The following is a 57048-nucleotide window of genomic DNA, read 5'->3' as shown; positions in this document are numbered from 1 at the left end:
GGTGATACGATAGCGCGATCGAGACACCTGCCTGTTGGAGCACGCTGTGAGCGCAATCGTGACCTTGATGCTGACGACGGCGCCCGACGCGGAATCGGCGGATAAACTCGCGTCGGGCGTGCTGAACGCGCGCCTCGCCGCGTGCGTGACGCAACTTGGCGCGGTGCGCTCCAGCTACCACTGGCAGAACTCGATCGAATCTGCCGAAGAGATCCAGTTGCTCTTCAAGACGAGCGTCGCGAGGGCGCTGGAACTCGAGCAATACATTCAAACTCATCATCCGTACGACATCCCCGAAATCCTTTCGTGGCAAGTCACTGCATCGGCGGCTTACGGTCAATGGGTCAATGCTGAAACTCAACGCACTCTACATGTTTAACTGTTCCAACCGACTCGCGCGCGGTCCGTTGCGCGCCGTCGCCATGTCGTTGCTATTGCTGTTCGTCGTGGCATTTGGACGGCCGGCTGTCGCCGCGGACGATTTCCTCGATCCCGACGTGGCCTTCAAATTCAGCGCCACCGAACAGCCCGGCGAAGTCGACGTGCACTACAAGGTCGCCGATGGTTACTACATGTACCGCGAGCGCTTTGCGTTCTCGACCCGCAACGGTACAGCCAGTCTCGGCGAACCTGTTTACCCCGCGGGCCACGTCAAGTTCGATGAGACATTCCAGAAGAACGTCGAAACGTATCGGGGCGATTTGACGATCCGCGTTCCCGTGAAGTCAGCGGCAAGCGGGTTCGACATTGCGGTGACGTCGCAGGGATGTGCCGACGCCGGCATCTGCTATCCGCCAATGGAGCGCGTCTATCACGTGAAAGGTGCGGCCCTGCAGGCGGCGGGCACAGGTGGTACGGCGGGAGCCGCTACGGCGGGGGCGGGGGCCTCCCAGCCTTCGCAGCAGGTCCAGGGCAGTGAGACGTCGTGGTACGAGCGGGCGACCAGCGCCGACTACGCAGCGTCACTGCTTCAGGGCGGCGGCTTTTTCGCGATCGTCGGCCTGTATTTTGTTGCGGGCGTCGTGTTGAGCCTGTTGCCGTGTTCGTATCCGATGATCCCGATTCTGTCGGCGATCATCATTGGTGAGGGCGCGCGGGTGACGCGGGCGCGCGGATTCTCGCTGTCGCTGGCGTATGTGGTCGGTATGGCGCTCGTCTATACCGCGCTGGGCATCGCTGCGGCGCTCGTCGGGCAGGGCCTCGGCGCGTGGCTTCAGAACCCGTGGGTGCTCGGCGCATTTGGCGTCCTGCTGGCTGTCTTCGCCCTGACGTTGATCGCCGGTTTCGATATCGCGTTGCCGCAGCGCTGGCAGAACGGCGCCACACGTGTTTCGCAAGGCCCTTCCGGTGGCAAATTCGCCGCCGTGGCAGGCATGGGTGCGCTGTCCGCACTGGTGGTGGGCGCGTGCATGACGGCACCGCTCTTCGCCGTTCTCGCGTTTATCGCGCACACGGGCAACGCGCTGCTGGGTGGCGCCGCGCTGTTTTCGATGGGAATCGGCCTCGGCGTGCCGCTGCTGATCATCGGTCTTGGCGCCGGAACACTGCTGCCTCGCGCGGGCGTGTGGATGGATGGCGTGAAGGTGTTTTTCGGGGTCGTATTGCTGGCGGCCGCCTTATGGATCGTCTGGCCGGTGCTCGACGCCAGCATACAGATGTTGCTGGGTGCGCTCTGGTTGTTGATCGCCGCAGCTGCGCTGGGGCTGTTCACGCCGGCTGCGGGTGGCAATTCGGTGTGGCGTCGGCTTGGCCGCGGCGTGGGCGCGGCGTTGACAATCTGGGCTGCCGTCTTGCTGGTGGGGCTCGCAGCCGGATCGACCGATCCGTTGCGTCCGCTCGCGGTGCTTGCAGCGCGCGGCGGCGCACCGGTTGCGGGTGCCGCCGCAGGCCAGTTGGCATTCGCACCTGTACGGTCATCGGAGCAGCTGGATCAGGCAGTCAAAACCGCTGCCCAGCCCGCGATGCTCGATTTCTATGCCGATTGGTGTGTCAGTTGCAAGGAGATGGAGAAGTTCACGTTCAGCGACCCGCGCGTCCATGCGAGGCTACAGCAGCTCAATCTGCTGCGCGCCGACGTGACTGCCAACAATCCCGACGACCAGACGCTGCTCAAGCGCTTCAAGCTGTTCGGCCCGCCCGGGATCATCTTCTTCGATCAAGGTGGTAACGAAGTGCTGCGAGTCGTCGGCTATGAGTCGGCGGACGTGTTCCTGCGCAGTCTGGAGCGTGCCGCGGCAGCGAAGTCGTAGCGAATCCATGCGACGCGGGGACGCGGGCGCGTGCGTCGGCAAGATTAGCGAGGCGTGTCGCCGATGCAACCGCGCTACATCCATAACCGCCGGCACCCGTCATCCAGGCTGAAAGGCTAAAAAAAAGCGCTTCGCAGCCGCGAAGCGCTTTTTACATACATGAAGGCCGCTCCAGTGCAGCTGAAACCGCCTACTTCTGCGACCTCAAGATCCGCGCCGCATCGAGCGCGAAGTACGTCAGCACGCCATCTGCACCGGCGCGTCTGAACGCCAGCAGCGATTCCATCATCGCCTTGTCGTGATCGAGCCAGCCGTTTTGCGCCGCCGCCTTCAGCATCGCGTACTCGCCGCTCACCTGATACACGTATGTCGGAAACCGGAACTCGTCTTTCACGCGACGCACGATGTCGAGATACGGCATCCCAGGCTTCACCATCACCATGTCCGCGCCTTCCTCGATGTCCATGCGCACTTCGCGCAGGGCTTCGTCGGAATTCGCCGGGTCCATCTGATACTGCATCTTGTTGCTCTTGCCGAGGTTCGTCGCCGAACCGACGGCATCGCGGAACGGGCCGTAGAACGCCGAAGCGAACTTCGCTGCGTACGCCATGATCCGCGTATGGATGTGATCCTCGCTCTCGAGCATTTCGCGGATCGCGCCGATCCGGCCGTCCATCATGTCCGACGGCGCGACGATGTCGACACCCGCCTCGGCCTGCGCGCGGGCCTGCTCCAGCAGGATTTCGACCGTCTGGTCGTTGATCACGTAACCCGTTTCGTCGAGCACGCCGTCCTGCCCGTGGCTCGTGTACGGATCGAGCGCGACGTCGGCCAGCACGCCAAGATCGGGGAAACGCTTCTTCAGTTCGCGGATCGCGCGCGGAATCAGCCCGGCTGCGTTCGTCGCCTCGCGCCCGTCGGGCGTCATCAACGAGGGTTCGATCGCCGGGAACAGCGAGATCACAGGCACGCCGAGCTCGACACACTGCTCGGCGACGCCCATCAGCAAATCCACCGAAACACGCTCGACGCCAGGCATAGACGCTACGGCTTGCCGCACGTTTGTGCCTTCGACGACGAAAACCGGGTAGATCAGATCATTGGTGGTGAGAATGTTTTCGCGCATCAGACGGCGCGAAAAGTCGTCACGGCGCATGCGGCGCGGACGGTGATGCGGATAGAAGCTCATGTCAGTATCGTGCGTGGAGAATATCGAAAAATGCCTGCCCACGGCGTTGCCAAACCTTTTTGAGACAATGGTATATCATACCGATCGAGCAAGGCGCCATGCGCTGACCTCCCCGCTTCTCCTCCCTGAGCGGGTGCCTGTCGTTTTTCGATTAGGCTGTTTGACCCGCCGTCTCTAGCGGCGGGTTTTTTTATGGGCGGCCGAAACGTGGGCGGGCCAATACGGTACGGCTTACGCCGCCGGGGCTTCGCCTTCGCTCGCGGCTGGAATCAGCCAGCTTTCGAGCAGTACGTGTGCTTCATCCAACCCGACGCGCTTGAGCGCCGAAAAAAGTTGCACGGTCAATTCACCCTGGTAACCCGCTGCACGGTACTCGGCGAGCCCTTTCTGAGTCGAACGCAAGGCGTTGACGCTTTCCTGGCGCGTCAATTTGTCGCACTTCGTGAGCAGCGTGTGGATCGGCTTGCCGGTGGGCGCAAACCATTCGATCATCCGACGATCCAGATCGGTGAGCGGACGGCGCGAATCCATCATCAGGATCATGCCGCGCAGCTGCGCGCGCGACTGCAGGTACGACGACAGCAGCGCTTCCCAGTGGGCCTTCGCGGCGCCCGGCACTTCGGCGTAGCCGTAGCCCGGCAGGTCGACGAGATGCGCGACGGGCTCGTCAGCGGGGCCCACGGAGAAGTAGTTGATATGCTGCGTGCGCCCGGGTGTCTTGCTGGCGAAGGCCAGCCGCTTCTGGTTGCACAGCAGGTTGATCGCGGTCGACTTCCCTGCATTGGAGCGCCCGGCAAAGGCGACTTCGGGTTGAGACGTGGCCGGCAGATCACGCAGGTGATTCACTGTCGTGAAAAAACGGGCTTGGTGTAGCAGGAAGGACATGGGGGAACCAGGATGTGAGACGCCCGGTAGCCCGGAGTGGGGACGGGACAAGCCCGACTGGCGTCTTCGCGATTAGCGAGTTATTGTACAATACGGCGGTTTACTGAAGACCGGCGAGGCAAGGAGCGTGCCTTACAGGCAATGGCCTCGACAGTAAAGAATCGCAGTAAAAGCATCACCGTCGTATTTTGCAGAACCTCTAATTCCCACAAGACGAAACAGGGTGTGCGAATGAATCGACTGTTCAAGTCTCTGATGGTGCTTCAAGTTGCGGCAGGTCTTTCAGGTTGGGTGGTCGAGGCAAGAGCAGCGGATCCGGCAAAGCCGGACGTGAATCGGGGGCAGGCAATTGCAGCGCAGGTTTGCGCTTCGTGCCACGGTGCGGACGGCAATAGTGCTGGCGGCGCATATCCGAAGCTGGCTGGTCAACACCCCGAGTACCTCGTCAAGCAGCTCAAGGATTTCAAGACGCAGCCCGGTGCAAAGCAGCCGGCGCGTAACAATGCGATCATGGCGGGCATGGCTGCCGCGCTGTCCGATCAGGACATGATCAACGTAGCCGCGTATTTCGCGACGCAGGTGCCAAAGCCCGGCTACGCGCATAACAAGAACACGGTTCCGCTCGGGCAGAAGATCTATCGCGGTGGAATTGCCGACAAGGGCATTCCGGCGTGCGCGAGCTGCCACGGTCCTACAGGCCAGGGCATTCCGTCGCAGTATCCACGTCTGTCGGGGCAGTGGGCGGATTACATCGTGGCGCAGCTGACCGCGTTCACGCAGGGGCCTGGCGCTCGCAACAACAACGAGGCGATGCACACCATCGCGAACCGTTTGTCGGATAGCGAGATCAAGGCAGTAGCGGATTACATCGCGGGTCTGCATTAACAAGCGGCCCGCTTGCAGGTACAACCGGCCCGTCGAGGCCGGTGAAAAACAAGAAAAGGGTGGGGGCATCGTCTCGTGGCGATCGCCCTTCACCCTTTTTTGCTGTTCAGTCGGAGTATGAATGAGCGTTACCACATCGGGTCTGGAGTTGAAGTCGGGTCAGCGCGCGACGCGTCGTGCGGTCGAGTTGCTGAGTTCGATGCGCTTTGCGATCGCACTGCTCGTCGTTCTGTCGATCGCGAGCATCATCGGTACGGTCCTCACGCAGGACGATCCGTATCCCAATTACGTCAACCAGTTCGGCCCGTTCTGGGCAGACATCTTCCGCTCGCTGAGTCTGTACACCGTGTACAGCGCGTGGTGGTTCATGCTGATCCTCGGCTTTCTGATCGTATCGATCTCGCTGTGCGTGATCCGCAACGCGCCGAAGATGATCGCCGACATGAAGAGCTGGAAGGACAAGGTCCGCGAAGGCAGCCTGCGGGCGTTCCATCACAAGGGCGAATTCGCCGTGCATGGCACGCGCGCGCAGACCGCCGCGCTGCTCGCGAAACTGTCCGGCAAGCTCGGCTACAAATTCGTTGTGCGCGAGACCGAAGGCGCGACGCTGATCGCAGCCAAGCGCGGTGCGATGACGAAGCTCGGCTACATCTCCGCGCACGTTGCCATTGTCGTGATCTGTATCGGCGGACTGCTCGACAGCAATCTGCCGATCAAGCTGCAGATGTGGCTCTTCGACAAGACGCCGATCCGCAGCAATACCGTCATCAACGACATTCCAGAAGAGCATCGGCTCTCGCAGTCGAATCCGACGTTCCGCGGTTATGCGTGGGTGCCGGAAGGCCAGCATGTGTCGACGGCGATCCTGAACCAGCCAGACGGCTCGCTCATTCAGGATCTGCCGTTCTCGATCGAGCTGAAGAAGTTCATCGTCGATTACTACTCGACCGGCATGCCGAAGCTCTTCGCGAGCGATATCGTCGTGATCGACCACAAGACGGGCGCACGGGTGCCGGCGCGGGTCGAGGTGAACAAACCGTTTGAATACGATGGCGTGTCGATCTTCCAGTCGAGCTTCCAGGACGGCGGCTCGCAGATGCAGATGACCGCGTTCCCGATGACCGGCGATACCACGAAGACCACGCCGTTCGGCGGACCGATTGGGGGCACGGCACCACTCACGGCGTCGATTCCGGGGGCGGATGGCGAAACGATCGAATTTACAGATTTCCGCGCGATCAACGTCGAAAACACATCGAACGGCAACGGTGCGACAGATGCGCGCGGCGTCGCCGCGCACCGCTCGCTCAAGGAAGCGTTCGACGAGCGTCTCGGTTCTGGCGCGAAGACGTCGAAGCCGGTCAATCTGCATAACGTCGGCCCGTCGGTCCAGTACAAGGTGCGTGGCAAGGACGGTCAGGCGCGCGAGTACAACAACTACATGCTGCCCGTCGACGTAAACGGCGAGCGCATGTTCCTCGCCGGCATGCGTCTGAATCCTGACGATCCGTTCCGCTACCTGCGCATTCCCGCCGACGCCGGCGGCACGGTCAAGGAGTGGATGAACCTGCGCGCGGCGCTCGAAAACCCGGCCATCCGTTCCGAAGCCGCGCATCGCTTCGCGCTGCGTTCGGTGCCCGGCTCGAATCAGGAACTGCAGCAGCATCTTGAAGAAAGCGCATCGCGCGTCCTGACCCTCTTTTCGGGTGCGGACGACGCGAACGGCAAGGCGCCGAACGGACAGGTGATCGGTGGCTTCCAGGCGATCGCCGGCTTTATCGATCATTCCGTGCCGAAGGGCGAGCAGGAAAAGGCCGCGGGGCTGCTGTTGCGCATGCTGGAAGGCTCGATGTGGGACGTGTGGCAACTTTCCCGCGAACAGGCCGGCGAAGCCGACGTCAAGGCCGATGCGAACAACAGCCGTTTCGTACAAAGCGCGATCAATGCGCTTTCGGACAGCTTTCTGTACGGATCGCCGGTCTATCTGCAGCTTGATTCGTTCAAGCAGATCCAGGCTTCAGTATTCCAGCTCGCGCGCGCGCCCGGCAAAAAAGTCGTGTATCTTGGCAGCCTGCTCCTCGTATTGGGCATCTTCTCGATGTTCTACGTCCGTGAACGGCGCCTGTGGTTCTGGCTCAAAGATACTGAGCACGGCGTGAATGTCGTGATGGCAATGTCGAGCGCCCGCAAAACTCTCGATTTCGAGAAGGAATTTGCCCAGACGCGCGACTCAGTCGGCGCCGTGCTGGGCGTCAAACCCACCGATGCATCCGACGCCGCCGGCTCTTCCGGCGCGCGCAAGTCGGCAGGCTCACAGGATTCGACCCGGTAAGATCATGGACTTGTCTCAGGTTTCCCCCTCCTCCTCGCGCAAGCATGCGCCCGCCAATCCAGCGTTCGACGCCGCGCTCTTCGACGAGCGACCGTTCCTGAAGCGCCTCGGCGCCGTAGACTGGCTGTTTGCGCTGGCGATGGTCGCGGGCGCGGGGTTCGCGCTGTCGCGCTATCACCCGTTCATGAACTACTACGACAAACTGGTGCTGGTATGCGCGGTGCCGGTTTTCGTCGTCCTCGGCTGGCGCTGGAAGCCGGCGCGGCTGCTGATCGCGGCTATTGCCGTGCTGTCGCTGTTCTCGATCCAGCTCTATCACGGCGACCTGACCCGTGCCGACAGTGCGTTCCTCCTCAAGTATTTCCTGTCGAGCCAGTCGGCCATCCTGTGGATGAGCGCGCTCTTCGTGCTCGCCACCCTGTTCTACTGGATTGGCCTTTTGTCGCGCTCGCCGACAGGCGCCGCGATCGGCTCGAAGATGACCTGGGCCGCTGTCCTGATGGGCTTCGTGGGACTGATGGTGCGGTGGTACGAGTCGTATCTGATCGGCGCGGATGTCGGCCATATTCCCATCTCGAACCTGTACGAAGTGTTCGTGCTGTTCAGCCTGATCACGGCGCTCTTCTATCTGTATTACGAAAAGCACTACAACACGCGCGCGCTCGGTGCGTTCGTGCTGCTCGTGATCAGCGCGGCCGTCGGCTTTCTGATGTGGTATTCGATCGCGCGCGATGCGCAGCAGATCCAGCCGCTCGTGCCGGCGCTGCAAAGCTGGTGGATGAAGATTCACGTGCCGGCGAATTTCATCGGCTACGGCAGCTTTGCGCTGTCCGCGATGGTTGGCGTCGCGTATCTGGCGAAAGAGCGCGGCGTGCTGGCTGACCGTCTGCCGCCGCTCGAAGTGCTCGACGACCTGATGTACAAGTCGATTGCCGTCGGCTTCGCGTTCTTCACGATCGCCACGATCCTCGGCGCGCTGTGGGCCGCGCAGGCGTGGGGCGGCTACTGGAGCTGGGACCCGAAGGAAACCTGGGCGCTGATCGTCTGGCTGAACTACGCTGCCTGGCTGCATATGCGCCTGATGAAGGGGCTGCGGGGTGCGATCGCAGCCTGGTGGGCGCTGACGGGCCTGCTGGTTACGACGTTCGCCTTCCTCGGCGTGAACATGTTCCTGTCCGGACTGCATAGTTACGGAAAGCTGTAAGATTTCCGGATTTCTGCCGACTGAATAACCGCTGGATGCTCCGCACCGGCGGTTTTTTTATGGCGATACGGAATTTTCGCGAACCCGGACTGTTTGTCTGAGTAGTGCATATGCAGGCCAGGTCGAACGATCAGGAACGTGGCCCGCACGGCCATTGAGGAGCAGCACATGTGGATCAAGCGAAGCGACAGAATTCAGCTCAGCGGTGACGACATCCCGCGCAGTGAAATCACGCCGCGCCGGATATTCGAGAACCGGCGGCGCGTGTTGCAGGCGGCTGGAGTGGCTGCGATGGGCGGCCTGATCGGCGTCAGCGGCGAAGCGCTGGCGGCATTCGCAGCGCCCGACAGCAAGGCGCAGAAGCTCAAGGTCATGACGAACGCAAAGTTCGTCGTGCCCGACAAGGTCACGCCGTTCAAGGACATCACGACGTACAACAATTTCTACGAATTCGGCACCGACAAGAGCGATCCTGCGCGCAACGCGGGAACGTTGCGGCCACGTCCGTGGCGTGTGAGCGTGGAAGGCGAGGTGAAGAACGCGAAGGTCTACGATATCGACGAACTGCTGAAGCTCGCGCCGCTCGAAGAGCGCGTGTACCGGCTGCGCTGCGTCGAGGGCTGGTCGATGGTGATTCCGTGGATCGGCGTGCCGCTCGCCGAGCTGATCAGGCGCGCGCAGCCGACCGGGAACGCGAAATACGTGGAGTTCGTTTCGCTGGCTGATCCGTCGCAGATGCCGGGCCTGTCGACGCCGATCCTCGACTGGCCGTATTCCGAAGGGCTGCGCATGGACGAAGCGATGAATCCGCTGACGCTTCTGACGATGGGCGTCTACGGTGAAGTGCTGCCCAATCAGAACGGCGCGCCGGTGCGCGTCATCGTGCCGTGGAAGTACGGTTTCAAGAGCGCGAAGTCGCTGGTGAAGATCCGTTTCGTCGACACGCAACCGAAGACCAGCTGGAACACGTACGCGCCAAAGGAATACGGTTTCTATTCGAACGTGAATCCGAACGTCGACCATCCGCGCTGGAGCCAGGCGACCGAGCGGCGTATCGGTGAAGACGGCTTCTTCCAGCCGAAGCGCAAGACGCTGATGTTCAACGGTTACGGCGACCAGGTTGCGTCGCTGTATCAGGGCATGGACCTCAGGAAGAACTTCTGAGCATCGACGACATGGCTTCCGACATGCAGGGTATTTCACCCGATTCCCCGACGCGACGCAGCCGCGCCCCGGTTCCGGCTTCTTCGGCTTCGGGCGCGACGCGCAGGCCGGCTGTCGCGGCGGGAAATCGCTGGATCGTGCCCGCGAAGATCGCTGTTTTTATCGCGGCGTGGTATCCGCTTGCGCGGATCGTGCTCTTCGGGTTCACGGACCGGCTGGGCGCCAATCCGATCGAGTTCATCACACGCTCGACGGGCCTGTGGACGCTCGTGTTTCTGTGCATCACGCTGGCCGTGACGCCGCTGCGCCGGCTGACGGGTATGAACGCACTGCTGCGCTTTCGGCGCATGCTCGGCCTCTATGCGTTTTTCTACGGTGCACTGCATTTCACGACCTACATCTGGTTCGACAAGTGGTTCGACGTCGCGGAGATCCTGAAGGACATCGGCAAGCGACCGTTTATCACTGTCGGTTTTGCTGCGTTCGTGCTGCTGATTCCACTGGCGGTCACGTCGCCGAAAGCGATGGTGCGCAAGCTCGGACGTCGCTGGCAGACACTGCATCGCGCGATCTATGCGATTGCCGCGCTCGCGATCCTGCATTTCTGGTGGATGAAGGCGGGCAAGCACGACCTGCTGCTGCCGAAGATTTACGGCGCAATCGTGATCGCGCTGCTCGGCTGGCGCCTCTTCGTGTGGCTGCGGGAGCGGTTCACAAAACAGGAAGTCCCACGACGCCGCTAAATGAATGGCGTGAACGAAAAAAAATCGATGTCCGCCAAGGTATCGATTTTTTTATGGACGACAGATAGATGCAGACGCGCGGACGCGATCAGTCCTGCAGCAGCGACTCGCCCGCGAAGAGCGCTGTCACTTCCTCACGGGCACGCGCGACGTGCACCTTGTCGCCGTCGACCATCACTTCGGCCGCGCGAGGACGTGTGTTGTAGTTCGAACTCATCGCAAAGCCGTAGGCGCCGGCGGAGCGGATCACTAGCAGATCGCCGGGTTCGACGGCAAGTTGCCGGTCGCGGCCGAGCCAGTCGCCGCTTTCGCAGACCGGGCCGACGACGTCGTACACCTGAACCGGCTGGCCGTCGCGCTGTACGGCGGCTTCGATCCGGTGGAACGCTTCGTACATCGCCGGACGTGCCAGATCGTTCATCGCCGCATCGACGATCGCGAAGTTCTTTTCCGCGCCCGGCTTCAGGAATTCGATGCGCGTGAGCAGCACGCCCGCGTTGCCGACCAGCGAGCGGCCGGGTTCGAAATACACTTCGCGATGACCATGACCGCGTTGCTCGATGCGATCGAGCAGCGTGCGCACGAAGTCGCCGATATCCGGCGGCGTTTCGTCGTCGTAGACGATGCCGAGGCCGCCGCCCACATCGACGTGACGGATCGTCATGCCGTCCGATTCGATCTGCTCGACGAGGTCGAGAAGCTTGTCGATTGCGTCGAGATACGGTGCGATTTCGGCGATCTGTGAGCCGATGTGGCAGTCGATGCCGACCACCTCGAGGTTCGGCATCGCCGCGGCGGCGCGATACGTGGCGCGCGCGTCTTCGAATGCCACGCCGAATTTGTTCGACTTGAGACCGGTGGATATGTACGGATGTGTTTTCGCGTCGACGTCCGGGTTCACGCGCAGCGACACGGGCGCCTTTTTACCCATCGACCCGGCTACCTCGTTGAGGCGATCGAGTTCAGGAATCGATTCGACGTTGAAGCATTTCACGCCGGCCGTGAGTGCTTCGCGCATTTCGGCGGCGCTTTTGCCGACGCCCGAAAACACCACGTTCGCAGCCTTGCCACCCGCCGCGAGCACGCGGGCGAGTTCGCCGCCGGACACGATGTCGAAGCCCGCGCCGAGGCGTGCGAATACGTTGAGCACGGCGAGATTGCTGTTCGCTTTCACCGCGACGTGAACCTTCGCGCGGCGTCCGGTGCATGCGCTGGCATACGCGTTCCACGTTCCGGTGAGCGCGGCGCGGGAATAGACGTAAAGCGGCGTGCCGAACTGCTCGGCGAGCGAAACGACGGAGACGCCCTCGGCGTGGAGTACGCCATCGACGTAGGCAAATGCGGATGAAGTCATGCGAGAGTCTTATTGATCGGAAGAGGTGCCGGAAGCCGGAAGCGCTTTTGCTGGCGACGAACCCGTACCGGGTGCCGTGCGAAGCTCGCTATCCGGCGACAGCGAAAGCGGAGTCCCCGAGGTATCAGGTACGGTGCCGGCCACACCCTTCGACGCCGACATGTCGCTCGAAGCGGTTTCTGCGTCAGGACGGACTTCGTCGGGTGACGGCGGTTGCGTCTGCTCGTTGGGTTTTGCCGGCAATGGCGGTACTGTAGGCAAGTAGAGCGCGCCGCGCTGGCCGCATCCGCCGAGTACCGCGCCTGCGAAAATGGCTAAAGCCGCTACAATCGCGCGGGGCGCCGCCGCGCTCATCCTGAATGCGACTCGCATGACTGTCCCTGAATGATTAATCGCTGGAGTTTAGCATGTCCGACAGTGAATACCTGACCCGCGCGGAGGCCGTTCTGGCCGCTGTGGAGCGCGCCATCGACGACACCGATGCCGATATCGAATTCGAACGAAGCGGCAATGTTTTGACGCTCGAATTCGAGAACAAGACGAAGATCATCGTGAATCTTCAGCCGCCGATGCGCGAAATCTGGATCGCCGCGAAAGCGGGCGGATTCCATTTCCGCTTCACCGACAACGCGTGGCGCGATACGCGCAACGGCACTGAATTTTTCTCCGCGCTGTCGGACTACGCGACGCAGCAGGCGGGCGAGACGGTAACGTTCCAGCCCTGAGCGTTCGATGCGGCAAATGAAAAAGCCGCCGCACCTTTCGGTGCTGGCGGCATCCAGAAGAACACGCTGACGGCGGTGAGTGACCGGACCCAATCGCCCGCGTCAATGTCTCTTGAACAGGTTCATGATGTCCTGCTTTTCCTGTTCACCCACCTGCTCGGGCGCGGCGGCCGATGCGCCACTCGCTTCATCGGGCGTCGCCTGACTCACGCCCACCGTAGAAACAAATCCGTGTCCGGGCGTGAAGTCGTCGAAGTACAGTTCGTCGCCGATCGACACCACGTCTTCCGGCATCGGCATCTTGTACTCGGGCACGCCCTTTAGCGCGCGGCCCATGTAGTCGACCCATACCGGCAACGCGAGGCCGCCGCCCGTTTCCTTGTCGCCGAGACTGCGTGGATTGTCGTAGCCGATCCATGCGATCGCGGTCAGCGTGTGCTGGTAGCCGGCGAACCATGCGTCGCGTGAATCGTTCGTGGTCCCCGTCTTGCCGGCGAGATCGGTGCGCTTCAGGACGTTTGTTTTCGCGCCCGTGCCGCGCTGCGCGACGCTCAGGAGCAGGCTGTTCATCACGTAAGCGTTGCGCGGATCGATGGCATGCGGCGCGCTTTGCCCCGCGACGAGCGGCTGGGCGTGCGCCACCACCACGCCGCGCTGATCGGTCACTTCTGCGATCAGATACGGATTGATCCGGTATCCGCCGTTCGCAAACACCGAAAAACCGCCGGCCATCTGCAATGGCGTCACGAGCCCGGCGCCGAGCGCCATCGGCAGATAGGCCGGATGACGATCCGCGTCGAAACCGAAACGCGTGATGTACTGCTGCGCGTACTTTGTGCCGATGTGGTTCAGGATGCGGATCGACACGAGGTTCTTCGATTTCTGCAGCGCGGTGCGCATGGTCATCGGCCCGTCGAAGCCGCCGCCGTAGTTCTTCGGCTCCCACGCCTGGCCACCGGTTTCGGCGGCGGTGAAGAAAAGCGGTGCGTCGTTGATGATCGTCGCGGGCCCCAGCCCTTTTTCGAGCGAAGCCGAATAGATGAACGGCTTGAAGCTCGACCCCGGCTGACGCCATGCCTGCGTCACGTGATTGAACTTGTTCTTGTTGAAGTCGAAACCGCCGACCAGCGCGCGGATCGCGCCATCCTGCGGAACGACCGACACGAATGCGCCTTCGACCTGTGGCAACTGCGTGATCGACCAGCTGTCGTCTTCGTTTCTCACGACGCGGATGATGGCGCCGGGTCGCACGCGCTGGTTCGGCTGCGCGCGCGTGCCGAGCGCAAACGAAGCGAAGCGCAGGTTGTCGCCCTGAATCGTGATCGAGTTGCCGTCGATGAGCGTGGCCTGCACCTGTTTCGGATTCGCCGACGTGACGACCGCCGCGATGATTTCGCCATTGTCCGGATGCTCGATCAATGCGTCTTCGATGGCCTGTTCGCGGTCGTCGGCGTCCGATGGCAGTTCGATGAACGCTTCCGGCCCGCGATAACCGTGGCGCCGCTCATAGTCCATCAGCCCTTTGCGAAGGGCGTGATACGCGAGGTCCTGATCGGCCGAATCGATTGTGGTCACCACGTTGAAGCCACGCGTGTACGCTTCCTCGCGATACTGCGCGTACATCATCTGCCGCACCATTTCCGCGACGTATTCCGCGTGCACGCTGAATTCCCTGCCGGCGCCCTTCACGATGAGCGGTTGCCTTGCCGCGGCGTCGTACTGTTCCTGGGTGATGTAGTGCAATTCCAGCATGCGCGTGAGGATGTATTCCTGCCGCACCTTGGCGCGCTTCGGATTGACGACCGGGTTATACGCTGACGGCGCTTTCGGCAGCCCTGCGAGCATCGCCGATTCGGCGAGCGACAGGTCTTTCAGATCCTTGCCGAAATAGACGCGCGCCGCGCTCGCGAACCCGTACGCACGCTGACCGAGATAGATCTGATTCATGTACACCTCGAGAATCTGATCTTTCGTGAGTTTCGACTCGATCTTGTAGGCGAGCAGCATCTCGTAAATCTTGCGCGTGTATGTCTTCTCGCTCGACAGAAAGAAGTTGCGCGCGACCTGCATCGTGATCGTGCTTGCGCCCTGCGTGGCGTGGCCGTTCGACAGCGCGACGAAGCCCGCCCGCGCGATGCCCGCGAGATCGACGCCGCCGTGATCGTAGAAGCGCGCGTCTTCGATGGCGAGCACCGCTTTCTTCAGACTATCCGGCACATCCTGAATGTGCACGATGTCGCGCCGCTCCTCACCGAACTCACCGATCAGCACATGGTCGGCCGTGTAGATGCGCAACGGCACCTTGGGCCGGTAATCGGTCAGTGCGTCGAGCGAAGGCAGGTTAGGTGTTGCAACGACGAGTGCATAGCCCAGCACGAGCCCGGCGCTCACGATGCCTGCAATGATGAGCCCCACGAAGCCGAGGATGATCGTGAGCCAAAGCGGACGTTTGCGCTTTGGCGGGACAGGCGGCGGGGACGCAGGCGACGAAGATTGCATATGAATACCAGAAAAACAGTCCCGCGATTATAGCTGCCCGAACCGTAAGCTTTCGACGTGCTTACGCCCGGACAGCGCGCCGCGCAGGGGATGATCTAACTGTAGCCGTTTTGCCTGCGCGCGGGGCATGCGCGAGGCCACGTTAGCCATCCGGCCGAGTATCGCGTGAGGTGGCCGCTGAGCAGAATTCTTCCTGTCGTCGCGTCCGAATGGTTCGGCACGCGATTCTGAAAGGAGGCGTCATGGCACTCAGAAATACGTGGATGCCGGTGGTGCGCCGTTTTGCAGCGGGCATCGATATCGGTCAGCAGGAAATCAGGCTCGTCGCGTTGAGCCAGCGTGCGGGAAGCGACAGTTCCGTGCGGCTCGAGTTCATCGCTGTCGAGCCGTTATTCGCGGGCGCACTGGCGGGCGCGGAGATCGTCAATCGCGCGGCGGTGGGTACAGCGCTACGTGCGCTCTTTGCACAACTGCCGCGGGATATCAGGTCGCATCTGTTCCGGTGCGCGATGGCCATGCCCGCGTCGGCCACGATGACAACCTCGGTGCCCATGGCGAACCTTGCTGCGCCCCATCGTTCCTTCGTGGGCGATCACGCGCTCGCCGCGCTTGAGCCGGCCGTCATGGCTGAAGCGGAGCGCGTCGCGGGTATCGAACGGCATGCGCTCGCGGTCGACTGGTTCATCGACGATTCGCCGCAGCGCAGTGGCTGCGTGACCATCGCGGCAACCACGAGAACACACCTCGAAGCGCGCATGGAATGCGCGGCGGCCGCGGGCATCACGCTCACCGCGATCGATGGCGAACCGCACGCCGCATTGCGGGCGATGCGTCATGCGGCTTCGCTCGAACTCGACGAGTCCGATGCTTACGCGGCGATCTGGGTCGGCGACGAAGGCGTGTACGGCTGGCGTGTCGCTGACGAATCGGTCGTCGCGGAAATGCACTATCCCGCACCCGAACATGCCGATCTTGTCGAGGCGCTTCGCGATCTTGCAGGCGAAGGCGTGAGATGTGCGGCCCTGAGCGGCCAGGTCGAACTGCTCCAGAGCATTGGGTTTACGGCCGCTGATCTGGGCGACGTGCTCGGCTGCATGATGCTTCCGTTCGAATGTGTGCCGCCAGGCGACGACACCCTTCCGCTTCGTGACGATCTGCTGCATGAGCCCGCATTTGCCGTTGCATTCGGTCTCGCGTTGCGCGGACTCATGGAGTGATGCGCGTGCCATTTCTACAGATCTTCGCTGTGCGTAAGCCTGTCGCGCGATGCGGGAAGCCGGGCGGATTCAACCTGTTGCCGTATCGCGAGCGTGACAGGCGTCTTGCGCGACGACGCTGCGCGCTTGAGTGGTCCGGTGCGGCCGCCGCAGGTGCTGTTGCGGCATTGATGCTGGCGGGCTGGCACGCATTCGAGGGGGCGCGGCTCGACGCACAACGCGCGTCGGTTGAACGCGCGCTCGCGCAATTTGCGGCGCCGCTCGCGGAGCAGGGCGCGCTTCTTCGCGATGCGCGGGAACGCGAAGCGCGTGAGGCGCAGGCAGCGATTGCATCGGCACCGCTTGTGCATCTGCTCGATCTGATGGAAGCGTTGAGCGAAGACGATGTGCCTGATAGCGACGGCGTCGTTGTGCAGGAAATGCGACATCGTCCGCACGAAACCGAATTTCGCGCGGTGGCCGTCAATCACGTCGCTCCCGCTGCGTGGCTCAGGCGACTGGCGACGGTGCCGGGTTCGGAGAACGTGGAGATGAAAGAGCTGCATCGAACGTTGCCGGGAAACGGGCCGCTCATCTCACCGGCTGCACGCGCAGCGGTGGAATTCGCAGCGCGTGTGCGCTGGGCAGGTGTTCCGGGTGACTCAACGAGAGCGTCTGTACCGGCGAACTCAGGCGCGGTGAGCGCAAACGCGCAGGCAGACAACATGAGAGGTAAAAAATGAACAGTGCGGTTGCCGGCCGTCTGGCCAATGCGAATGGAAGCGGCCTCGTTGCAACATTGCTCGCCCACGCCCGCCTTCCACCTGAAGCGTGGAGTGGGCGTCGTCGATCCGCGTTCGCTTTTCTGGTTGCGCTCGCGGTCTTTCTCGCTGGGGCCCACGCCTGGCAACGCGCGGATCTGGGCGGCGCGCGGTTGAGCCGCTCACTCCTCGAGCAGGCGCGACAAAATCTGGGCGAGGCGCGGCAGGCGACGACGCGGTTGCCTGCGTTGCGTAGCGCGGCTGCGAACGCACCCGCACTGCGCGATGCAACGAACTGGACGTCCGCGGACGATCTGCATGCGGTATCGCAGCTAGCCGGCAAGCACGGCGTGGAATTGTTGACGCTGGAACCGCAACCGCTGACCGGAACTGGAATCACGGCAACGCGACCTCTGCGCCTCACGGCGCGCGCTGATTTCGCCGGGTGGCTGGGATTTCTGCGTGGTCTGTCAGATCTGCCGACGCTTGTCGTGCCGGGCGACGTGACGATCAAACGGCAAGGCGACATGCTGACGATCAACGCGACGCTCGATACGTTTCCCGCACTGCGTCCCGTGTTTGCGCGGCAGACTGGAGAGTCGACGGCTGATGCAGACGAAGATTTCCTTTTCTTCGATCCGTTTTCACCCGTGAACAGACCGCTGATGGCGGAAGATGCGTCGCTGCGTCTCGTTGGCCTGTTGCGCAATTCTCTACGGGGTCTTGCACTGGTTGAGACACCCGATGGCGTTACCGCAGTGACGGTCGGCGATCATCTGGGTGTCGAGCACGTGACGCGTATCGACGCGCCCGGCGTCGGGCTCGCCGGAAACGGCCGCACACGCACGCTGACGTTCGCGGAGATGGCGTCATGACCGGGACGCTACGTTTTTACGGCACGCTGTGCTGGCTATGTCTTTGCCTGAGCGTCGGTACGACGCTGGTGCATGCGTCGCTGCCGCCGTTGCCCGAATACATGCCGATGGACGACGCACTGGCTCCCTACGGATTGCCGCCGTTACCCGGTAGCGCCAATGCTGGCGCGTCGAACACGTTCGACGACGGCATGGCGGCGGAACGTGCATCGTCCATGGATACGGGAGATGGCTCGTCAACGGGTCCCGCTTCAGGTGAAATCCCGAACGGCCGCGAGGCGTCTGCTGAAACAGCGGCTACCGGAGGCCCGCCATCGAAATTGCCCGGCGGTGATGCAAGTGCCCAGCCGGTGCTGGAGGGGCCGCCAGTCCCGCTTGCATCGCCGCAGCGAATGAGTCAGCCGACGCCCGCGGCAACGGACGACACACAGGACGCCGCCCGGCCAATCACGCTCAACTTCCAGCATGCGGAGCTTGGCGCGGTTCTCGATGCGTTCGCGCGCTTCACGGGGCTCAATATCGTCGCAAGCGAGCGGGTGCGCGGCTTTGTTTCATTGCGGCTCGACAAGGTACCCTGGCGCGCCGCGTTCGATACGTTGCTCGATGTCAACGGCCTTGCGATGGAGCGGCGCGACAACGTGATCTGGGTCGCCCCCATCGCGGACCTCGCCGCGCGCGAGAAGCAGCGCTTTGAAGCCCATGCGCGGGCCGCCGATCTGGAGCCGCTCGCAAGCCGCATGTTCGAGCTGCACTATGCGCACGCCGAGGACATCCGGAAACTGCTGGGTGCCTCGGGCGCGCAGCGCGTGCTGTCCAAACGCGGTTCCGTCATGGCCGATCCGCGGACCAATCTGCTGTTCGTCACCGACATCGCGGGGCGTCTCGCGCAGATTGCCGATCTGCTTGCGTCGCTTGACCGGCCGACGCGCCAGGTGCTGATCGAGGCGCGCATCATCGAAGGCGAGCAGGGGTTTTCGCGCAATCTGGGCGTGAGGCTGTCGATGAGCGCCACCAATACCGACGACACTTCGCGCGGATTGAGCGGCGGCAAGGAGGGCGCCGTCTACGATCTGTCGGCACGGCCCATTGCGGGCTTCGACGCGGCGACGGCCGGGCTGACGTTATTCGCGGCTCACGCCACGCGGCTCCTGAACATCGAGTTGAGCGCGCTGGAGGCCGAGGGGCACGGCCAGATCGTTTCCAGCCCGCGGGTCGTGACAGCCGACCGCATGAAGGCGGTCGTCGAGCAGGGTACGGAGCTGCCGTATCAGGCCAAGGTCGGGCAGGGCGTCTCCGGCGTGCAGTTTCGCCGCGCGACGCTCAAACTGGAGGTCGAACCGCAGATTACGCCCGACGGCCGGGTGATCCTGGACCTCGACGTGGCGAAGGACAGTGTCGGAGAGCAAACCGATGCTGGGCCGGCGATCAACACCAAACATGTGCAGACGCGGGTCGAGGTGGAAGACGGCGGGACGGTGTCGATCGGCGGCATTTACGCCTCCGACGACCGTAACGATGTGACGCGGGTGCCGCTCCTGGGCAAAATACCGCTTTTGGGCGCGCTTTTTCGCCATACGGCGCACCGTGACCAGCGCAGCGAACTGGTCGTTTTCATCACGCCACGGGTTGTGCAGACGAATTGACGGCCGGTCGCAGCGTCCGGCTGCAGGCTCGACAAGGCAGTCGCTTTGCCTTTAAGCTGCGGCACGAACCATACCGGATTAGCCAGAGGACACCGTTGCAACCGCGGGACGCAAACGCCAATGTATTTTTTGTAGGGCTCATGGGGGCGGGTAAAACCACCGTGGGCCGGGCGGTGGCGCGCCGGCTGGACCGCCCGTTCTTCGATTCCGACCATGAAATCGAGGCGCGTACGGGCGCGCGCATCGCCACCATCTTCGAACTCGAAGGTGAAGCGGGTTTCCGCGACCGGGAAGCGCACACCATCGCCGATCTGACCGGCCGCGACAAAATCGTGCTGGCGACGGGCGGCGGCGCGGTGCTGCGGCCCGAAAACCGGGAAGTGCTGAGCAGCCGCGGCCTCGTCGTCTATCTGCGGGCCAATCCACATGATCTCTGGCTGCGCACCCGCCGGGACAAGAATCGCCCGCTGCTGCAAACCGAAGATCCGAAAGGCCGGCTCGAAGCGCTGTATTCGGTGCGCGATCCGCTTTACCGCGAATGCGCCGATTTCGTCATCGAAACCGGGCGTCCGTCGGTCAACGGGCTCGTCAATATGGTGCTGATGCAGCTCGAGATGGCCGGCGTCGCCAGACATCCTGCGTCATAATGGCAGGCATGATTACCGTCAACGTCGAACTGGGCGAACGCGCCTATCCCATCCATATCGGTGCCGATCTGATCGGCCAGACCGCGCTTTTCGCACCGCATATCGCGGGCGCGTCCGTTACGATCGTCACCAATTCCACCGTCGATCCGCTGTACGGCGACGTGCTGCGCCGCGCGCTGGCGCCGCTTGGCAAACAGGTTTCGACGGTCGTCTTGCCGGACGGCGAGGCGCACAAGAACTGGGAAACGCTCAACCTGATCTTCGATGCGTTGCTGACCGCCCGCGCCGATCGCAAGACGACGCTCATCGCGCTCGGCGGCGGCGTGATCGGCGACATGACTGGTTTCGCCGCGGCATGCTACATGCGCGGTGTGCCGTTCATCCAGGTGCCGACAACGTTGCTGTCGCAGGTCGATTCGTCGGTGGGCGGCAAGACGGGCATCAACCATCCGCTCGGCAAGAACATGATCGGCGCGTTCTACCAGCCGCAGGCGGTGATCGCGGACATCGGCGCGTTACGCACACTTCCTGTGCGCGAACTCTCGGCCGGTGTCGCCGAAGTCATCAAGACGGGCGCCATTGCCGATGCCGCTTTCTTCGACTGGATCGAAGCAAACATCGAAGCGCTCAACCGTTGTGAGCCGCAGGCGCTCACCGAGGCGGTCAAGCGTTCGTGCGAGATCAAGGCGTCGGTGGTCGCGGCTGACGAGCGCGAAGGCGGACTGCGGGCGATCCTCAATTTCGGTCACACGTTCGGACACGCGATCGAGGCGGGCCTCGGTTACGGCGAATGGCTGCACGGTGAAGCCGTCGGTTGCGGCATGGTGATGGCGGCGGATCTGTCGGTGCGTCTCGGTCATCTCGACGAGGCGGCGCGCACGCGTCTGGTGGACGTCATCGTGGCTGCACACCTGCCCACGCGCGCGCCCACGCTGGGTGATTCGCGGTACATCGACTTGATGAAGGTCGACAAGAAAGCACAGGCCGGCGCAATCAAATTCATCCTGTTGAAGCGTTTCGGCGACACGCTGATCAGCGAGGCACCTGACGACGTCGTTCGCGCAACCCTCGCGGCGGCAGTCTGAGCACAGCCCGCGCGTGCTTGCGTCGGCGTCGCCCATGAACTGGAGAGACCGGTGAGCGAAACGCGCAGCGACATGTCGACCGATCCACGCGGTAGCCAGGCGCCGGGCGTGGCGACGCTTTCTCCGCTTGCCGCACTCGAGCAGCATCTCGCGCCCTACGCGGCGCATTCGGCGCAGTCGCGCGGGCGCCGTTATCCGGAGCGGCCGCCCAGCGCACGCACGGAATTTCAGCGCGACCGGGACCGCATCGTTCATTCCACGGCGTTTCGTCGTCTCGAGTACAAGACGCAGGTTTTCGTGAACCACGAAGGCGACCTGTTTCGCACGCGTCTCACGCACAGTCTCGAAGTCGCGCAGATCGCGCGCTCCGTCGCGCGCAATCTGCGCGTGAATGAGGATCTGGTCGAAGCCATCTCGCTCGCGCACGACCTCGGGCATACACCGTTTGGCCATGCGGGCCAGGATGCGCTCAACGAATGCATGCGTGAGCACGGCGGCTTTGAACACAATCTGCAAAGCCTCACCGTTGTCGACGATCTGGAGGAGCACTATGGCGGCTTCGACGGACTCAACCTCTGCTTTGAAACGCGCGAAGGTATCCTGAAGCACTGTTCGCGTGAGAACGCGCGCAAGCTCGGCGCGCTCGGCGAACGTTTTCTCGAAGGGCGTCAGCCGTCGCTCGAAGCCCAGATCGCGAATGTCGCCGACGAGATCGCGTACAACAATCACGATGTCGACGATGGTCTGCGCTCCGGTCTCCTGACGATCGCGCAACTCGCCGAAGTCGAGCTATGGCAAACGCATCACGAAGCGGCGCGTGACGAGTATCCGGATATCGAAGGGCGACGGCTCGTCCACGAAACGGTCCGGCGCATCATCAACACGCTGATTGTCGATCTGATCGACACCACGACGCGTAATCTCGCGGAACATGCGCCCCGTTCGCTCGACGACGTGCGCGGCGCACCGCCGCTCGTTGCGCACAGCGAACACGTCGCCGCACAGGCGGCGGTGCTCAAGCGCTTCCTCTTCAAGAACCTGTATCGCCACTATCGCGTGATGCGGATGGCGAACAAGGCGCGCCGCGTTGTCGTGGGTCTGTTCGATGCGTTCACCGATGATCCGCGTCTGCTGCCGCCAGGCTATCAGTCGAATCAGGAAGCGCAGCAGCCACGGCTGATCGCGCACTACATCGCTGGCATGACGGACCGGTATGCATTGAAGGAATACCGGCGACTGTTCGTCATTGACGACAACTAGGGGTATCGCCCGTCTCATAGCGTCACCCCATGACGTCGGGCAGCCATCAGCACGTGAAGCGCCTCAATCGTCAACGCAAGGCAAAACGGCGAGTGCGCCGAAACGCACCGCCTCCCCTCAGGGCCATCTCCCGCGCCAGCAAGCGCCGCGAGCCTTCCGGCCGGGCACGAAACCGGCCTCTAGCGCATATTGTTCCGCCCAAGCAACGCCCCGGCGACGAGCGCGATCCCGCCAACGATGGCGATGGTTTTCCACGGATTGTCGTGCACGTAGTCATCGGCATCGGCCATCGCCACTTCGGCGCGTTCGCGTACGGCTACGCGCGTGTCGTCGAGCCGCGCGCGTGCCGCGTCGAGGCGTTTGCGCAACTGTGCGCGCAGCGCGGCCGCATCCGCCGACGTGCCGTCGGCCAGTGTTTCCTCAAGCTCCGACATCAGCGAGCGCAATTCAGTGCCAATGTCTTCGGCAGCGTGACGACCGTGCCGTGCAATGCGGCGTGCCCGGCGGCCTGTCGAATTCAGCGAATCTCCAATGGCGTCGCGTGTATTCGGTAGTGCGTTCATGGTGGCTCCGTCGATGATGGATTGGCAAAAATCCCGCGTCATCGTGCGGGAAACACGTTCTCATGCAACTTCGGTGCCAAACCCAGGAACGCCTTCCCGCAGACGATTGCAGCGATTTGCCGTACCAGCGAGCACGGCGACGTTGCACGGCGGTGGTCAAAATTACAAACCTTGATCGGGCACCCCTCAGGCCGTCCGCCGGACAAAACAAAACGCCGTGATGAATAAATCATGACGGCGTTTCTTGTTCAAGCCCCCAAATCTCGACTACGCTTAGCCTAGAAGCGGTAACCGACATTGATGTACGTGACGATCGGGTTCAACTTGATCTTCGTTTCCGAAGCGACCGTGAGCGTGCCGACCGGCGTGTTCGCCTGAGTATTGAGCTTGGCCGTGGTACTCAGCGGCACGTACGACACTGACACGCCTGCGAACCAGTGCTGGTCGATGGCGAACGTAAAGCCGAGATTGAACACGGGTGCCCACGAACTATCCGTGGTTACCGATGTCGGACCATGCAGCACGCCTTGTTCGAACTGGCTGTTCGTGATCTGCTCGTCGGTGAACCACGTACGGGTCACGCCGAGCCCGAGGTACGGACGAAACCTCGATTCAGGCGCGCGGAAGTAGTACTTGAAAAGCAATGTCGGGCTCCACTGTCTTGCTTCACCGAGCTTGCCGAACGATGCAAACTGACCGGTACCGTTGAGGTCGAACTTGGGCGGAATGCCCATCACGAGTTCGGTCGCGATGTGGTCGGTGACGAAGTAACCAGCGGTGAAGCCTGCCGTGTCGGCGTCGCTCAGACTGGCGCCTGTGTTCGGAATTTCGATGTTGACGGGCGAGCCGCCGACGCTTGTTTCCTTAAGCGGATGACTGCTGTCTTGAGGGGCGAGGTGAAACCAGCCCGTTGTAACGTAAAAAGTGCCGGCCGACTGGGCATGTGCTGTCGTGATGCAAGCCAGCGCAGCCATCCCTGTAATGGCTTGTTTTAATTTCATCTGTGCTCCTCCTGAAAAAGCCCGCTCATTATGACCAGAACGTTTCAAACAAACACACGCGCCAGTTAGAGGCTTCTCCCTAAGCTCCGCGCGGTTTCTGGCGAAGCCAGGCGGCACCGGACCTCGCGCCCGCATGGCTTTACGGACCCCTCGGGTAATCACTAACGCGTCTATTGGATAATCCAGCATGGCACGGCTAGCACGTCTTTATGTCCCCGACCAGCCGCAGCACGTGATCCTGCGCGGACTCGACCAGCAGCCCGCATTTGTCGACGACCAGGACTACGAGCTCTTCATCGATTGCCTCAAGGCAGCATCGCGTGATCATCGTCTGGCGATACACGCGTACGTGCTGATGCCGGGCGCGGTGCAACTGCTTGTCACGCCCTCCGAAGAGTCGAGTCTGCCCAAGGCGATGCAGGCCGTCGGGCGTCGCTATGTGGCGCACTTCAATCGTCGCTATGCGCGACGCGGCACGCTGTGGGAAGGGCGCTATCGCGCGACCGTGATCGAAGGCGAGCGGTACTTTCTGCTCGCGAGCCGCGTCGTGGAGATGTGCCCGGTGCGCATGCAGCTCGTGAGCACACCGGAGGACTATCGCTGGTCGAGTTACCGGCATCACATCGGCCTGACGCTCGACAGCCTCATCACCGATCATCCGTTGTACTGGTCGCTCGGCAACACGCCGTTCGAACGGCAACGTGCCTATCGCGAACTCTGTGAACAACCGCTCGACGAACGCGAGACAAACCAGCTTCAGCAAGCCACCCTGAAAGGCTGGGTGCTCGGTAGCGAGACCTATCGCGAGTGGGCGGCGCGTGCCGCGAACCGGCGCGTGTCGCCGTTGCCGCGAGGCCGCCCGCGCAAGGTCCGTGAAACGCCGCAGACGCAATAAGCCTTTTCGGATCAACGCGCTGCAAAACCGACGGCATCTTCGCATGCCGTTTTCTTTTGCATCGATTTGATACGGCACTAATAAAAATTCACCGCGATGCACCAATCTGATAATCGGGGTCGTACCATCGTGTTTTATTTGCTATTCATTTGATTCGTCGCGTATATTTCGATTTCCGGCGATTCCCGAGCGTGCAGCATTCTGGAAACTCGACCTGCCCGCGGTTGCAGTGCTGGCCGCAGGCAACAGAAAAATGGTTCAACGGCCGATCGGCCCCCTACAGACGGTGTCCCCATGAACGACCACCTGCAACCGATGTCTTCGGTTCCCGCCGAGCAAGGGCTCTACGACCCGCAAAACGAACATGACGCCTGTGGCGTCGGCTTCGTCGCCCACATCAAGGGCAAGAAAAGCCACGAGATCATCCAGCAGGGCCTGAAAATCCTCGAGAACCTCGATCACCGGGGCGCCGTCGGCGCCGATCCGCTGATGGGCGACGGCGCGGGCATCCTGATTCAGGTGCCGGACGGCTTCTACCGCGAGGAAATGGCGAAGCAGGGCGTGACGCTGCCGCCGGAAGGCGAGTACGGCGTCGGCATGATTTTCCTGCCGAAGGAACATGCATCGCGTCTCGCGTGCGAGCAGGAACTCGAACGTACGGTGAAAGCGGAAGGCCAGGTCGTGCTGGGCTGGCGCGACGTGCCGATCGACCACACGATGCCGATTTCGCCCACGGTGAAGGCGAGCGAGCCGCTGATCCGCCAGATCTTCATCGGCCGCGGCAAGGACATCATGGTCACCGACGCGCTCGAACGGAAGCTGTACGTGATCCGCAAGACCGCGAGCCACCGCATCCAGGCGCTCAAGCTCAAGCACGGCAAGGAATACTTCGTGCCGTCGATGTCGGCGCGCACGGTCGTCTACAAGGGGCTGCTGCTGGCGGGGCAGGTCGGCGTGTACTACCGCGACCTGCAGGATGACCGCACGGTGTCGGCGCTCGCGCTCGTGCACCAGCGCTTCTCGACGAACACGTTCCCGGCATGGGAGCTGGCTCACCCGTACCGGATGATCGCCCACAACGGCGAAATCAACACGGTGAAGGGCAATGTCAACTGGCTGAACGCCCGTACCGGCGCGATCGCGTCGCACGTGCTCGGCGACGACCTGCCGAAGCTGTGGCCGCTGATCTACCCGGGTCAATCGGATACGGCCTCGTTCGACAACTGTCTCGAACTGCTCGTGATGGCCGGCTACCCGCTCGTCCACGCGATGATGATGATGATTCCGGAAGCGTGGGAACAGCACACGCTGATGGACGACAATCGCCGCGCGTTCTACGAATATCACGCCGCGATGATGGAGCCGTGGGACGGCCCCGCCGCCATCGCGTTCACCGACGGCCGTCAGATCGGCGCGACGCTCGACCGTAACGGTCTGCGTCCGGCGCGCTATCTGATCACCGACGACGACCTCGTCATCATGGCGTCGGAATCGGGCGTGCTGCCTGTTCCCGAGTCGAAGATCGTCAAGAAGTGGCGTCTGCAGCCGGGCAAGATGTTCCTGATCGACATGGAACACGGCCGCATCATCGACGACAAGGAACTGAAGGACAACCTCGCGAACGCGAAGCCGTACAAGAGCTGGATCGACGCCGTGCGCATCAAGCTCGACGAGATCGAGCCGAAGGCGGAAGACGTCGTCACGGAACGCCGCGAAGCGGCTGCGCTGCTCGATCGCCAGCAGGCGTTCGGCTACACGCAGGAAGACCTCAAGTTCCTGATGGCGCCGATGGCGCAGGCGGGCGAGGAAGCGATCGGCTCGATGGGCAACGACTCGCCGCTGGCGGTCATGTCCAGCAAGAACAAGACGCTCTATCACTACTTCAAGCAGCTGTTCGCGCAGGTCACGAACCCGCCGATCGATCCGATCCGCGAAAACATGGTGATGTCGCTGGTGTCGTTCGTCGGCCCGAAGCCGAACCTGCTCGACACGAACAACATCAACCCGCCGATGCGTCTCGAAGTGTCGCAGCCGGTGCTCGACTTCCGCGACATCGCGAAGATCCGCACGATCGATCAGTACACGGGCGGCAAGTTCAGCTCGTATGAACTGAACATCTGCTATCCGGTGGCCTGGGGCAAGGAAGGTATCGAGGCGCGTCTCGCGTCGCTGTGCGCGGAAGCCGTCGACGCCGTGAAGTCCGGCTACAACATGCTGATCGTGTCCGACCGCCGCACCGACCGCGACAACGTCGCGATTCCGGCGCTGCTGGCTACGTCGGCGATCCACACGCACCTTGTGCAGCAAGGTTTGCGCACGAGCACGGGTCTGGTCGTCGAAACGGGTTCGGCGCGTGAAACGCATCACTTCGCGCTGCTCGCGGGCTACGGCGCGGAAGCCGTGCACCCGTACCTCGCGATGGAAACGCTCGCGCAGCTCGCGGCCGGCATGAAGGGCGACCTGTCGGCGGACAAGGCGATCTACAACTTCACGAAGGCAGTCGGCAAGGGCCTGCAGAAGGTCATGTCGAAGATGGGCATTTCGACGTACATGTCCTACACCGGCGCGCAGATTTTTGAAGCCGTCGGTCTGGCTGAGGATCTGGTCGCGAAGTACTTCAAGGGCACGTCGTCGAAGGTCGGCGGTATCGGCCTCTTTGACGTCGCTGAAGAAGCGATCCGCCTGCATCGCGAGGCGTTCGGCGACAACCCGGTGCTGTCGACGATGCTCGACGCCGGCGGCGAATACGCGTATCGCGTGCGCGGCGAAGAGCACATGTGGACGCCGGATGCGATCGCCAAGCTGCAACACTCGGCGCGCAGCAACTCGTACCAGACGTACAAGGAATACGCGCATCTGATCAACGATCAGACGAAGCGTCACATGACGTTCCGCGGCCTGTTCGAATTCAAGTTCGATCCGACCAAAGCGATTCCGCTCGACGAAGTCGAATCCGCGAAAGACATCGTCAAGCGCTTCGCGACGGGTGCGATGTCGCTCGGCTCGATCTCGACGGAAGCGCACGCCACGCTGGCGGTTGCGATGAACCGCATCGGCGGCAAGTCGAACACGGGCGAAGGCGGCGAGGACGTGAACCGTTACCGCAACGAACTGCGCGGCATTCCGATCAGGAACGGCGACACGATGAGGTCCGTGATCGGCGATGAAGTGATCGTCGACATCCCGTTGAAGGATGGTGATTCGCTGCGCTCGAAGATCAAGCAGGTGGCGTCCGGCCGCTTCGGCGTGACGGCGGAATACCTCGCCTCGGCCGACCAGATCCAGATCAAGATGGCGCAGGGCGCGAAGCCGGGCGAAGGCGGCCAGCTGCCGGGTCACAAGGTGTCCGAGTACATCGGCAAGCTGCGTTACTCGGTGCCGGGCGTGGGCTTGATCTCGCCGCCGCCGCACCACGACATCTACTCGATCGAAGATCTGGCGCAACTGATCCACGATCTGAAGAACGCCAATTCCGCCGCAAGCATCTCGGTGAAGCTGGTGTCGGAATCCGGCGTCGGTACGGTCGCGGCGGGTGTTGCCAAGGCGAAGGCCGATCACGTCGTGATCGCGGGCCATGATGGCGGCACGGGCGCTTCACCGCTGTCGTCGATCAAGCACGCTGGCACGCCGTGGGAACTCGGTCTCGCCGAAACGCAGCAAACGCTGGTGCTGAACCAGTTGCGCGGCCGTATCCGCGTGCAGGCCGACGGCCAGATGAAGACCGGCCGCGACGTCGTGATCGGCGCGCTGCTCGGCGCGGACGAATTCGGCTTCGCGACGGCGCCACTCGTCGTCGAAGGTTGCATCATGATGCGCAAGTGTCATCTGAACACGTGCCCGGTCGGCGTTGCGACGCAGGATCCGGTGCTGCGCGCGAAGTTCAAGGGCCAGCCGGAACACGTCGTCAACTTCTTCTTCTTCGTTGCTGAAGAAGCGCGCGAAATCATGGCGCAACTGGGCATCCGCAAGTTCGACGACCTGATCGGTCACGCCGAACTGCTCGACATGAAGAAGGGCGTCGAGCACTGGAAGGCGAAGGGTCTCGATTTCTCGCGGGTGTTCTATCAGCCGCAGGTCCCCGCGCAAGTGGCGCGCAAGCACGTCGACGTTCAGGACCACGGTCTTGAGCGCGCGCTCGACCACACGCTGATCGAGAAGGCGAAGGCCGCGATCGAGACGGGCGAGCACGTCTCGTTCATCCAGCCGGTGCGCAACGTGAACCGTACGGTCGGCGCGATGCTCTCCGGCATGATCGCGAAGAAGTACGGCCACGACGGTCTGCCCGACGACACGATTCACATCCAGCTGAAGGGCACGGCCGGCCAGAGCTTCGGCGCGTTCCTCGCGAAGGGTGTCACGCTGGACCTCGTTGGCGATGGCAACGACTACGTCGGCAAGGGTCTGTCGGGTGGCCGCATCATCATCCGTCCGACGAACGATTTCCGCGGCAAGTCCGAGGAAAACATCATCTGCGGCAACACGGTGATGTACGGCGCGATCGAAGGCGAATCGTTCTTCCGGGGCGTCGCGGGCGAGCGCTTCTGCGTGCGTAATTCGGGTGCGACGGCGGTTGTCGAAGGCACGGGCGACCACGGCTGCGAATACATGACGGGCGGCACGGTGGTCGTGCTCGGCGAAACGGGCCGTAACTTCGCGGCCGGCATGTCGGGCGGTATCGCGTATGTGTTCGATCCGGACAACCTGTTCGCCGGCAAGTGCAACAAGTCGATGGTCGCGCTCGAACCGGTGCTGCAAACAGCCGAACAGGAACGCACAGTCGACCGTGCGCTGTGGCACGCGAACCAGACCGACGAAGCATTGCTGAAGGGCCTCATCGAGCGTCACTTCCAGTTCACGGGCTCGCCGCGTGCAAAGGCGCTGCTCGAAAACTGGGACGCCGCGCGACGCCAGTTCGTGAAGGTATTCCCGACGGAATACAAGCGCGCGCTGGGCGAAATGGGCGCGAAGAAGGCAGCGAAGGAAGTACTCGCCGCGTAAAGCTTTCCGCGTTACGGCCAGCAGCACTGCGAAAGCAGCAACAGGCGTCCGCCGCTTCGATGTGGCGGACGCGGATCACCCCACCTGATAAAGATAGAGAAGAGAACCATATGGGCAAGGCAACCGGTTTTCTCGAGTTCGAACGCCGCCATGAGGCGTACGAAGCTCCGCTCACGCGTGTGAAGCACTACAAGGAATTCGTCGCGGCTTTGACCGACGATGAAGCCAAAATCCAGGGCGCACGTTGCATGGACTGCGGCATTCCGTTTTGCAACAACGGCTGCCCGGTGAACAACATCATCCCGGACTTCAACGACCTGGTGTTCCATCAGGACTGGAAGAACGCGATCGAAGTGCTGCACTCGACGAACAACTTCCCGGAGTTCACGGGCCGCATCTGCCCGGCGCCGTGCGAGGCGGCGTGCACGCTCGGTATCAACGACGATCCGGTCGGCATCAAATCGATCGAACACGCGATCATCGACAAGGCCTGGACGGAAGGCTGGGTCGCACCGCAGCCGCCGAGGCACAAGACTGGCAAGAAGGTCGCGGTGGTCGGTTCCGGCCCCGCGGGTCTGGCGGTTGCGCAACAGCTCGCGCGTGCGGGGCACGATGTCACCGTGTTCGAAAAGAACGATCGCGTCGGCGGTCTGCTGCGTTACGGCATTCCTGACTTCAAGCTGGAAAAGTGGCTGATCGACCGCCGCATGCGCCAGATGGAAGCCGAAGGCGTGACGTTCCGCGCGAACGTGTTCGTCGGCAAGAAAGACTCGCTGCCGGCCTGGATCGGCAACACGGCAAAAGAAACCATTACGCCGGACGAGCTGAAAGAACAGTTCGACGCGGTCGTGATCGCTGGCGGCTCGGAAACGCCGCGCGACTTGCCGGTGCCGGGCCGCGAGCTCGAAGGCATTCATTACGCGATGGAATTCCTGCCGCAGCAGAACAAGGTCAACGCCGGCGACAAGGTTCCCAACCAGCTGCTCGCGAAGGGCAAGCATGTGATCGTGATCGGTGGTGGCGATACGGGTTCGGACTGCGTCGGTACGTCGAACCGGCATGGCGCGAAGAGCGTCACGCAGTTCGAACTGCTGCCGCAGCCGCCGGAAGAAGAGAACAAGCCGCTCGTGTGGCCGTACTGGCCGGTCAAGCTGCGCACGTCGTCGTCGCATGACGAAGGCTGCGAGCGCGACTGGGCAGTCGCCACCAAGCGTCTCGAAGGCAAGAACGGCAAGATCGAGAAGCTCGTCGCGGCGCGCGTCGAATGGAGGGACGGCAAGATGCAGGAAGTGCCGGGTTCCGAGTTCGAAATGAAGGCCGACCTCGTGCTGCTCGCGATGGGCTTCACGCAGCCGGTTTCGCCGGTGCTCGAGGCGTTCGGCGTCGACAAGGATGCGCGCGGCAACGTGCGTGCCTCGACCGAAGGCGACAAGGCCTATTACACGTCGGTGGACAAGGTGTTCACGGCGGGCGATATGCGTCGTGGCCAGTCGCTCGTCGTCTGGGCGATCCGTGAAGGCCGTCAGTGCGCGCGTTCGGTCGACGCGTTCCTGATGGGCCATTCGGAACTGCCGCGTTAAGTTTTTCCACTTCGGCGCGGCTGGTATGCTGCGGTATCGCGTCGACGCAGCGTTTATGCAGGAAGAGGTGGAGACGACAAAGCGGTAACGGAAAGCCGGGCGCCCGAAAGGGCGACCCGGTTTTTTTACGTCCGGAGGTTCGGCGGCGGCGCGGGATAAAGTGGAAAATGCACCTGACCCGCCTGGCTGCAACGACACCCGATACCTGACACCGGATCACGCCATGACCGACGGCTGGCAACGCTGCTTCATCGCACTTGCGCCCAGCGCCGCGACGCGCGAAGCGCTCGCGGCCGTGCCGGTCGCGTCGACGGCACGGCGCGTGCCGTACGAGCAGTTGCATCTGACGGTGACGTTCATCGGCGCGCTGTCGGCTGCGCACGGCGAGGCGCTTGCCCGTGCGTTGACGGCCCGAGCCGTACCGCTCGCGCCGGCTGCGATCGAGCGTGTGGAGCATTGGCCGAACGCGAACCGGCCGCGGTTGACCGTGGCGACGCTCGCGATGTCGGATGAATTCGTCGCGCTGGACTGGCGCATCCGGTCGTTGATGCTGGAGCTGGGCTTACCCGTCGACGCCCGCGCATTCCGGCCGCACCTCACGCTGGCCCGTTTCGGTCGCGAGGCTGCGGCGATCGACGACGTACACACCGAGGCGCCAGCGGTCATCGCCTGTTTCGAGTCGCTGGTGCTGTACTCCAGCACGCTCGCGCGACACGGCGCGCGGTATAGCGCGCTCGCGAGCGTGCCGCTGGCTTAGGGCAACCGCCACGCCGTGGCGAGCGTCGTGCCGATACCCGAACCGGTGCCGGTGATCGGCACGACGCGATCGAACGATGCGGTTCTTACGCCGCAGCCCGCTCCATCGCGCGCTCGACGAGGATCGTCTGGCTGTGGAACGCCTCGAGGGACTTGCGGTGCGCGACGCTGACAATCGCCGTCTCAGGCAGACGCTCGTTGAGCACGGTGTAGATCAACGTTTCGTTGTCGGGGTCGAGCGCGCTCGTGGCTTCGTCGAGGAACAGGTAATCGGGTTTCTGCAGCAGCACGCGCGCGGCCGCGAGACGCTGCTGCTCACCCGGCGACAGCGTGCGTTCCCAGTGCCCATGTTCGGCGAGACGCCCGGCGAGTTCCGGCAGGTTGCAGACCGTGAGCGCTTCGCGACAGGCTTCGTCGGTGAAAACGGACTCGTCGGACGGATAGGTGAGCGCTGCCTTCAGTGTGCCGATCGGCAGATAGCTGCGTTGCGGCACGAACATCAGCTTCGCGCCGGCGGGCGCTTCGATCGTGCCTTCTCCGAACGGCCAGAGGCCGGCGAGCGAGCGCATCAACGTGCTCTTGCCCGAACCCGAAGGACCGCGCACGAGCCAGCGCGACTTCGGCGCGATGCGGAACGAGCCGATGTTCGACAGCGGCGTGCCATCGGGATGCTGCAGTTGCAGATCGTCGACGGTGAGCGTCTGCGTGTCCGTCATGTGAACGTTGATGCCGCCGTGATACGTGCCGCCCGATACCGATTCGCGCAGATGCTGGTCGCCCATCACGCGATGGAATTCCCGCAGACGGTTCACGGTAGCGCGCCATTCGGCGAGCGAATCGTAATTGTTGATGAACCACGAAAACGAATCGCTGACGGTGCCGAACGCGCCCGTCACCTGCTGGTAGACGCCAAGCGATATGCTCTTCGAGAAGTACTTGGGCGCAGCGGCGATATACGGAAACACGATCGCCAGTTGCGAGTAACTGATCACGACGATATTGAAGCGCCGCGTGAAACGCATGATGAGGCGCCAGTTGTCGCGGATGTGTCCGAACACGCCATTCAACGCCCGCTCTTCCGCGGGCTCGCCCTGATACAGCGCGATCTGGTCGGCGTTTTCGCGGATGCGGATCAGCGAGAAACGGAAGTCTGCTTCGACGCGCTGCTGCTGGTAGTTGATCGACACCAGCGGATGGTTGACCTTGTGCGTCACGTACGAGCCGACCGCCGCATAGACCAGCGCCGCCCACACCATATAGCCCGGAATGTTGAACCCGATGCCGAACAGATGAAACGCCAGCGCGCCCGACAGGTTCCACAGGATCACGATGAACGAGAACAGCGTGACCGTGGTGGAGAGCAGGCCGAGCGCGAGATTCAGCGTTGCGCTCGCGAGCGCCTGCAGGTCGACGGATACCCGCTGGTCGGGGTTGTCCGCGAGACGGTCGCGCTCGATGCGGTAAAACGCGCGGTCGCCGAGCCAGTCGTTCAGGTACTTCGTGGTGAGCCACTGTCGCCAGCGGAACTCGAGCATCTGCCTGAAGTACGTGCGGTACGAGCCGAGCAGGATCAGCGCCATCGCGATGACGGTGAACTGCAGCAGCGAATGTTTGAAGACGGGGAAGTCGTATTGCTGGATCGCATCGAAGAAGGTGCGCTGCCAGCTGTTGAACCAGACGTTGGCCGCGACCATCGTCATGTTCATCGCGATCACGAGCGCGAGAAGGCCGCGCGCGCGCCATCGATCCTCGGACACCCAGTATGGCTTGATGAGACCCCATGCGGTGATATCGGTATCCGCGGAGCCTGTCGGTTTTTCAGTCATAAGCGTCCTTTAAAACGGAATGGCGCAACGCGCGGGCACGTCCAGTGACGAGAAGCGCGCACGTTCGCTCCCGGGCCGGATTGTCCTGACCCTGGCTTAACCTGAACTTAAATGATCGGGGGCGCTGCTGCCTGACGTAAGCCCTGCGGGCAGGGCGTGTAGTGACGCACCACGCATCCCCGTTGACGCGCCATTGTGCCAGACCGGTGCCCGTGGCCGTATGGATTTGCCGCGATTGCGGGCCGCCCGGCCGGTTTGCGGCTGCCGCGCCTTTTATGGTCTAATGACTTTTGACGAAACAGGGGTGCTTCGCGTGCGGGCTGCATGGGTTTCCATGGAGTTGTGGCGAGGCTGAGAGACACCCTTCGCACCCGATCCGGGTAATACCGGCGCGGGAAGTTTCCGGAAGTTGCCATTTCTTCCATTCCCCGCCGGGCGCCATCCGTCACTGGATGGGCTTTACGCCCGGCCGGCTCGCCCGCCGGTTTCGTCCTTGGGTACGTGCGCTTTTTGCCGTACGGAAAAGGATTCGATGACCGCTCATTCTTCAGTTTTTAGCTTCATTCGCGTCACACCTGAAGGCATCGCTTCGTGCGCGCCGGGAGTGTGGCAATGAACGCGCGCGCGCAACAACCCGATTTCGCCGTCATCGGCGGCGGCCTGTGCGGGCGCCTCGTCGCGTGGCGGCTGGCCGGCGCCGGGCATCGCGTGGCGCTGTACGAACGCGGCGATGCGGCAGGCACGCGTGCTGCCGCATGGGTGGCGGCAGCGATGCTCGCGCCGCTCGCCGAAGCCGCCAGTGCTGAATTGCTGATTACCCGGCTCGGCGAGGCATCGCTGGCGGCGTGGCCGCGCCTGCTGGCCGAATTGCCCGAGCCAGTGTTTTTCCAGCGTAACGGCACGCTCGTGGTCTGGCATCACTCGGATCGTAACGAGGCGCCGCTGTTCGAGCGCCGCGTGCGGGCGAACGCGCCTGCGGAGCTCGTCGACGGCGGATTCGTGAAGCTGTCGGGCGCACAGATCGGCGAGGCCGAACCTGCGCTGGCTGGCCGTTTCACGCAGGGCTGGCTGCTGCCGCATGAAGGGCAACTCGATAATCGCCAGGTGCTGTCGGCGCTCGCTGCCGGGCTCGCCGAACGGGGCGTCGAGACGCACTGGAATACATCGGTCGACGATCATGCCTTGCCGGCCGCGCGCGTGACGATCGATTGCCGCGGGCTCGGCGCGAAGCCCGCATGGTCGACGCTGCGCGGCATTCGCGGCGAAGTGGCGCGGATCCACGCGCCGGGCATCGCGCTGACGCGTCCGGTGCGGCTGCTGCATCCGCGTTACCCGCTTTATATCGCACCAAAAGAGAACGATCTGTATGTGATCGGCGCGACGGAGATCGAAGGCGAGGACATGTCGCCCGTGACCGTGCGCTCGGCGCTGGAGTTGCTGAGCGCCGCATTTTCGGTGCATCCGGGCTTCGGCGAGGCGCGCATTCTGGAGCTGAATTCGCAATGCCGGCCGACCTTGCCGGATCACCGTCCGGCGCTTCTCTGGGACGGCGCCAGCATGCTGCGCGTGAACGGCCTGTACCGGCACGGCTATATGATCGCGCCCGAAGTCGCGGAAGAAGCCGTGCGCTTCGCCGGCGCGCTGCTCGACGGACGCGTCGCCGATACCGATGCCTTCGAGGACTGGCGGCGCGACGCGCGCTGGACCGAGCTTTTCCATCTGGATACCCGGCAGGCGCTGGCGTGAACGACGCCGCGCTGCCACTGACTGACGCTGAACATCATGGATATACACATCAACCAGAAGCCGCTCTCGTTGCCCGAAGGCGCAACTGTTGCTGACGCGCTGTCCGCCTTTGGCGCGCGGCCGCCCTTCGCGGTGGCGCTGAACGGCGATTTCGTCGCGCGTACGCAGCACGCGGCCCGCGCATTGCAGCCGGGCGACCGGCTCGACGTCGTGCAACCGGTCGCGGGCGGCTGAGTGGGTCGCCCGGCGGCTGGCCAGTGCTGCCGCCCGAAACGCGCCAAACGCACGCGCAATCCGTCAGACGCAAGGATTTCATCATGACTTCGCTTTCTCTCGCTCCCGCACCCGTCGACGCGCTCACGCTCTACGGTCAGACCTTCGCAAGCCGCGTGCTGCTCGGCACGTCGCGCTATCCGTCGCTGCAGTCGCTGTCGGACTCGATTGACGCTGCGCGGCCCGGCATGGTCACTGTCGCGCTGCGCCGGCAAATGAATGAAGGCAGTGCGGAAGCTGGCTTCTTCGACCTGCTGAAGCGCCACGGCGTGCCGCTTTTGCCCAACACGGCCGGCTGCCAGACGGTCGGCGAGGCGATCGCGACCGCGCACATGGCGCGCGAAATCTTCGAGACCGACTGGATCAAGCTCGAACTGATCGGCGACGACTACACGCTGCAGCCGGATCCGGTCGGTCTGATCGAAGCGGCCGCGCAGCTCGTGAAGGATGGCTTCAAGGTGCTGCCGTACTGCACGGAGGATCTCGTGATCGGCCGCCGTCTGCTCGACGCCGGCTGCGAGGCGTTGATGCCGTGGGGCGCGCCGATCGGCACCGGCAAGGGCGTCGTGAATCCGTACGGTCTGCGCGTGCTGCGCGAACGGCTGCCCGATGTGCCGCTGATCGTCGACGCGGGGCTCGGCGTGCCGTCGCATGCGTGCCAGGTGATGGAGTGGGGCTTCGACGGCGTGCTGCTCAACACGGCGGTGTCTCAGGCGACGCATCCCGAAGCGATGGCGCGCGCGTTCGCGCTTGGCGTCGAAGCGGGGCGCGGCGCGTACGTCGCGGGTCCGATGGCTGAGCGCGAAACGGCGCACGCGAGCACGCCGGTCGTCGGCATGCCGTTCTGGCATCAGGACGGGAGCGCCGCATGACGCGGACGCTGCCGCTCTCGGGCCGGGATCTTTTCTGGCCGCCGGCCGATGAACTCACCGAAGCGGCCGAACGTATCCGTGCCCGTCTCGGCGACTGGCCACCGACACACGCGCCGTGGCGCCTCTGCCTGACAGCGCCGGACGCGCCGAACGGCGGCGACCTGATCATCGTCGCCGATCTCCAGCATCACGGCGAGCACGTCGCGAAATGGCTGGTGCGGGGCGCAGGCGTGATCGAGGCGTCCGACAGCGCGGCCACGCTGCACCTGGGCGGCGAGCGCTATCCGCTCGAAGGCCATCTTTCTGACGACTGGATCGCCGCGCTCGCTGCATTCCTTGATTGCGGTTTCGAGCCGCACAACGCGCTGGTGCTTGCAATGGCATGGCGCGACGGCGACGAAACAGCGAGCGCCGATGCGTGGCCGGTCGATCTGTCGCGTTTCCCTCGCGTGCCGGGCCTGCCGCGGGCACCGGCGCAACCATTCCCGCGCTGTCCCGACCGGCTCGGCCTGTATGCGGTGCTGCCGGACGCCGAATGGGTCGAGCGCGTGCTCGATTTCGGCGTGAAGACGGTCCAGTTGCGTCACAAGGCCGCCGACGCCGGCCTCGCGGACGAAATCGCCCGCAGCGTCGCGGCGGGACGCAAACACGACGCGCAGATGTTCGTCAACGATCACTGGCAGGCCGCGATCGACGCGGGCGCGTACGGCGTTCACCTCGGTCAGGAGGATCTCCACACCGCCGACCTGCACAAGCTGAATGCCGCCGGCATCCGCGTCGGTCTGTCGACGCACGGCTATTACGAGATGCTGGTCGCGCTGCATTTCCGCCCGAGCTATCTTGCGTTCGGCGCGGTGTTCGCGACCACGACCAAAACCCTGCCGACCGCGCCACAAGGCCTTGCGCGGCTCGCGCGCTACGTGAAGCTGCTGGACGGCGTCGTGCCGCTGGTGGCGATTGGCGGCATCGACGCACAGGTGCTGCCGGACGTGCTGGCGACGGGCGTCGGCAGCGCCGCCGTCGTGCGCGCCGTCACGGACGCCGCCGACCCGGCTGCGGCCGTTTCTGCGCTGCAACACGCCTTTCTGCAATAATCCGGGGATACCCTTAGCGGGGACCGGGCACGTCAAGGCAGGTTTTTCACGATGGCCCTATAATCCGGCGTTCTGTATACCCGTAAAAGGACTGTCAGCTTCGTGCCTTCCGTGCCTTCCGCATTTTCCGCTTCCGGGAACCTCCTCGAGCTTCGCGACGTCGACTTCGGCTATGGCGACCGGCTCGTCCTGTCCGGCCTGAACCTGCGCTTTCAGCGCGGTCAGGTGGTTGCAGTCATGGGCGGCTCCGGGTGCGGCAAGACCACGGTGCTGCGCCTGATCGGCGGCCTCGTACGCGCGACGCGCGGCCAGGTTTTGTTCCACGGGCAGGATATCGGCGCGCAGACGCGCGACGGCCTGTACGCCCTGCGCCGCAAGATGGGCATGCTGTTCCAGTTCGGCGCGCTCTTCACCGACATGTCGGTGTTCGAAAACGTCGCGTTCGCGCTGCGCGAACACACCGATCTCCCCGACGAACTGATTCGCGACCTCGTGCTGATGAAGCTCAATGCCGTCGGCCTGCGCGGCGCACGCGATCTCGCGCCTTCGGAGATTTCGGGCGGCATGGCGCGCCGCGTCGCGCTTGCCCGCGCCATTGCGCTCGATCCACAACTGATGATGTACGACGAGCCGTTCGCCGGACTCGATCCGATCTCGCTCGGCATCACCGCCAACCTGATTCGCGCACTCAACAGCGCGCTCGGCGCCACGTCGATTCTTGTCACGCACGACGTGCCCGAATCGTTCGCCATCGCCGATTACGTCTACTTCCTCGCCAACGGCGGCGTGCATGCCGAAGGCACGCCCGCCGAGCTGCGCGCGTCGAACGATCCGACCGTGCGCCAGTTCATCGACGGCGCGCCCGACGGCCCGTTCAAATTCCACTACCCGAGCACAACGCCCCTCGCGGCGGACTTCGGCATCGGCGGAGGTCAGCCATGATCAGTGCGATTGGGCGCTCGGTAATCGGCGGGCTTGGCACCGCGGGTTACGCGACGCGCATGTTCCTGCGTCTCGTGCTCGAATTGTTCCCGCTGCTGCGTCGTCCGCGGCTTGTCACGAAGCAGATCCACTTCGTCGGCAACTATTCGCTGGTGATCATCGGCGTGTCGGGGCTGTTCGTCGGCTTCGTGCTGGGATTGCAGGGCTATTACACGCTGAACCGTTATGGCTCCGAGCAGGCGCTCGGGCTCCTCGTCGCACTTTCGCTCGTGCGCGAACTCGGACCAGTGGTGACCGCGTTGCTGTTCGCCGGGCGCGCGGGCACGTCGCTGACCGCCGAGATCGGGCTCATGAAAGCCGGTGAGCAACTGACCGCGATGGAAATGATGGCGGTCGATCCGCTCAAGGTCGTCATCGCGCCGCGCCTGTGGGCCGGCATCATCGCGATGCCGGTGCTGGCCGCGATTTTCAGCGCGGTTGGCGTGATCGGCGGGTACGTGGTGGGTGTGCTGATGATCGGCGTCGATTCCGGCGCGTTCTGGTCGCAGATGCAGGGCGGCGTCGATGTGTGGCGTGATGTCGGCAATGGCGTGATCAAGAGTATCGTGTTCGGTTTCGCGGTGACGTTCATCGCGCTGTTCCAGGGCTATGAAGCACAGCCCACTCCGGAAGGCGTCTCCCGCGCGACGACAAAAACCGTCGTGTACGGGTCGCTCGCCGTACTCGGCCTCGATTTCCTGCTGACCGCACTGATGTTCAGCTAAGACCGCGCGGGTTGCATCCGCGGGGCGGCGCGCGTTCGCCGTGCCGCGCGGATGCGCCACGCAGCGGCGGATTCTCTTTGGGATGACGATGAAAAAAACTGCTATCGACTTCTGGGTCGGCCTGTTCGTGGTGCTGGGTTTCGTGGCGTTGCTGTTTCTCGCGCTGAAGGCCGGCAACATGAGCTCGCTGTCGTTTCAGGCGACTTACCCCGTCAAGCTCAAGTTCGACAATATCGGCGGATTGAAGCCGCGCGCGCCGGTGAAGAGCGCGGGCGTGACCGTCGGCCGGGTGGAGTCGATCGGCTTCGACAGCAACACGTATCAGGCCGTCGTCACGATCGATATCGACCGTCAATACCAGTTTCCGAAGGACAGTTCCGCCAAGATCCTGACGTCGGGCCTGCTCGGTGAGCAGTACATCGGGCTCGAACCGGGCGGCGACAGCGAAATGCTGAAGGCGGGCGATACGATCACGATGACGCAGTCGGCCATCGTGCTGGAAAACCTGATCGGACAGTTCCTGTACAGCAAGGCAGCGGATTCCGGCGCGTCGAAAGCCGGTTCGTCCGCGGCTCCCGCACCGGCGATGCCCGCCGCCCCTGCTGTTCCGGCGCCGGTGCCCGGACCTGCTGCGGCACCGACATTGCCCGCCTCCGGCGCCGCAGGCCAATAAGGAGAATAAAAATGAAGACCATGCGCGCTCGCACCCTCACGCTTGCGCTGACGGCGGCGACGCTGACGGGGTGTGCAACTGTTCAGACGCCGACGAAGGAAGACCCGCTGGAAGGATTCAACCGGACGATCTTCACGTTCAACGACAAGGTCGACCAGTACGCGCTGAAGCCGGTGGCACAGGGTTATGTGTATATCACGCCGCAGCCGGTGCGCGACAGCGTCACCAACTTCTTCTCGAATATCGGCGATGTGTACACCGCTGCGAACAACCTGCTGCAGCTGAAGATCACCGATGGTGTCGAAGACATCATGCGGATCGTGATCAACACGATTTTCGGCGTCGGCGGCCTGTTCGACGTGGCAACGCTCGCGAAGCTGCCGAAGCACAACCAGGACCTCGGGCTCACGATGGGGCACTACGGCGTGCCGCCGGGGCCGTATCTGGTGCTGCCGCTGTTCGGTCCGAGCACAGTGCGTGACGCGGTCGGCACGGTTGGTAACTACTATGTGAATCCGCTGTCGTACATTCAACCGGATGGCCTGAGCTGGGCGCTGTACGGTCTGAACATCATCAGCACGCGTGCGAACCTGCTGGGCGCGAGCGACGTACTTGAGGGCGCCGCGCTCGACAAGTATTCGTTCGTGCGTAATGCGTACCTGCAGCGCCGCCGGTATCAGATTTCGGACGGCTCATCGGCGGCAGGTGCAGGCTTGCCGGATTATGGCGACAGCGCGCCGCTGCCGAAATACGAGGATGTCGATGGAGGTGCGGCGGCAGGTGCCGCAGCGGCGCCGGCGAGCGGTGCTGCTGCGCCGTCATCGGGTGTGCCGGCAGCGGCAGGCGGCGCGGCGCTCAACGGCCTCGCGCCGGGCCCTGTGCCGGCTGTGCCGGCGTCTGGCGCGGAAGGTGAAGATCAGGGGCCGGGCGGTCAGGAAACCCAGGTGCCGGCCGACCAGATCGTGCCGCCGAAATTCAATTTCCCGTCGTTCCGGCTGCACTGAGTTGCGCCGGGCCGTGCGAGTCGAGTCCCGTAACACCTGGAAACGACTCTCGCAGTTTCGCGATGGATTGCGGATGAACTCGCGTGCTATCGTCGGCTCAAAAGGTTGCCGTAATTTTTAACGCAGGGCTTGAAATGAAAAAATTCTTTCTGATTCCGTTGTTTACCGCATTCTTTTCGTTCAGTACGGGCGCGTTTGCGCAAGCGGTCGATACCAGCTCGCCGGACGGCATGATCAAGACCGTCACCGACCAGGTGATCGACGCCGTGCGGAGCGACAAGTCGATCCAGTCGGGCGATATCAGCCACATCACGAAGCTCGTCAACGAGAAGATCCTGCCGTACACCGACTTCCGCCGCACGACGCAACTCGCGATGGGCCGCAACTGGCGCACGGCAACGCCCGAGCAGCAGGCGCAGGTAGTCGAGCAGTTCAAGATGCTGCTGATCCGCACGTACTCGGGCGCACTTGCCCAGGTGAAGGACCAGCAGATCCAGTACAAGCCGTTCCGCGCCAATCCTGAGGATACCGACGTCGTGGTGCGCTCGGTCGTGATGAACAACGGCCAGCCGATCGAACTCGACTATCGTCTGTACAAGACGCCGCAAGGCTGGCGCGTCTATGACATCAACGTGCTCGGCGCGTGGCTGATCCAGGCGTACCAGCAGCAGTTCAACGAGCAGATCCAGCAGCACGGCGTGGACGGCCTGATCCAGTTCCTCACGCAACGTAACCAGCAACTGGCCGCGGGCAAGACCTCGTGAGCGACGTCGCGAACCGCACGGCGAGCCGCTTCGAAACCGGCACGACGCTGACCCACGCGAGCGCGAAAGCCGCGCTCGCGGCGGGCCTCGCCCGCATCGCGGGCGGCGCGACCGGCGTCGATTGCGCGCTGCTTGCCCAGTTCGATTCCTCGGCGCTTGCCGTGCTGCTCGCATGGCAGCGTGCGGCGAGCGAGCGTGGCGCGCCGCTCGACATCATCAATCTGCCGGCTGGTCTCGCCAGTCTCGCGCAAGCCTACGGCGTCGATACCCTCCTGTCCGCGCGACATTGACGCTCCACGCGTCGCATCCCCATCTGCAGGGCCAGGTTGGCCGGTCGGACTTTGCCCTATAATCAAACGTTTTTTGGGGCTTTCAACCGGCCCCATTTCCGCATCTCCCCGCATCCTTTAGCACCTATACGGCGCCGTTACTCAAGCGGCGCACAGTCATGCCAGCCATAGAAATTCGTAACGTCAAGAAACGCTACAAGGATTTGCAGGCGCTCAAGGGCGTCAACTTCACAGTCGAAGAAGGTGAGTTTTTCGGGCTGCTCGGCCCGAACGGCGCGGGCAAGACGACGCTCATCAGCATCCTCGCGGGCCTCGCCCGGGCCGACGAAGGCAACATCGCGGTGCGCGGCCACGACGTGGTCGACGACTTCCGCGAAGCGCGTCGCGCGCTCGGCGTCGTGCCGCAGGAACTCGTGTTCGATCCGTTCTTCACCGTGCGCGAGACGCTGCGCATCCAGTCTGGCTACTACGGCCTGCGCAACAACGACGCGTGGATCGACGAGGTGATGGCCAATCTCGATCTCACCGAAAAAGCCGACGCCAACATGCGCGCGCTGTCGGGCGGCATGAAGCGGCGCGTCCTCGTTGCGCAGGCGCTGGTGCACCGTCCGCCCGTGATCGTCCTCGACGAGCCGACCGCCGGCGTCGACGTCGAGCTGCGTCAGACGCTGTGGAAGTTCATCTCCCGCCTGAATCGCGATGGCCACACGATCGTGCTCACCACGCACTATCTGGAAGAAGCCGAATCGCTGTGCGACCGCATCGCGATGCTGCGTCGCGGCGAGGTAGTGGCGCTCGATCGCACGAGCACGCTGCTGCAGCGGTTCGCCGGCCTGCAACTGTTCGTGCGGTTTGCCGCGGGCGTGTTGCCGGCCGACCTCCGGTCGCTCGAAGTCGATCCGCTCAACGTGCAGGGCCGCCAGCATCTGCTGCGGCTCGCGAGCTATGACGACGTCGAGAAGATTCTCGCGCAGTGCCGCGCGGCAGGCTGCACGTTCGAGGAAATCGAGGTCCGCAAGGCCGATCTCGAAGACGTATTCGTTCAGGTGATGAACGGTCCGGAAGTGATCGAGGGACTGGCATGAGCGGCTATAGCGGATTCGGTACCTTGTTCTACAAGGAAATCCTGCGGTTCTGGAAGGTGGCGTTTCAGACCGTGCTCGCGCCGGTCGTGACCGCGCTGCTGTATCTGACGATCTTCGGTCATGCGCTGAGCAGCCACGTGCAGGTGTATCCGGGCGTCGGCTACACGAGCTTCCTGATTCCCGGTCTCGTGATGATGAGCGTGTTGCAGAACGCGTTCGCGAACAGTTCGTCCTCGCTGATCCAGTCGAAGATCACCGGCAATCTCGTGTTCGTGCTGCTCCCGCCGCTCTCGCACGGCGAGATGTTCGGCGCCTACGTGCTGGCCGCGCTCGTGCGCGGTCTCGCGGTTGGCTTCGGCGTATTCGTCGTGACGGTGTGTTTCATTCCGGTCAGCTTCGTGGCGCCGTTCTATATCGTTGCGTTTGCGTTGCTCGGCGCGGCGATTCTCGCCACGCTCGGCCTGATCGCCGGCATCTGGGCGGAGAAATTCGACCAGCTCGCGACGTTCCAGAATTTCCTGATCACGCCGCTCACGTTCCTTTCGGGCGTGTTCTACTCGACGCATTCACTGCCGCCGGTGTGGCGCGAAGTATCGCGGCTGAATCCTTTTTTCTACATGATCGACGGCTTTCGCTTCGGTTTCTTCGGGATGTCGGATATCGATCCGCTCGTGAGCCTTGCGATTGTCAGCGGTTTCTTTGTGGTGCTGGCCGTGCTGGCGATGCGCATGCTCGCAACCGGCTACAAGCTGCGCCACTGACGAGGAGCATCCCATGTTGCCGACTCCCGAACAGATCAAGAACTACATCGCCAATGGGCTCGTGTGCGAGCACCTCGAAGTCGAAGGCGACGGTCAGCATTTTTTTGCGACGATCGTTTCGCCCAGCTTCGAAGGCAAGCGTCTGATCCAGCGCCATCAACTCGTTTATGCGGCGCTCGGCGATCGCATGAAACAGGAAATTCACGCGCTCAGCATGAAGACGCTGACGCCCGCCGAATGGCAAAACGCGTAATCTGGAAAATCAGTGCGAATTACTCAAGAAACACGCAGCGCCGGTAGCAGCGCCGCCATCCTCAATCGGGCAGATCAGGAACAGACAGGCATGGACAAACTCGTTATCGTTGGGGGCCAGCGGCTCGCGGGTGAGATCGTTGTCTCCGGTGCAAAGAACGCGGCGTTGCCGATCCTGTGCGCTGGCTTGCTGAGCGCCGATCCGGTTCATCTCGACAACGTGCCCGACCTGCAGGACGTGCGCACGATGCTGAAGCTGCTGCGCCAGATGGGCATGCGCACCGAGGAGAGCGGCAGCCGGGTCGCGCTCGACGCATCGAAGGTCGACAACCTGGTCGCGCCGTACGAACTCGTGAAGACGATGCGTGCGTCGATTCTCGTGCTCGGGCCGCTGCTCGCGCGCTTCGGCGAAGCGAAGGTGTCGCTGCCGGGAGGCTGCGCCATCGGCGCGCGTCCGGTCGACCAGCACATCAAGGGTCTGCAGGCGATGGGCGCCGAGATCAACATCGAACACGGCTTTATCGAAGCGCGCGCGAAGCGTCTGAAGGGCGCGCGTATCGTCACGGACATGATCACGGTCACCGGCACGGAAAACCTGCTGATGGCCGCCGTGCTGGCCGAAGGCGAAACGGTGATCGAAAACGCCGCGCGTGAACCGGAAGTCGGCGATCTCGCGCAACTGCTCGTCGCGATGGGCGCGCGGATCGAAGGCATCGGTACGGACCGTCTGGTGATCCAGGGCGTCGAGAAGCTGCACGGCGCGAAGCACACGGTCATTCCAGACCGCATCGAAGCCGGCACGTTCCTGTGCGCGGTCGCGGCGGCGGGCGGCGATGTGGTGCTGCGCCACGTGCGTCCGCTGATTCTCGAGGCGGTGACGGACAAGCTGCGCGAAGCCGGCGTCACGATCGAGGAAGGCGAGGACTGGATGCGCGTGAAGATGAGCCAGCGGCCGCATGCCGTGAGCGTGCGCACGTCGGAATACCCGGCGTTCCCGACCGACATGCAGGCGCAGTTCATGGCGCTCAATACGATCGCGAACGGCACTTCGCAGGTCGTCGAAACGATCTTCGAGAACCGCTTCATGCACGTGCAGGAACTGAACCGCCTCGGCGCGAACATCACGATCGACGGCAACACGGCGCTCGTGAACGGCGTCACGCAACTGTCGGGCGCGAAGGTGATGGCGACCGATCTGCGCGCGTCGGCGAGTCTCGTGATCGCGGGCCTGTGCGCCGATGGCGAAACACTGATCGACCGCATTTACCACCTGGATCGCGGCTACGACCGGATGGAAACGAAGCTGACGGCCGTCGGCGCGAAGGTGAGCCGTATTCACGGGAGCCAGGCATGAGTTCGGTGCCGCAGACGTCGTCTTCGCCGGCGGTGAACGCGCCGCTGACGCTCGCGCTGTCGAAAGGGCGTATCTTCGAGGAAACCGTGCCGCTGCTTGCCGCAGCGGGTATCGAGGTCACCGAGGATCCTGAAACGTCACGCAAGCTGATCCTGCCGACGAACGATCCGAACGTGCGCGTCATCGTCGTGCGCGCCACCGACGTGCCGACGTACGTCGAATACGGCGCCGCTGATTTCGGCGTGGCCGGCAAGGACGTGCTGCTCGAACACGGCGGCGGCGGCCTGTACCAGCCGATCGATCTCGATATCGCGCGTTGCCGGATGTCGGTCGCGGTGAAGGGCGGCTTCGATTACGCGAGCGCCGTGCGCCAGGGCGCGCGGCTGCGCGTCGCGACGAAGTACGTGGAAACCGCGCGCGAGCATTTCGCGGCGAAGGGCGTGCACGTCGACCTGATCAAGCTGTATGGGTCGATGGAGCTGGCGCCGCTCGTCGGCCTCGCCGATGCGATCGTCGATCTGGTGAGTTCGGGCGGCACGTTGCGCGCGAACAACCTGGTCGAAGTCGAGGAGATCATGCAGATCTCGTCGCGGCTCGTTGTGAATCAGGCCGCGCTCAAGTTGAAGCGCGCGGCACTGCGTCCGATTCTCGATGCGTTCGAACGCGCGTCGCGCAGTCATCACGCGGCCGCGTGAGGCAGGCGGTTACCGCATCACGCAACACATGACGTAACGAGCAACACCGCGCAGCATCTGAAGAACCCGCACGAGCAGTACGCGCTTTACCGAAACGGATACCCGTATGTCTATCAAGATTCGCAAACTCGATTCCAGCGCCGCCGATTTCCGCCAGGCGCTGCACGCGGTGCTCGCGTTCGAGGCGAGCGAGGACGAAGCGATCGAGCGCTCGGTCGCGCAGATTCTGGCCGACGTGAAGTCGCGCGGCGACGCCGCCGTGCTCGACTATACGAACCGCTTCGACCGGCTGGAGGCGAAGAGCGTCGACGCGCTGGAACTGCCGATGTCGGAACTCGAAGCAGCGCTCGAAGGCCTCGAGCCGAAGCGCCGCGCGGCGCTCGAAGCCGCCGCCGCCCGGGTGCGCGGGTATCACGAGAAGCAGAAAATCGAATGCGGCAGCCATAGCTGGCAGTACACGGAAGCCGACGGCACCGTGCTCGGCCAGAAGATCACGCCGCTCGATCGCGCGGGTATCTATGTGCCGGGCGGCAAGGCGGCGTATCCGTCGTCGGTGCTGATGAACGCGATTCCGGCGCGCGTCGCCGGCGTGCGCGAGATTGTCATGGTCGTGCCGACGCCGGACGGCGTGAAAAATCCGCTTGTACTGGCGGCAGCGCTGCTGGGCGGCGTCGATCGCGTGTTCACGATCGGTGGCGCGCAGGCCGTGGCCGCACTCGCGTACGGCACCGAAACCGTGCCGGCCGTCGACAAGATCTGCGGCCCGGGCAACGCGTACGTCGCTTCGGCGAAGCGTCGCGTGTTCGGCACGGTCGGCATCGACATGATCGCCGGCCCCTCGGAAATCCTCGTGCTGTGCGACGGCACCACCGACCCGCGCTGGATCGCGATGGACCTGTTCTCGCAGGCCGAGCACGACGAGCTCGCGCAGTCGATCCTGCTGTGCCCGGACGACGCGTTCATCCGCCGTGTGCAGGAAGCGATCGAGGAACTCCTGCCCACGATGCCGCGTCAGGACGTGATTCGCGCTTCGCTCGAAGGGCGCGGCGCGCTGATCAAGGTACGCGACATGGCGGAAGCCTGCGCGATCGCCAACGACATCGCGCCGGAGCATCTCGAAATCTCCGCGCTCGAACCGCATCAATGGGGCAAGCTGATTCGCCACGCCGGCGCGATTTTCCTTGGCCGCTACACCAGCGAAAGTCTCGGCGACTACTGCGCGGGCCCCAATCACGTGCTGCCTACGTCTCGTACCGCACGGTTCTCGTCGCCGCTCGGCGTCTATGATTTCTTCAAGCGGTCGAGCGTGATCGAGGTCAGCGCCGAAGGCGCGCAGACGCTCGGCGAGATCGCGGCGGAACTGGCATACGGCGAAGGCCTTCCAGCCCATGCGCGTAGCGCCGAGTACCGGATGAGGCAGAACGGCTGAGCGCAACACCGTATTAATCGCGTGTAACACAACAAGAACACTGGCCAACCAGGGCGGCGCACATGCCGCCCGTGTCAGGCAGACGCGCCGTGCGCGCCGGCCCACCCCATCATGACGACACCACAAGACATCATCCGCCGCGACGTGCTCGCGATGACAAGCTATCCCGTGCCCGACGCGGCCGGCTTCATCAAGCTGGACGCGATGGAAAACCCGTTTCCATTGCCACCGGTGCTGGCTGCGCATCTCGGCGAGCATCTGGCAGGCGTCGCGCTGAACCGTTATCCGGCGCCGCGTCCGGAAGCGCTGATCGAAAAGATCAAGCGCGTGATGAACGTGCCTGCTGCGTGCGACGTGCTGCTCGGCAACGGTTCCGACGAGATCATCAGCATGATCTCGATGGCGTGCGCGAATCCCGGCGCGAAAGTGCTGGCGCCGGTGCCGGGCTTCGTCATGTACCAGATGTCGGCGAAACTCGCGCACCTGGACTTCATCGGCGTGCCGTTGAAGTCGGATTTCACGCTCGACGCCGACGCGATGATCGCGGCCATCGCCGAACATCAGCCGGCCATCGTCTATCTGGCCTACCCGAACAACCCGACCGGCACGCTCTACGACGACGCCGACATGGAGCGCATCATCACGGCGGCGAACAAAAGCCTCGTGGTGATCGACGAGGCCTATCAGCCGTTCGCGCAGCAAAGCTGGCTGCCGCGCGCGGACCAGTTCGACAACGTCGTCGTGATGCGCACGGTATCGAAACTCGGTCTCGCCGGAATCCGTCTGGGCTACCTGGCTGGCCGCTCCACGTGGTTGAACGAGATCGACAAGGTGCGCCCGCCGTATAACGTGAACGTGCTGACGCAGGCGGCCGCGAGCTTCCTGCTCGATCACATCGACGTGCTCGATTCGCAGGCCGCCGAACTGCGCGCGCAGCGCACGAAACTGGCCGAGGCCGTGGCCGCGCTGCCGGGCGCCGAAGTGTTCCCGAGCGCCGGCAATTTCCTGCTGGTGCGTGTGCCGGACGCGTCAATCCTGTTCGAGACGCTGCTGACAGCGCGGGTATTGATCAAAAACGTGAGTAAAATGCACCCATTGCTGGCCAATTGTGTGCGTTTGACGGTCGGATCGGCCGAAGAAAACGCCCAGTTGCTCGCCGCATTGAAGCTCGTGCTGCATTGACCGCCAGCGTCCAGCGCACGCATTTTCAGCATCCATTTTTCTAGCTCGATTCAAGGAATTCCCATGCGCCAGGCGGAAGTCGTTCGCAATACCAGCGAAACGCAGATCCGTGTGAAGATCGATCTGGACGGCACCGGCGTGCAGAAGCTCGCCACCGGCGTCCCGTTTCTCGACCACATGCTCGACCAGATCGCGCGGCATGGGTTGTTCGATCTCGACATCGAGGCGCATGGCGACCTGCATATTGACGACCATCACACCGTCGAAGATACCGGCATCACGCTCGGCCAGGCCGTCGCGAAGGCGATCGGCGACCGCAAGGGCATCCGCCGCTACGGCCATGCGTACGTGCCGCTCGACGAAGCGCTGTCGCGCGTCGTGATCGACTTTTCCGGTCGTCCCGGCCTCGAATTCCATGTGCCGTTCACGCGTGCGCGCATCGGCACGTTCGACGTCGATCTCTCCATCGAATTCTTCCGCGGCTTCGTGAACCACGCGGGCGTGACACTTCATATCGATAACCTCCGCGGCCTGAACGCCCATCATCAGATGGAAACCGTGTTCAAGGCCTTTGGCCGGGCGCTGCGGATGGCCGTCGAGATGGACGAACGCGCGGCGGGGCAGATTCCGTCGACCAAGGGAAGTCTGTAAAAGACATACCGGACCGGCAGCGCCCCCGCGCGCCGGCTAGCGATGGATATCACCAAGTCGTTTATTTCGCTGCTGGCGCTGATCAATCCGGTCGGCGCCATCCCGTTTTTTCTGAGCCTCACGTCGCAGCAGTCGGACGCCGAGCGGCGTCGGACGATCCGTATCGCATCGATTTCGGTGTTCTGCGTGATCGGCGTGACGACGATGCTCGGGCAGCAGATCATCAGCTTTTTTGGAATCTCGGTGGGTTCGCTCGAAGTGGGCGGCGGCATCATCATGTTGCTGATGGCGATCAACATGCTGAACGCGCAGATCGGCAACAGCCGCTCGACACCGGAAGAGCGCGACGAAGCCGAGCAGAAGGACAACGTCGCGGTCGTGCCGCTGGCGATTCCGCTCTTGACCGGGCCGGGGGCAATCAGCACGGTCATCGTCTATTCGGCCAGTTCACATCACTGGTACGACCGGGTTAGTCTGGTGGCTATCGGCGCGGTTCTCGCGGCGATCTGCTTCTTTTCGCTGCGGCTTGCCGAACCGATCGCGCGCTGGGTCGGTCGCACCGGCATCAATATCGGTACGCGGCTGATGGGGTTGATGTTGTCGGCACTGGCGGTGGAATTCATCGTCGACGGATTAAAGGCATTGCTGCCGAACTTGAGATGAAGACTTCAATTGCAATTGTGGATTACGGCATGGGCAACCTGCGCTCGGTGGCGCAGGCGCTGAAACAGGCCGCGCCCGAAGCGGACGTGGCGATCGTCGAGCGGCCGGAAGGAATCCGTTCGGCCGACCGCGTCGTGCTGCCGGGCCAGGGCGCGATGCGCGACTGCATGCGCTCGCTGGGTGAATCCGGCCTGCAGGAAGCCGTGATCGAGGCGTCGCGCGCGAAGCCGTTGATGGGCGTATGCGTCGGCGAGCAGATGCTGTTCGACTGGAGCGCCGAGGGCGATACGCGCGGGCTCGGGCTGATGCCGGGCAAGGTCGTGCGCTTCGAACTGGACGGCCAGCTGCAGGACGACGGCTCGCGCTTCAAGGTGCCGCAGATGGGCTGGAACCGCGTGCGCCAGGCGCAGCCACATCCGTTGTGGGACGGCGTGCCGGACAACAGCTTCTTCTACTTCGTGCACAGCTATTACGTCGTGCCGGACGATGCCGCACATACGTCGGGCGAAACCGTGTACGGTGTGTCTTTTACGTCGGCGGTGGCGCGGGACAACATTTTCGCGACCCAGTTTCACCCGGAAAAGAGCGCCGACGCGGGTCTGCGCATGTACCGCAACTTCGTGCACTGGAACCCGTGAACGCGTTCTGGCTTCCTGGCCGTCCATTGCGCCTTACGCGGCACGGACGTCACGGCATCGGGCGGACCCCACAGATGCCGGCAAGGGCGCCGAAAGACTTGTACTAAACTAGCGAGACGGCGCTGATGCCTGCCTGCAGGCCGGTGCTGACATTCCACTTCTTCCCTGATAACACCCGATTGCTATGCTGCTGATTCCGGCCATCGACCTGAAAGACGGTCAGTGTGTACGCCTCAAACAAGGCGATATGGACCAGGCGACGATTTTCTCCGAAGAGCCGGCGGCGATGGCCCGACATTGGGTCGACCGTGGCGCGCGGCGCCTGCATCTCGTCGACCTGAACGGCGCGTTCGCCGGCAAGCCGCGAAACGAAGACGCGATCCGCGCGATCATCGAGGAAGTCGGCGGCGAGATTCCCGTCCAGCTGGGCGGCGGTATCCGCGACCTGAATACGATTGAACGCTATCTCGACGACGGTCTGTCCTACGTCATCATCGGTACGGCGGCCGTGAAGAATCCGGGCTTCCTGCAGGACGCCTGCACGGCGTTCGGCGGCCATATCATCGTCGGGCTGGATGCGAAGGACGGCAAGGTCGCCACCGACGGCTGGAGCAAACTGACCGGCCACGAAGTGGTGGATCTGGGCCGCAAGTTCGAAGACTACGGCTGCGAATCGATCATCTACACCGATATCGGCCGCGACGGCATGCTCCAGGGCATCAATATCGAAGCGACGGTGCGCCTCGCGCGCGCAGTGAAGATTCCGGTGATCGCAAGCGGCGGCCTGTCGAATCTCACCGATATCGAATCGCTGTGCGAAGTTGAAGGCGAGGGCATCGAAGGCGTGATCTGCGGGCGTGCGATCTACTCGGGCGACCTCGATTTCACGGCCGCGCAGACGCATGCAGACCGGCTGCGCGAATCCGACGACGCCTGAAACGCGGCGCGTCGTCTTTCGTGCGCCGCTGCCTGCGCCGACGGCGGAAACACGCGGCCGCGGCATCCGGCAACGGGGCACCCAGCCGCTCGGGGCGAGCGGCTTCATCAGCGACACTGGCAAGAATTTGCAAGATCATGGCTCTAGCTAAACGCATCATCCCCTGTCTCGACGTCACGGCTGGACGCGTGGTCAAGGGCGTCAATTTTGTCGAGCTGCGCGATGCGGGCGACCCGGTCGAAATCGCGCGTCGCTACGATGATCAGGGCGCCGACGAACTCACTTTCCTCGACATCACCGCGACCTCCGATCAGCGCGACCTGATCCTGCCGATCATCGAGGCGGTCGCGTCGCAGGTGTTCATTCCGCTGACGGTCGGCGGCGGCGTGCGCGCGGTCGAGGACGTGCGGCGGCTGCTCAACGCGGGCGCGGACAAGATTGGCATGAATTCGTCGGCGGTCGCGAACCCGCAGCTCGTGCGCGATGCGACGGACAAATACGGCTCGCAGTGCATCGTCGTCGCGATCGACGCGAAGCGCGTGTCGGCGGAAGGCGAGGCGCCGCGCTGGGAAGTGTTCACACACGGCGGGCGCAAGGCCACCGGGCTCGACGCGATCGAATGGGCCCGCAAGATGGCCGAATTCGGTGCGGGCGAGATCCTGCTGACCAGCATGGATCGCGACGGCACGAAAAGCGGCTTCGATCTGGCGCTCACACGCGCGGTATCGGACGCGGTGCCGGTTTCGGTGATCGCTTCGGGCGGCGTCGGCTCGCTGCAGCATCTGGCCGACGGCATCACGGAAGGCCACGCGGACGCCGTGCTGGCCGCCAGCATCTTTCATTATGGCGAGCACACTGTCGGTGAAGCCAAGCGCTTCATGGCCGATCAGGGCATTTCGGTGAGGTTGACGTGAACGCGTCTGCGAAAAACTGGCTGGACAGGGTCAAATGGGACGCGAACGGCCTCGTGCCGGTCATCGCGCAGGAAGCCACGACGAACGACGTGCTGATGTTCGCGTGGATGAATCGCGAAGCGCTCGCCAAAACCATCGAACTGGGTCGTGCCGTGTATTTCTCGCGCTCGCGCCAGCGCCTGTGGTTCAAGGGTGAGGAGTCCGGCCACGTCCAGAACGTGCACGAAGTGCGGCTCGACTGCGACGAAGACGTCGTGCTGCTGAAGGTCGAGCAGGTGTCGGGCATCGCTTGCCACACCGGCCGCCACTCGTGTTTTTTCCAGAAATTCGAAGGCTCCGCTGACGACGGCGAATGGGTTGCCGTCGAACCGGTGCTGAAAGACCCCGAACACATCTACAAATGACGCAATCCACGCAATCCTCTCCCACGACGACCGATACGCTGTTGCGCCTCGCTGCCATCATCGACAGCCGCAAGGGCGGCGACCCGGATACGTCGTATGTCTCACGCCTCTTCCACAAGGGCGACGACGCGGTGCTGAAGAAAATCGGCGAGGAAGCGACCGAAGTCGTGCTCGCGGCCAAGGACACGCGTCACGGCGGCGCGCCGACGGCGCTGGTCGGCGAAGTGGCCGATCTGTGGTTTCATTGCCTTGTGATGCTGTCGCACTTCGATCTGGGCCCGGCGGAAGTGCTCGCTGAACTCGAGCGTCGGGAAGGCACCTCGGGCATCGAGGAAAAAGCACTGCGGAAAAGCCGCGAGCGCGAGCAGAACGGCGACTAGGGCGGCAACGGAGCCGCAGGCGGGGCGCGGTCAGACCCGCAGCACGCGTGCGGTATTGCCGGCGCTGGCCAGTTGGACTGAGAAGGAGACGCAGAGATGGAACAGTCGCAGGGCGGATACCCGCCTCCGTCTTACCAGAGCACGACCGAAATCGATCGGCAGCGGAGTCTTCGCACGCTCACGCATATCCTGTACGGCCTCTACGCGATCTACTGGCTGACCGGCGGTCTGACCGCGCTGGTCGCGATCATCATTAACTATGTAAAACGACCCGATGTGGCCGGAACGCCCTTCGAAGCGCACTTCAACTGGCAGATCCGCACCTTCTGGTGGGGTTTGCTCGGTCACGTGATCGGAATAGCGCTTTTCATCGTGCTGATCGGCGTGCCGATCCTGTGGGCTGTCGCGATCTGGATGTTGTACCGTATTATCAAAGGCTGGCTTTATCTGTACGACAACAAGCCATTGATGAATCCGCGCGCGTGGTTCTGACTGTATCTGTCTTGAGGCCACCCGCGTCAGCGTTTCACTGAGACCATGAGCCACGACACTTCTAGTTGCCTGTTCTGCAAGATCGCCGCTGGCGATATTCCGTCGACCAAAGTGCACGAGGACGACGAATTCGTCGCGTTTCGCGATATCCGTCCGGCGGCCGAAACCCATGTGCTCGTCATTCCCCGCAAGCACATCGACACGCTGTCGAACTGCACGCAGGAAGACTCAGCCCTGCTTGGTAGAATGCTTGTACTGGTCGCGCGTCTCGCCGACAAACTGGGCGTGGCGTACACCGGCGGCGAAACCGGCTTTCGCACGGTCATCAATACCGGGCCTGGCGGCGGGCAGGAGGTGTATCACCTGCACGCGCACATTCTGGCGGGGCCGCGCCCGTGGCAGCGCATGGGGTGAAGCCGGTGCGGCGCAAGCGCGGCTGCAATCGCGCTGCGCGGCGGGATTTTGACCGCGCACAATGGCGGATGGGCAAAAGTGGCGATCAACATGTTGCAATGTAATAACGCGGGCGTGTTGATCCATTCATAATGAAGCGTACGTGTTGCCGGCGGTTTTCGGCGGTATCGTAGACATGGGGCGCGAACGCTTCGAATCATGCCGCAAGGCAGACGGTGTTCGCCGCGGATGAGCGTACAGAAGCGGCGACGGGGTTAAGGAGAGTTTTCATGGGTTCGTTGAGTATTTGGCACTGGCTGATCGTGTTGCTGATTGTGGCGCTGGTGTTCGGCACGAAGAAACTGCGCAACATCGGTACCGATCTGGGCGGCGCGGTGAAGGGTTTCAAGGAAGGCATGAAGGAAGCCGAAACGCCCGCCGATGCGCAGGCGCGCGAACTGCCGCGCGCGGGCACCGTCGATGTCGACGCGAAGGAAAAAGCGCCGCATTCCGGCGACTCCCGCTAAATCCGCGGCAGCCCCGCACTGACGGAAAGCTCATCCCATGCTGGACCTCGGTCTAACCAAGATGGCGCTGATCGGCGTCGTCGCGCTGGTCGTGCTCGGGCCGGAGCGCCTGCCGCGCGTCGCACGCACGGCTGGCGCGCTGTTCGGGCGCGCGCAGCGTTATATCAACGACGTGAAGTCCGAAGTCACGCGTGAGATCGAGCTGGACGAACTGCGCCGCATGAAGACGGAGTTCGAGTCGGCTGCCAGTGGCGTCGAGAGCACGATTCACGACAATCTGCGCAAGCACGAATCCGAGCTGAACGACGCGTGGAACGCCGGCACGTCGGTATCGTCGAGCATTGCCGGCGGCGCGACCGGATACGACGCTGCTTCCACCGACGGCACGTCATGGCGCAGCACGATCACATCCACACCCAAACGCAAGAACTGGCGCGTCAAGCAGACGGCGGCGCCGGCGTGGTACAAGCGCGCCACCTTGCGTCGCACGCGCGTGCAGTCGGGCGCGGCGCGCGTCGCGCGGCACACGCCGGTGAGCCTGCGCCGTCCGACGCGCTTCTTCTGATGTCCCCAGCGAAACACTTCAACCGAGGGCCGGCGTGAGCGACCCCCAGCAAAACCAGGGCGAAGCCCCTGAAGAAACCTTCATCTCGCATCTCGTCGAATTACGCGATCGCATCATCCGGGCGGGTATCTCGGTCATCGTCGTATTTCTCGGGCTGGTCTACTGGGCGCCAGACATCTTCCGCCTGCTCGCGCGTCCGCTGATGCAGAACCTGCCCAAGGACGGCAAGATGATCGTCACGGACGTCACCGGCTCGTTCTTCGTGCCGATGAAGGTGACGATGCTCGTCGCGCTGGTGATCGCGCTGCCGTTCGTGCTGTACCAGATCTGGGCGTTCGTCGCACCGGGGCTCTATCAGCATGAGAAGAAGCTGGTGACGCCGCTCGTCGGCAGCAGCTACGTGCTCTTCCTGTGCGGGATGGCGTTTGCGTACTTCGTCGTATTTCCGACGATTTTCCGCGTGATGGCGCATTACAACGCGCCGCTCGGCGCGGAAATGACCACCGATATCGACAATTACCTGAGCTTCGTGCTGACGATGTTCATCGCGTTCGGCGTGACGTTCGAGGTGCCGATCGTCGTCGTGCTGCTCGTGCGCATGGGCATCCTGTCGATCAAAAAGCTCAAGGAGATCCGTCCGTATGTGATCGTCGGCGCGTTTGTGGTTTCGGCCGTCGTGACGCCGCCGGACGTGTTTTCGCAGCTGATTCTCGCGGTTCCGCTGATCGTCCTGTACGAAGCCGGGATCATCGCGGCGCGGTTGATCGTCGGCAAGCAGCCGGTCGTGAAGGAAGAGGAAAGCTCGCCGACGAGCTAGTGTTCAAGGCTCGCGTCCTGTCCTCGCTGTAACGCCGGGGATCCGGATTGCGCCGGAAAAGCAAAAAGGCAGCCAGTGGCTGCCCCTTTTTGCTTGTGCGCCCAGCATGGGCGCACTCTTGTGGGTGCAAGTCCCACCGTAAGTTGATCACAGCGAGCGAAGCGAAGCGCAA

At 63.3% G+C, this 57048-nt stretch carries 56 protein-coding genes and 1 riboswitch; of the genes, 48 read left to right on the top strand and 8 right to left on the bottom strand.

Annotated elements, in window-relative coordinates; translation table 11 throughout:
* Nucleotides 1-67: 67 nt before the first annotated feature.
* A complete protein-coding gene (gene cutA, locus LPA37_RS23725) occupies nt 68-379 on the top strand; it encodes a divalent-cation tolerance protein CutA (protein ID WP_228980498.1) in 312 nt (103 codons plus the stop codon).
* Nucleotides 372-2249 (top strand): protein-disulfide reductase DsbD, encoded by a 1878-nt coding sequence (gene dsbD, locus LPA37_RS23720; protein ID WP_229013865.1) that lies wholly within the window; start codon nt 372-374, stop codon nt 2247-2249. Before cutA ends, dsbD begins: the two co-directional genes overlap by 8 nt.
* Nucleotides 2250-2439: 190 nt before the next feature.
* Here dsbD and hemB read toward each other — a convergent pair whose 3' ends face one another.
* Together hemB and yihA are read right to left on the bottom strand one after the other, a co-directional pair.
* The gene (gene hemB / locus LPA37_RS23715; RefSeq protein WP_229013864.1) at nt 2440-3438 is read right to left on the bottom strand and encodes a porphobilinogen synthase; all 999 of its coding nucleotides are present in this window, start codon (nt 3436-3438) and stop codon (nt 2440-2442) included.
* Nucleotides 3439-3669: 231 nt separating this feature from the next.
* The gene (gene yihA / locus LPA37_RS23710; protein ID WP_228980247.1) at nt 3670-4323 is read right to left on the bottom strand and encodes a ribosome biogenesis GTP-binding protein YihA/YsxC; all 654 of its coding nucleotides are present in this window, start codon (nt 4321-4323) and stop codon (nt 3670-3672) included.
* Between the two features lie 231 nt (nt 4324-4554).
* Between yihA and LPA37_RS23705 the strand changes: the two genes are divergently transcribed.
* From LPA37_RS23705 to msrQ, 5 genes are all read left to right on the top strand, one after another.
* Nucleotides 4555-5208, top strand: coding sequence for a c-type cytochrome (locus LPA37_RS23705; protein ID WP_228980249.1), 654 nt, complete (start codon nt 4555-4557; stop codon nt 5206-5208).
* A gap of 121 nt (nt 5209-5329) precedes the next feature.
* Entirely contained in the window at nt 5330-7540 is a 2211-nt protein-coding gene (locus LPA37_RS23700) for a cytochrome c biogenesis protein ResB (RefSeq protein WP_229013863.1), read from the top strand.
* 4 nt (nt 7541-7544) lie between these two features.
* The gene (gene ccsB, locus LPA37_RS23695) at nt 7545-8744 is read left to right on the top strand and encodes a c-type cytochrome biogenesis protein CcsB (RefSeq protein ID WP_228980253.1); all 1200 of its coding nucleotides are present in this window, start codon (nt 7545-7547) and stop codon (nt 8742-8744) included.
* Nucleotides 8745-8912: 168 nt separating this feature from the next.
* A complete protein-coding gene (msrP, locus tag LPA37_RS23690) occupies nt 8913-9908 on the top strand; it encodes a protein-methionine-sulfoxide reductase catalytic subunit MsrP (protein ID WP_228980255.1) in 996 nt (331 codons plus the stop codon).
* A gap of 11 nt (nt 9909-9919) precedes the next feature.
* Nucleotides 9920-10651: a protein-methionine-sulfoxide reductase heme-binding subunit MsrQ gene (gene msrQ / locus LPA37_RS23685; protein WP_228980257.1), complete on the top strand. Its 732-nt coding sequence runs from the start codon at nt 9920-9922 to the stop codon at nt 10649-10651.
* 88 nt (nt 10652-10739) lie between these two features.
* On the opposite strand, the gene lysA is transcribed toward msrQ, so the two are convergent.
* Both lysA and lptM read right to left on the bottom strand, forming a co-directional pair.
* A complete protein-coding gene (gene lysA / locus LPA37_RS23680; RefSeq protein ID WP_229013862.1) occupies nt 10740-12005 on the bottom strand; it encodes a diaminopimelate decarboxylase in 1266 nt (421 codons plus the stop codon).
* Between the two features lie 9 nt (nt 12006-12014).
* Complete coding sequence (gene lptM / locus LPA37_RS23675; RefSeq protein WP_228980262.1) at nt 12015-12377, bottom strand: LPS translocon maturation chaperone LptM; 363 nt, start codon at nt 12375-12377, stop codon at nt 12015-12017.
* Between the two features lie 35 nt (nt 12378-12412).
* Between lptM and cyaY the strand changes: the two genes are divergently transcribed.
* A complete protein-coding gene (gene cyaY / locus LPA37_RS23670; RefSeq protein WP_229013861.1) occupies nt 12413-12730 on the top strand; it encodes an iron donor protein CyaY in 318 nt (105 codons plus the stop codon).
* A 102-nt stretch (nt 12731-12832) separates the two neighbouring features.
* Here cyaY and LPA37_RS23665 read toward each other — a convergent pair whose 3' ends face one another.
* Nucleotides 12833-15229: a penicillin-binding protein 1A gene (locus LPA37_RS23665; protein ID WP_229013860.1), complete on the bottom strand. Its 2397-nt coding sequence runs from the start codon at nt 15227-15229 to the stop codon at nt 12833-12835.
* Nucleotides 15230-15471: 242 nt separating this feature from the next.
* Here LPA37_RS23665 and pilM point away from each other — a divergent pair, with 242 nt between their 5' ends.
* The 7 genes from pilM to LPA37_RS23630 all read left to right on the top strand — a co-directional run bounded on the left by pilM (nt 15472) and on the right by LPA37_RS23630 (nt 22696).
* The gene (gene pilM / locus LPA37_RS23660; RefSeq protein ID WP_229013859.1) at nt 15472-16446 is read left to right on the top strand and encodes a type IV pilus biogenesis protein PilM; all 975 of its coding nucleotides are present in this window, start codon (nt 15472-15474) and stop codon (nt 16444-16446) included.
* A 5-nt stretch (nt 16447-16451) separates the two neighbouring features.
* The gene (locus tag LPA37_RS23655) at nt 16452-17168 is read left to right on the top strand and encodes a fimbrial assembly protein (protein WP_228980272.1); all 717 of its coding nucleotides are present in this window, start codon (nt 16452-16454) and stop codon (nt 17166-17168) included.
* Nucleotides 17165-18061 (top strand): pilus assembly protein PilP, encoded by an 897-nt coding sequence (locus LPA37_RS23650; RefSeq protein WP_228980274.1) that lies wholly within the window; start codon nt 17165-17167, stop codon nt 18059-18061. Before LPA37_RS23655 ends, LPA37_RS23650 begins: the two co-directional genes overlap by 4 nt.
* Entirely contained in the window at nt 18058-19704 is a 1647-nt protein-coding gene (gene pilQ, locus LPA37_RS23645; RefSeq protein WP_229013858.1) for a type IV pilus secretin PilQ, read from the top strand. The genes LPA37_RS23650 and pilQ overlap by 4 nt, the downstream gene beginning before the upstream one ends.
* A gap of 95 nt (nt 19705-19799) precedes the next feature.
* Complete coding sequence (locus LPA37_RS23640) at nt 19800-20351, top strand: shikimate kinase (protein WP_228882612.1); 552 nt, start codon at nt 19800-19802, stop codon at nt 20349-20351.
* Nucleotides 20352-20359: 8 nt separating this feature from the next.
* Nucleotides 20360-21436 (top strand): 3-dehydroquinate synthase, encoded by a 1077-nt coding sequence (gene aroB, locus LPA37_RS23635; protein WP_229013857.1) that lies wholly within the window; start codon nt 20360-20362, stop codon nt 21434-21436.
* A 51-nt stretch (nt 21437-21487) separates the two neighbouring features.
* Nucleotides 21488-22696, top strand: coding sequence for a deoxyguanosinetriphosphate triphosphohydrolase (locus LPA37_RS23630; protein ID WP_407672608.1), 1209 nt, complete (start codon nt 21488-21490; stop codon nt 22694-22696).
* Between the two features lie 179 nt (nt 22697-22875).
* On the opposite strand, the gene LPA37_RS23625 is transcribed toward LPA37_RS23630, so the two are convergent.
* Nucleotides 22876-23259 carry a DUF883 family protein gene (locus LPA37_RS23625; protein WP_228980280.1) on the bottom strand — a complete coding sequence of 128 codons (384 nt, stop codon included), beginning with the start codon at nt 23257-23259 and terminating at the stop codon, nt 22876-22878.
* Nucleotides 23260-23537: 278 nt separating this feature from the next.
* The gene (locus LPA37_RS23620) at nt 23538-24260 is read right to left on the bottom strand and encodes an OmpW/AlkL family protein (RefSeq protein ID WP_228980282.1); all 723 of its coding nucleotides are present in this window, start codon (nt 24258-24260) and stop codon (nt 23538-23540) included.
* 187 nt (nt 24261-24447) lie between these two features.
* On the opposite strand from LPA37_RS23620, the gene LPA37_RS23615 reads away from it, so the two are divergent.
* The 4 genes from LPA37_RS23615 (at nt 24448) to thpR (ending at nt 32490) form a co-directional block, all read left to right on the top strand.
* Complete coding sequence (locus tag LPA37_RS23615; RefSeq protein WP_228980284.1) at nt 24448-25155, top strand: transposase; 708 nt, start codon at nt 24448-24450, stop codon at nt 25153-25155.
* A gap of 294 nt (nt 25156-25449) precedes the next feature.
* On the top strand, nt 25450-30153 hold the full coding sequence (locus tag LPA37_RS23610; RefSeq protein ID WP_229013856.1) for a glutamate synthase-related protein: 4704 nt from the start codon (nt 25450-25452) through the stop codon (nt 30151-30153).
* A 110-nt stretch (nt 30154-30263) separates the two neighbouring features.
* The gene (locus LPA37_RS23605; protein WP_228980297.1) at nt 30264-31733 is read left to right on the top strand and encodes a glutamate synthase subunit beta; all 1470 of its coding nucleotides are present in this window, start codon (nt 30264-30266) and stop codon (nt 31731-31733) included.
* A 223-nt stretch (nt 31734-31956) separates the two neighbouring features.
* Complete coding sequence (gene thpR / locus LPA37_RS23600) at nt 31957-32490, top strand: RNA 2',3'-cyclic phosphodiesterase (RefSeq protein ID WP_229013855.1); 534 nt, start codon at nt 31957-31959, stop codon at nt 32488-32490.
* An 85-nt stretch (nt 32491-32575) separates the two neighbouring features.
* Here the strand turns inward: thpR and LPA37_RS23595 are convergent, their stop codons facing one another.
* Nucleotides 32576-34315: an ABC transporter ATP-binding protein/permease gene (locus tag LPA37_RS23595; RefSeq protein WP_228980301.1), complete on the bottom strand. Its 1740-nt coding sequence runs from the start codon at nt 34313-34315 to the stop codon at nt 32576-32578.
* 290 nt (nt 34316-34605) lie between these two features.
* A riboswitch (TPP riboswitch) is annotated at nt 34606-34730 on the top strand.
* 197 nt (nt 34731-34927) lie between these two features.
* Here LPA37_RS23595 and LPA37_RS23590 point away from each other — a divergent pair.
* The 29 genes from LPA37_RS23590 (at nt 34928) to tatC (ending at nt 56876) form a co-directional block, all read left to right on the top strand.
* Complete coding sequence (locus tag LPA37_RS23590; protein WP_229013854.1) at nt 34928-36061, top strand: FAD-dependent oxidoreductase; 1134 nt, start codon at nt 34928-34930, stop codon at nt 36059-36061.
* Nucleotides 36062-36097: 36 nt separating this feature from the next.
* Complete coding sequence (gene thiS / locus LPA37_RS23585) at nt 36098-36295, top strand: sulfur carrier protein ThiS (protein ID WP_228980305.1); 198 nt, start codon at nt 36098-36100, stop codon at nt 36293-36295.
* An 83-nt stretch (nt 36296-36378) separates the two neighbouring features.
* Entirely contained in the window at nt 36379-37206 is an 828-nt protein-coding gene (locus LPA37_RS23580) for a thiazole synthase (RefSeq protein ID WP_228980307.1), read from the top strand.
* Nucleotides 37203-38300, top strand: a complete 1098-nt coding sequence (gene thiE, locus LPA37_RS23575) for a thiamine phosphate synthase (protein ID WP_229013853.1) — start codon at nt 37203-37205, stop codon at nt 38298-38300. Before LPA37_RS23580 ends, thiE begins: the two co-directional genes overlap by 4 nt.
* A 111-nt stretch (nt 38301-38411) precedes the next feature.
* Nucleotides 38412-39242, top strand: a complete 831-nt coding sequence (locus LPA37_RS23570; RefSeq protein ID WP_229013866.1) for an ABC transporter ATP-binding protein — start codon at nt 38412-38414, stop codon at nt 39240-39242.
* Nucleotides 39239-40006: a lipid asymmetry maintenance ABC transporter permease subunit MlaE gene (gene mlaE, locus LPA37_RS23565; RefSeq protein ID WP_228980316.1), complete on the top strand. Its 768-nt coding sequence runs from the start codon at nt 39239-39241 to the stop codon at nt 40004-40006. Before LPA37_RS23570 ends, mlaE begins: the two co-directional genes overlap by 4 nt.
* Before the next feature lie 88 nt (nt 40007-40094).
* Nucleotides 40095-40679, top strand: coding sequence for an outer membrane lipid asymmetry maintenance protein MlaD (gene mlaD, locus LPA37_RS23560; RefSeq protein ID WP_228980318.1), 585 nt, complete (start codon nt 40095-40097; stop codon nt 40677-40679).
* Nucleotides 40680-40690: 11 nt separating this feature from the next.
* On the top strand, nt 40691-41683 hold the full coding sequence (locus LPA37_RS23555; RefSeq protein ID WP_229013852.1) for an MlaA family lipoprotein: 993 nt from the start codon (nt 40691-40693) through the stop codon (nt 41681-41683).
* Nucleotides 41684-41817: 134 nt separating this feature from the next.
* Nucleotides 41818-42447, top strand: a complete 630-nt coding sequence (locus tag LPA37_RS23550; protein ID WP_229013851.1) for an MlaC/ttg2D family ABC transporter substrate-binding protein — start codon at nt 41818-41820, stop codon at nt 42445-42447.
* A complete protein-coding gene (locus LPA37_RS23545) occupies nt 42444-42737 on the top strand; it encodes an STAS domain-containing protein (protein WP_229013850.1) in 294 nt (97 codons plus the stop codon). Before LPA37_RS23550 ends, LPA37_RS23545 begins: the two co-directional genes overlap by 4 nt.
* A 158-nt stretch (nt 42738-42895) precedes the next feature.
* Nucleotides 42896-43822: an ABC transporter ATP-binding protein gene (locus LPA37_RS23540; protein WP_228980326.1), complete on the top strand. Its 927-nt coding sequence runs from the start codon at nt 42896-42898 to the stop codon at nt 43820-43822.
* Nucleotides 43819-44583, top strand: coding sequence for an ABC transporter permease (locus LPA37_RS23535; protein WP_229013849.1), 765 nt, complete (start codon nt 43819-43821; stop codon nt 44581-44583). The genes LPA37_RS23540 and LPA37_RS23535 overlap by 4 nt, the downstream gene beginning before the upstream one ends.
* Nucleotides 44584-44596: 13 nt before the next feature.
* A complete protein-coding gene (locus tag LPA37_RS23530; RefSeq protein WP_228980330.1) occupies nt 44597-44836 on the top strand; it encodes a BolA family protein in 240 nt (79 codons plus the stop codon).
* A gap of 90 nt (nt 44837-44926) precedes the next feature.
* Nucleotides 44927-46189, top strand: a complete 1263-nt coding sequence (gene murA / locus LPA37_RS23525; RefSeq protein WP_228980333.1) for a UDP-N-acetylglucosamine 1-carboxyvinyltransferase — start codon at nt 44927-44929, stop codon at nt 46187-46189.
* Complete coding sequence (gene hisG, locus LPA37_RS23520) at nt 46186-46884, top strand: ATP phosphoribosyltransferase (RefSeq protein WP_228980334.1); 699 nt, start codon at nt 46186-46188, stop codon at nt 46882-46884. Before murA ends, hisG begins: the two co-directional genes overlap by 4 nt.
* Before the next feature lie 106 nt (nt 46885-46990).
* Nucleotides 46991-48313, top strand: a complete 1323-nt coding sequence (hisD, locus tag LPA37_RS23515; RefSeq protein WP_228980336.1) for a histidinol dehydrogenase — start codon at nt 46991-46993, stop codon at nt 48311-48313.
* Between the two features lie 111 nt (nt 48314-48424).
* Nucleotides 48425-49495 carry a histidinol-phosphate transaminase gene (hisC, locus tag LPA37_RS23510; RefSeq protein ID WP_228980338.1) on the top strand — a complete coding sequence of 357 codons (1071 nt, stop codon included), beginning with the start codon at nt 48425-48427 and terminating at the stop codon, nt 49493-49495.
* 63 nt (nt 49496-49558) lie between these two features.
* Nucleotides 49559-50146, top strand: coding sequence for an imidazoleglycerol-phosphate dehydratase HisB (hisB, locus tag LPA37_RS23505; RefSeq protein ID WP_228980340.1), 588 nt, complete (start codon nt 49559-49561; stop codon nt 50144-50146).
* 42 nt (nt 50147-50188) lie between these two features.
* Complete coding sequence (locus tag LPA37_RS23500) at nt 50189-50809, top strand: YchE family NAAT transporter (protein WP_228980342.1); 621 nt, start codon at nt 50189-50191, stop codon at nt 50807-50809.
* On the top strand, nt 50806-51447 hold the full coding sequence (gene hisH / locus LPA37_RS23495) for an imidazole glycerol phosphate synthase subunit HisH (RefSeq protein WP_229013848.1): 642 nt from the start codon (nt 50806-50808) through the stop codon (nt 51445-51447). The genes LPA37_RS23500 and hisH overlap by 4 nt, the downstream gene beginning before the upstream one ends.
* Before the next feature lie 184 nt (nt 51448-51631).
* Entirely contained in the window at nt 51632-52384 is a 753-nt protein-coding gene (gene hisA, locus LPA37_RS23490) for a 1-(5-phosphoribosyl)-5-[(5-phosphoribosylamino)methylideneamino]imidazole-4-carboxamide isomerase (protein WP_228980347.1), read from the top strand.
* A 137-nt stretch (nt 52385-52521) separates the two neighbouring features.
* Complete coding sequence (gene hisF / locus LPA37_RS23485) at nt 52522-53298, top strand: imidazole glycerol phosphate synthase subunit HisF (protein ID WP_228980349.1); 777 nt, start codon at nt 52522-52524, stop codon at nt 53296-53298.
* Nucleotides 53295-53702 (top strand): phosphoribosyl-AMP cyclohydrolase, encoded by a 408-nt coding sequence (hisI, locus tag LPA37_RS23480; protein WP_228980352.1) that lies wholly within the window; start codon nt 53295-53297, stop codon nt 53700-53702. Before hisF ends, hisI begins: the two co-directional genes overlap by 4 nt.
* Entirely contained in the window at nt 53699-54082 is a 384-nt protein-coding gene (locus tag LPA37_RS23475; RefSeq protein WP_228980356.1) for a phosphoribosyl-ATP diphosphatase, read from the top strand. The genes hisI and LPA37_RS23475 overlap by 4 nt, the downstream gene beginning before the upstream one ends.
* 96 nt (nt 54083-54178) lie before the next feature.
* Nucleotides 54179-54574, top strand: a complete 396-nt coding sequence (locus LPA37_RS23470; RefSeq protein ID WP_228980358.1) for a DUF4870 family protein — start codon at nt 54179-54181, stop codon at nt 54572-54574.
* A gap of 45 nt (nt 54575-54619) precedes the next feature.
* Nucleotides 54620-54988 (top strand): histidine triad nucleotide-binding protein, encoded by a 369-nt coding sequence (locus tag LPA37_RS23465; protein WP_228980360.1) that lies wholly within the window; start codon nt 54620-54622, stop codon nt 54986-54988.
* Nucleotides 54989-55257: 269 nt separating this feature from the next.
* Nucleotides 55258-55494, top strand: a complete 237-nt coding sequence (gene tatA / locus LPA37_RS23460; RefSeq protein WP_228980361.1) for a Sec-independent protein translocase subunit TatA — start codon at nt 55258-55260, stop codon at nt 55492-55494.
* A 37-nt stretch (nt 55495-55531) separates the two neighbouring features.
* The gene (tatB, locus tag LPA37_RS23455; RefSeq protein ID WP_228980364.1) at nt 55532-56059 is read left to right on the top strand and encodes a Sec-independent protein translocase protein TatB; all 528 of its coding nucleotides are present in this window, start codon (nt 55532-55534) and stop codon (nt 56057-56059) included.
* A gap of 34 nt (nt 56060-56093) precedes the next feature.
* Nucleotides 56094-56876 carry a twin-arginine translocase subunit TatC gene (gene tatC, locus LPA37_RS23450; protein WP_228980366.1) on the top strand — a complete coding sequence of 261 codons (783 nt, stop codon included), beginning with the start codon at nt 56094-56096 and terminating at the stop codon, nt 56874-56876.
* Nucleotides 56877-57048: the final 172 nt, after the last annotated feature.

This window comes from Paraburkholderia gardini, assembly GCF_907164545.1.
Classification (GTDB): Bacteria; Pseudomonadota; Gammaproteobacteria; order Burkholderiales; family Burkholderiaceae; genus Paraburkholderia; species Paraburkholderia gardini.
This window is presented reverse-complemented; position numbering and strand designations above follow the sequence as displayed.

Excerpts from the sequence above, each read along its gene's own strand:
- ccsB (WP_228980253.1), top strand. The coding sequence starts at position 7,545 with ATGGACTTGTCTCAGGTTTCCCCCTCCTCCTCGCGCAAGCATGCGCCC.
- LPA37_RS23595 (WP_228980301.1), bottom strand. The coding sequence starts at position 34,315 with ATGACTGAAAAACCGACAGGCTCCGCGGATACCGATATCACCGCATGG.
- pilQ (WP_229013858.1), top strand. The coding sequence starts at position 18,058 with ATGACCGGGACGCTACGTTTTTACGGCACGCTGTGCTGGCTATGTCTT.
- hisD (WP_228980336.1), top strand. The coding sequence starts at position 46,991 with ATGTCTATCAAGATTCGCAAACTCGATTCCAGCGCCGCCGATTTCCGC.
- tatB (WP_228980364.1), top strand. The coding sequence starts at position 55,532 with ATGCTGGACCTCGGTCTAACCAAGATGGCGCTGATCGGCGTCGTCGCG.
- LPA37_RS23625 (WP_228980280.1), bottom strand. The coding sequence starts at position 23,259 with ATGAACGCACTACCGAATACACGCGACGCCATTGGAGATTCGCTGAAT.
- mlaD (WP_228980318.1), top strand. The coding sequence starts at position 40,095 with ATGAAAAAAACTGCTATCGACTTCTGGGTCGGCCTGTTCGTGGTGCTG.
- LPA37_RS23615 (WP_228980284.1), top strand. The coding sequence starts at position 24,448 with ATGGCACGGCTAGCACGTCTTTATGTCCCCGACCAGCCGCAGCACGTG.
- aroB (WP_229013857.1), top strand. The coding sequence starts at position 20,360 with ATGATTACCGTCAACGTCGAACTGGGCGAACGCGCCTATCCCATCCAT.
- pilM (WP_229013859.1), top strand. The coding sequence starts at position 15,472 with ATGGCACTCAGAAATACGTGGATGCCGGTGGTGCGCCGTTTTGCAGCG.
- cutA (WP_228980498.1), top strand. The coding sequence starts at position 68 with ATGCTGACGACGGCGCCCGACGCGGAATCGGCGGATAAACTCGCGTCG.
- LPA37_RS23465 (WP_228980360.1), top strand. The coding sequence starts at position 54,620 with ATGAGCCACGACACTTCTAGTTGCCTGTTCTGCAAGATCGCCGCTGGC.
- msrQ (WP_228980257.1), top strand. The coding sequence starts at position 9,920 with ATGGCTTCCGACATGCAGGGTATTTCACCCGATTCCCCGACGCGACGC.
- dsbD (WP_229013865.1), top strand. The coding sequence starts at position 372 with ATGTTTAACTGTTCCAACCGACTCGCGCGCGGTCCGTTGCGCGCCGTC.
- lptM (WP_228980262.1), bottom strand. The coding sequence starts at position 12,377 with ATGCGAGTCGCATTCAGGATGAGCGCGGCGGCGCCCCGCGCGATTGTA.
- LPA37_RS23550 (WP_229013851.1), top strand. The coding sequence starts at position 41,818 with ATGAAAAAATTCTTTCTGATTCCGTTGTTTACCGCATTCTTTTCGTTC.
- LPA37_RS23610 (WP_229013856.1), top strand. The coding sequence starts at position 25,450 with ATGAACGACCACCTGCAACCGATGTCTTCGGTTCCCGCCGAGCAAGGG.
- LPA37_RS23530 (WP_228980330.1), top strand. The coding sequence starts at position 44,597 with ATGTTGCCGACTCCCGAACAGATCAAGAACTACATCGCCAATGGGCTC.
- hemB (WP_229013864.1), bottom strand. The coding sequence starts at position 3,438 with ATGAGCTTCTATCCGCATCACCGTCCGCGCCGCATGCGCCGTGACGAC.
- msrP (WP_228980255.1), top strand. The coding sequence starts at position 8,913 with ATGTGGATCAAGCGAAGCGACAGAATTCAGCTCAGCGGTGACGACATC.
- cyaY (WP_229013861.1), top strand. The coding sequence starts at position 12,413 with ATGTCCGACAGTGAATACCTGACCCGCGCGGAGGCCGTTCTGGCCGCT.
- LPA37_RS23500 (WP_228980342.1), top strand. The coding sequence starts at position 50,189 with ATGGATATCACCAAGTCGTTTATTTCGCTGCTGGCGCTGATCAATCCG.
- murA (WP_228980333.1), top strand. The coding sequence starts at position 44,927 with ATGGACAAACTCGTTATCGTTGGGGGCCAGCGGCTCGCGGGTGAGATC.
- tatA (WP_228980361.1), top strand. The coding sequence starts at position 55,258 with ATGGGTTCGTTGAGTATTTGGCACTGGCTGATCGTGTTGCTGATTGTG.
- LPA37_RS23700 (WP_229013863.1), top strand. The coding sequence starts at position 5,330 with ATGAGCGTTACCACATCGGGTCTGGAGTTGAAGTCGGGTCAGCGCGCG.
- thiS (WP_228980305.1), top strand. The coding sequence starts at position 36,098 with ATGGATATACACATCAACCAGAAGCCGCTCTCGTTGCCCGAAGGCGCA.
- LPA37_RS23605 (WP_228980297.1), top strand. The coding sequence starts at position 30,264 with ATGGGCAAGGCAACCGGTTTTCTCGAGTTCGAACGCCGCCATGAGGCG.
- LPA37_RS23705 (WP_228980249.1), top strand. The coding sequence starts at position 4,555 with ATGAATCGACTGTTCAAGTCTCTGATGGTGCTTCAAGTTGCGGCAGGT.
- hisG (WP_228980334.1), top strand. The coding sequence starts at position 46,186 with ATGAGTTCGGTGCCGCAGACGTCGTCTTCGCCGGCGGTGAACGCGCCG.
- LPA37_RS23475 (WP_228980356.1), top strand. The coding sequence starts at position 53,699 with ATGACGCAATCCACGCAATCCTCTCCCACGACGACCGATACGCTGTTG.
- hisC (WP_228980338.1), top strand. The coding sequence starts at position 48,425 with ATGACGACACCACAAGACATCATCCGCCGCGACGTGCTCGCGATGACA.
- LPA37_RS23650 (WP_228980274.1), top strand. The coding sequence starts at position 17,165 with ATGAACAGTGCGGTTGCCGGCCGTCTGGCCAATGCGAATGGAAGCGGC.
- hisA (WP_228980347.1), top strand. The coding sequence starts at position 51,632 with ATGCTGCTGATTCCGGCCATCGACCTGAAAGACGGTCAGTGTGTACGC.
- thiE (WP_229013853.1), top strand. The coding sequence starts at position 37,203 with ATGACGCGGACGCTGCCGCTCTCGGGCCGGGATCTTTTCTGGCCGCCG.
- LPA37_RS23590 (WP_229013854.1), top strand. The coding sequence starts at position 34,928 with ATGAACGCGCGCGCGCAACAACCCGATTTCGCCGTCATCGGCGGCGGC.
- LPA37_RS23665 (WP_229013860.1), bottom strand. The coding sequence starts at position 15,229 with ATGCAATCTTCGTCGCCTGCGTCCCCGCCGCCTGTCCCGCCAAAGCGC.
- LPA37_RS23540 (WP_228980326.1), top strand. The coding sequence starts at position 42,896 with ATGCCAGCCATAGAAATTCGTAACGTCAAGAAACGCTACAAGGATTTG.
- LPA37_RS23535 (WP_229013849.1), top strand. The coding sequence starts at position 43,819 with ATGAGCGGCTATAGCGGATTCGGTACCTTGTTCTACAAGGAAATCCTG.
- hisB (WP_228980340.1), top strand. The coding sequence starts at position 49,559 with ATGCGCCAGGCGGAAGTCGTTCGCAATACCAGCGAAACGCAGATCCGT.
- yihA (WP_228980247.1), bottom strand. The coding sequence starts at position 4,323 with ATGTCCTTCCTGCTACACCAAGCCCGTTTTTTCACGACAGTGAATCAC.
- mlaE (WP_228980316.1), top strand. The coding sequence starts at position 39,239 with ATGATCAGTGCGATTGGGCGCTCGGTAATCGGCGGGCTTGGCACCGCG.
- hisF (WP_228980349.1), top strand. The coding sequence starts at position 52,522 with ATGGCTCTAGCTAAACGCATCATCCCCTGTCTCGACGTCACGGCTGGA.
- lysA (WP_229013862.1), bottom strand. The coding sequence starts at position 12,005 with ATGACTTCATCCGCATTTGCCTACGTCGATGGCGTACTCCACGCCGAG.
- LPA37_RS23620 (WP_228980282.1), bottom strand. The coding sequence starts at position 24,260 with ATGAAATTAAAACAAGCCATTACAGGGATGGCTGCGCTGGCTTGCATC.
- LPA37_RS23580 (WP_228980307.1), top strand. The coding sequence starts at position 36,379 with ATGACTTCGCTTTCTCTCGCTCCCGCACCCGTCGACGCGCTCACGCTC.
- hisH (WP_229013848.1), top strand. The coding sequence starts at position 50,806 with ATGAAGACTTCAATTGCAATTGTGGATTACGGCATGGGCAACCTGCGC.
- LPA37_RS23555 (WP_229013852.1), top strand. The coding sequence starts at position 40,691 with ATGAAGACCATGCGCGCTCGCACCCTCACGCTTGCGCTGACGGCGGCG.
- LPA37_RS23470 (WP_228980358.1), top strand. The coding sequence starts at position 54,179 with ATGGAACAGTCGCAGGGCGGATACCCGCCTCCGTCTTACCAGAGCACG.
- thpR (WP_229013855.1), top strand. The coding sequence starts at position 31,957 with ATGACCGACGGCTGGCAACGCTGCTTCATCGCACTTGCGCCCAGCGCC.